We start from the raw sequence: 57,671 nt of genomic DNA, 5'->3' as shown, positions 1-57,671 counted from the left end.
TCGATAGTGCCGCCACGAAACCAGCTCGATAAGTCGGATCACTCAGTCTGCCCAACCAGTGAAGTTCCATGGTAATTTGCCGGAATTGTCGAAGGATCGCGTTCGGCATTGCCGAAAACACCTCGAACTCAGCACCTTCGATATCGATCTTCAGAAGTAGATCAGGCCGCCCCTCATGACCGAGCCTGTTGAGCTGATATGCTAACGTGTACAAGGATGCCGCTTCGTTGTTATCTGCTGCCAACCCTTGCTTGTAGAAATGGAAGTTCGGGTGCTCAAGAGGAGGTCCGTCAACGGTGTGGTCGAACATGAAGATATCTTTTCCCATGCTCGCCATTTCAAGATCAAATGAAACCTGGTTTCCGATGCCGAAGCTGTAGACAATTTCTATTGGATCCAAGTCATCGAGAATTACATATCCTCCATCACTTTTGCATCCGACCCTCGTTTTGAGGAATGGTTCTACATCGTATGGCTTGAGAAGGCCCAAGGCCTGAAAAATCTCTTGTGAGTGAGGAGGCTCCGAGAGCGAAAAACTTTCGTGGCCGAGGCAATGGGGTCTGGAAAGAGTTATGCGCCCATCAAGCTCGGCGCAAAGGAACGTTTTGCCAACATGAAAACCAACCCAAATCCAGTGCATCGGGAAGATTTCCAAGCTGGTGGGCGCCGACGTCTTGGAGTCCTTGGCGACCAGCGAGCAATCTGACTGAAAAGCAATTGGTAGGCGGTGATCTTCACCACCGAATATCATCTGCCCCTGCTTCCCATCGGCCAGAAATCTGACGTTTGTGGAATTACTGTCGATCGGGCCATGACGCAGCTCACCTGTGTCGACTTCCACGTACAGCACCGTGTTGTGAGCCGTATATATCCAAGGCAGTGTTTCGAACTGCTCCTTGGTGATGATATCCAATGTAGTATTGGGCTGAGACTTGGTGAATCCAGGTGACCTCAAGACGCTCAGTACGCGCTTATACCGCTCCATATTTCCCCCGCCTTGCAAATGGAGCGCATCCCTCTCTGAGGAGTGAGGAAGCGAACCCGTGGGGTAAAAAGGTTCAGTTTCGGAAGGCGAATTCCATATGAAAATAGGAAGCTGGCGAGACGAAAAATAGAGAGATAGAACCACATCGTCGCTTTGCCGGCAGTCCACGTCTTTCGAGCTCGCCTGTAGGTATTCTAAGAAGTCGTCTCCGATGCACGCTGGAGGATATAGAACTGTACCAAATCCCTCGAACATTGATACTTGAGTTTGCCCGAATTTGAAAGTGATGCTGCCATCTGCGTTAAAGTCGCCGCCGTGCCTCGCAAGTATGCGATATTCCGAAGCACGATGTCCACGGCATAACATTTCCAGCTGATTTGCAGGATACGCAAAGTCGTCGTCTACCGACCATAGATACGTTTCATTGTCGTCCTGGTGTCGTAGCAGTGTGGGGGCAATCTTTGTGATCGGACCGTAGTCGTCCGTTCGAAAAATCTTTACCCGTTCCATTTCCGTGAGCCATGTCGGCAGAGTGTATGGTTCATTCGTACGCACACATACATATGGAACATTCAATTCTATATGCTCCACCGGAATGGTCTGGCCGAGCACGCTCTCAAGTGCAGGACCAATTCGATCAATTCGCGAGGGAATGGTGGTCATTGAAGCGATTATTCGCATGGCCTGTCCTATCTGTACCGATACCCCGCTGCCCTGGCTGATATCGCAGACACTGCTAGGGTTGAAACTGATCGATTTGATACCCTCTGTAGCTTTCAAACGCATTTGATGAGAACGGCACAAAGGTTTCCCCGCGGATGCGGGGCAGAGTTTATTAGGGTCGCAAGCCGTCTGCAGTCAGCCGATGTGAAGCTTGCTCGTCATCCTGGATGACGAGCGGCGGCATGCAAACGAACGCTTTCATTGAGTCATACACCGCGGACATCGCACAATCGATGCTCTCGTCCTCTAGGACTACTCCAGTCTCAGGAAACGGAATAAGTCTCCTTCGTAGGGGTAGGCATTTGTCAAGAAGTACTTGAGCGCCCCTTGGAGTTACTGAATAGGCCATCGCACCAAAGGAATGGGTCAGCCGGATAAGAGATCTGGAATAGTTGTCAGATTGAAATTGAGCCGGGATCTGTTTGTGCTTTCGCTCGTAGAACTCCAGCTTGGCTTTGGAAAAATCGAAGTCCAACCACAAGAACAGAGGATCAAAATTGAATCCCCACTTTACCATATCCCAGTTCGCCGGAGCCATGGACAGAATGCGGTTCGACTCCTCAAGAAAATTAAACGACGAGTAGACGTCGTCCTCGAAAATGGTAATTGGCCGCTTCTCGGCTACCGCCAACTTCCACAAGTTGATGTGAGATAGAGCGCATCCCAATGCGCCTGGCAGATACCCGCAATCCTCGGCAATCACCCCATCGTCTACCAAGGCTTGTAAGGCCGGCCTATCGAGGGATGCTGCGTCGACGGCCGATACGCGAATTGTATTGGTGGCTAGATGAGGATTCCTATCTTGATATTTACGCCAACGCTCAACGCTGCTGTCCAAGTTTATGAGGTGAATTTGCGGCGGCTCGACAGGTCGAACTGGCATCGGCCCGGAGCCAGAGGGCGTGGCGGCAGTGAATGCGGGGGTATCGCCCGCACCGTGCAACAGCGCTCGAGCCCGCTCGATCCCATCACTCACATGGTATTGGCCGTCGCCGAAGGTGATGTAACCATAGACTTGTCGGTTATCCATATACTGGACGATGCCGGCCTTCCTGGCGCTGTCGGCAAAGATGACATACTCGAACCGCGATGTGGCGTCCACATATGTCAGTTCAATCAGCACGTCGGCGCGGACAAGATAGGTGCAGTGGACGAGCGGCATCTCGATAATGCCGCGCACATGGCGGTTGAGCACCCATCCATATTGATCGCACGGCATATAATAGCCGTTCGCATCGATCTCGGCGTGGTAGTTCGAATAATATTGGCCGGGCGAGATGGAGCGAAGCAGGGGAGCGACGATTGGCAAGTCGAGCGCCACAAGCTCGCGCAGCGTGGCCGGCCGCACGAAATTGTCGACATCGACAACGAAATAGAAATCGCAGCCATGCTCGAGAGTTTTCCGCAAACTTATGTTGCGGATTCGGCCGAGCACCCTGAAGCGCGTCTCGTTCCATTCGTGCTCGCCGAACTGCTCGACCCGATCGGCTACGTCCGAGGTGTCGATTTCGACCGCCGCATAGAGGTGGCCCACACGCTCTACCCATTCGCGCAATATGTGCTCGGTCCTGTCGGTGTTGTTGTTTGTCCTGATGTACAGGACGATCGACGCCTTCGGGTAGTCGAGCGCCTCGATGCACTCGAGGTAAAGCGGCAGTGCCGGCTCCTTCTGCTTTGCCAGGATTGCGACGAGGATGCGTGGCGTGCCCTTCATGCGCGACCGCAGCGAGCGCCGCCGGACAAGCTTGTGCTGATCGATCAGGCTCTCGGTCCCGAACGCCCCGAGTTTAGGCGGTTCATGGACCGGAAGCTTGTCGGTGGCGAAACGCGCGTTGGCCACCACACGCTTCGCCATTTCCGCCGGCAATTTTTCGCTGGCGAGCAATTTCAGACAGGCATCGAGCGATTCCCGGTAAGCGCCTGTCCAGTAGGCATTGACGGCAAACTCGTCGAGCAATCCGTAATCATAGACCCAGGGCTGTATGAAAAGTCCGGCGGGTTGGGCAAGGTCGAGTCCTCGACGCGCAAATTCCGTGCCTTCCGCATTCCGGCCTTGGTTGCGGCAATAGAGGCTCGCGGCGTGAAGAGCCTCCGCGCGGGTGGGAACGATCTGCGCCGCACGCTCGAAGACGGCAACGACCTCGTCGAATGGCCGTCCCAGCGCTGCCATGAGATTGCCGGCCTCGAGCAGGCTGACATAGACTTCCTCGTTCCAAAAACCCAGTTCGGCACGCTTCAGATAGTTCGCCAGTGATTTTTCACGTTCACCGGAATCCCTGTCGCTCTGCGCCAGATAGAAGGTGTATCGCGAAACAAGGAAGGGGTCGGTCTCGGTTGCAAGCACATTTTCAAGAACGGCCGCGTCGTCCTGGTACTTTCGCGGGTTTTGACTGCGTGCTCCGCCACGCCCCGTCGCCACGCGAAAACCCTTGGCGGTCTCGCGTGTGAGATTGCCGGGAGGGGCCTCGAGATATTCGTGCAGCACGCCCTTGAAGGAGAACGGCAACCGGTTGCGGCAGATCTGCGGCCGATAAAACGAAATGCCACCATGGGACACCTCGACGTCGTACAGATCGTGTTCCATCTTCGACTTGAACTCGATCGGATCGAAGCCGGCGTCTTGGACCACGACGTCGTCCGCGTCGATGATCATCGCGTAGTCGACCGTCTCGACTTCACGCAGCCGCTCAAGGGCAAAGGTCCGGTTGTACGCGAAGTCCCGCCAGGGCTCGTCGATGACTGCGCCGTTGACATTGTGCGTGGTCAGGAAGTTGCGGATGAGGTCCTGCGTGCCGTCCTCGGAACCCGTGTCGATGACGAGCACATAGTCAACGATAGGAAGCGCGCTGGCGAGGCATTGCAGGATGACCTTTGCCTCGTTCTTGACGATCATGCACAGGCCGATGGTGCTCATGTTAATCCCTTGGCGCAGCGGCGTTTGTTACGCGCCTTTGTCCGGCCTTTATACCTCATGCACATCACCCCGCCGCCTTGGCCATTTGCATGAGCTCTGTTGCAAGGATCGATCGTCCCTTCCCAGTCACGCGCTACCTCAGCCCCATCCATTGTTAGCCAGCGCTTTCCGTCACAGCAAGGGTCTCGCGGTTGCCCTGGACCAGGGGTCTGCAAACGAACGTTCCGTCGGCTCAATCGCTGACGCACAAACTTCGCTGCGACGTCGAGGGTTCGACGCGAACCAAGGGAGTGCCGTTAAGCCTCGGATTTTTCGATGCGTTTGGCCCATGCGCGCCATTTGATGTCGACCAAAAATAGTTGCTGTGGTTCACGATTAATAAATTGTTAACTTCGTTATTTACAACTTGCTAATTTTAGATTTTACTAATGCCTTGTGCATGGGAGGGTAGCCGTGGACCGGGCAGATGGCCTGTCGGTCTGCGCAGTCTGCGAAGCCAGGAGAGTATCTGGAGCAAGTCACTTCGTGCGTGAGGGCGCATAGAGTGTTGGTGACGTGCAAGAGAAGACGTCGTACTGCCTTGAACTCAAGGCCGGCGTTTTCCCAACCTGATGTTCCCTCGCAAGTAGTTCGGTTCCCCTCGCAAGTCGTCGTCGAGAAATCGGGATACGTGTGACGGGAGTTGGCTGTGGTTGGTGTGATACCAAGTACGAAACGATGCGCCCGCGACGCGGGTTTCCGCTTCGATAAACCCCTCAGTTTCGATCAACCCCTCAATTATCCGCAGCTGGCCGCCAGCAAGGATTGCCCGGCGATTGATCGGTATTCCCCGGCGCCCTGTCGGCTGCCGGGCGCCCGCGGACTGTACACAAAGCTCCTTGTCCCCAGCGCTCGCCGGCCAGGCCGGTGGGCGATTTTCCGTTGAATTGAATTCGAAGCCAACAGGAGCCAGTCATGGCCCGCGCCTCTGAAATTCTTTTTGTCGACCCTACAGTTTCCGACCTCCAGACTGTTCTCGGCAACGTGCGCCCCGAGGTTCAAGCGATTGTGCTCGACGGCCGCCGACCGGCGGCGCAGCAGATCGCTGCCGCGCTCGCAGGGCACGCAGGGCTCGATGCGGTGCATGTCATCGCGCATGGCGCACCAGGGCGGGTGAGCTTCGCGGCAGGCGTGTGGTCGGTCGAGACTTTGGATGACGACGAGGTCGACCTCGCTGGGATCGGCCGAGCGCTTGGCGCCGATGGCGATCTGGTCCTGTGGAGCTGCCACGTGGGCGCCGGCACCGCGGGATCGCGTTTCGTGGATGCTCTATCGCGCGTAGCCGGAGCACCGGTTGCAGCGGCGGACAATCTCGTTGGGTCGCACGCGCTGGGCGGCCAATGGGAGTTGGCGGCGAGGTTGCCTCGCGGCTTGGTACGGCCGCCGCTGACGAGTGTGGGCATGGCAGGCTATGCGGGCGTTCTGTTTGGAAACTACGTTAACATAAAGTTTCCAGCATCGACTGCCCCAAATCGGTACCACATTGTTGTAAACATTGATGGAACCCGGACTATTATTGGCGATTTTACGGTGCCAAAAGGGACATTTGCCGGTTCTCTATCCGTTTCTGTAAGTGTTTCTGGGAGTTTTACCATTTCAGGTACTTCTTCTGGTATGAGTTCTCCTGGGAGCATAGGTTTATTCAGCCAAATCAGCGGTTCGGAATCTATCGACTATGACGTTACAGCGACGCCAATACTTGGGCCAGTGGGCACTAAGGTGACGTGCGCGCCTAGATAGCTAGATGAGGAAACGACAATGCTAGCTCTGCCAACAACTCACGCGGAAAAGTTCCTCGCGCAAGCGGACAAAATCCAGATTTCGCAGAAGCTCCTGCGATCAACCGACCTCATGGCGTCGCATCGCATGCCGACCCCTCGCGAAATTGTCTTCATCGATCCGGCCGTGGCAGACATTCCCACGCTGGTCGCAGGTCTGCTGCCCGGCCTGGTTCCGGTCGTCCTCAGTGGCACCATGCCTGCTTCGGAGGAAATCGCCCGCAGCTTGCGAGGTCGCGAAAGCCTCGATGCGATCCACATCGTTGTGCATGGCCGCACAGGCGAACTGAGCTTTAGCGCCGGCGGACTTGCGCTTGACAGCGTTGATCGGTGTGCTGACGATCTCGCGGCAATCGGTGCCGCGTTGGGACCCGACGGCGATCTGCTGCTGTGGAGCTGCCATGCGGGAGAAGGCGCGCGCGGGCGGGCGCTTGTAGATGCGCTGGAGCGCGCAACCGGTGTGCCGGTCGCTGCGGCGAAGGGTCTGGTCGGTGCAGCAGAAAAAGGTGGCGCATGGGAACTTGGGGGACGGTGTAGCCGTTCGCCGCAATTGTTGACCGCCCGAGGCGTTGCCGGGTATCAGGGAATACTCGCGGTTAGCTATATTAATGTCGATTGGAGTGCTGCTGACGATCCGTCCGATGATCTAATGTACTATATCGTATATAATGATCCCATTACCGGCCTGACAATAGTCGGCGAGTTTCAACTTCCCCAAGCATTGGGAAATTTTGCTGGAAATCTTAACGTTCCGGTCAGTCTTGCTGCCGGACCATATACTATTGCAACTGGTGAACCGGCGGTAGGTCAAATCGGACTCTACAGCTCAGAGACGGAGTCTGAAGGCAATCCAGGCAATATCATGCTTGCTGGTGCGATCAATACCGGCATATTGCTGGGGGTTGGTACTTTAACCGTTTCTGGTGCAGGCGGAGCCACGGGTGCAACAGGTGCGACTGGCGCCACGGGTTCTACTGGCGCGACCGGGGATACCGGTGCGACGGGCTCGACTGGTGGTACCGGGGCAACCGGAGCAACAGGTGGTACCGGCGCGACTGGCGCCACGGGTTCTACCGGTGCGACTGGCGAAACCGGTGCGACTGGTGAAACCGGCGATACCGGCGCGACTGGCTCTACCGGCGCGACTGGCGGTACCGGCGCGACTGGCGCCACGGGATCTACCGGTGCGACTGGCGAAACCGGTGCGACTGGTGAAACCGGCGATACCGGCGCGACTGGCTCTACCGGCGCGACTGGCGGTACCGGCGCGACTGGCGCCACGGGTTCTACCGGTGCGACTGGCGAAACCGGTGCGACTGGTGAAACCGGCGATACCGGCGCGACTGGCTCTACCGGCGCGACTGGCGGTACCGGCGCGACTGGCGCCACGGGATCTACCGGTGCGACTGGCGAAACCGGTGCGACTGGTGAAACCGGCGATACTGGTGCGACTGGCTCTACCGGCGCGACTGGTGGTACCGGCGCGACCGGCGCCACAGGTTCTACCGGTGCGACAGGCTCGACTGGTGCGACTGGTGAAACCGGCGCGACTGGTGGTACCGGCGCGACTGGCTCTACCGGAGCGACTGGCGCCACGGGTTCTACCGGCTCGACCGGAGCAACCGGCCAGACCGGTGCGACTGGCCAGACTGGTGCGACAGGTGAGACTGGTGCAACCGGCCAGACCGGAGCGACTGGCGAGACTGGTGCGACTGGCTCGACCGGAGCAACCGGCTCTACCGGTGCGACCGGCCAGACCGGAGCAACCGGCCAGACCGGAGCGACAGGCCAGACTGGTGCGACCGGCCAGACCGGAGCGACCGGCTCTACCGGTGCGACCGGCCAGACCGGAGCAACCGGCCAGACTGGTGCGACAGGCCAGACCGGAGCGACCGGCCAGACCGGAGCGACAGGCCAGACCGGAGCAACCGGCCAGACCGGAGCAACCGGCCAGACTGGTGCGACCGGCCAGACCGGAGCAACCGGCCAGACCGGAGCGACAGGCCAGACTGGTGCAACCGGCCAGACCGGAGCAACTGGCCAGACTGGTGCGACTGGCTCGACCGGAGCAACCGGCTCTACCGGAGCGACCGGCCAGACCGGAGCAACCGGCCAGACCGGAGCGACCGGCCAGACCGGAGCAACCGGCCAGACCGGAGCCACCGGCCAGACCGGAGCAACCGGCTCTACCGGAGCGACCGGCCAGACCGGAGCGACAGGCCAGACCGGAGCGACAGGTGAGACTGGTGCAACCGGCCAGACCGGAGCAACTGGCCAGACCGGAGCAACCGGCCAGACCGGAGCGACCGGCCAGACCGGAGCAACCGGCCAGACCGGAGCCACCGGCCAGACCGGAGCAACCGGCTCTACCGGAGCGACCGGCCAGACCGGAGCGACAGGCCAGACCGGAGCGACAGGTGAGACTGGTGCAACCGGCCAGACCGGAGCAACTGGCCAGACCGGAGCAACTGGCCAGACCGGAGCAACCGGCCAGACCGGAGCGACCGGCCAGACCGGAGCAACCGGCCAGACCGGAGCGACAGGCCAGACCGGAGCGACAGGTGAGACCGGAGCAACCGGCTCTACCGGTGCGACCGGCCAGACCGGAGCAACCGGCCAGACCGGAGCGACAGGCCAGACTGGTGCAACCGGCCAGACCGGAGCAACTGGCCAGACTGGTGCGACTGGCTCGACCGGAGCAACCGGCTCTACCGGAGCGACTGGCTCGACCGGAGCAACCGGCTCTACCGGAGCGACCGGCCAGACCGGAGCAACCGGCCAGACCGGAGCGACCGGCCAGACCGGAGCAACCGGCCAGACCGGAGCCACCGGCCAGACCGGAGCAACCGGCTCTACCGGAGCGACCGGCCAGACCGGAGCGACAGGCCAGACCGGAGCGACAGGTGAGACTGGTGCAACCGGCCAGACCGGAGCAACTGGCCAGACCGGAGCAACCGGCCAGACCGGAGCGACCGGCCAGACCGGAGCAACCGGCCAGACCGGAGCAACCGGCCAGACCGGAGCGACCGGCCAGACCGGAGCGACAGGCCAGACCGGAGCAACCGGCCAGACCGGAGCAACCGGCCAGACTGGTGCGACCGGCCAGACCGGAGCGACTGGCGAGACTGGTGCGACCGGCCAGACCGGAGCAACCGGCCAGACCGGAGCGACAGGCGAGACCGGTGCGACCGGCCAGACCGGAGCGACCGGCCAGACCGGAGCGACAGGCCAGACCGGAGCAACTGGCCAGACCGGAGCAACCGGCCAGACCGGAGCGACCGGCCAGACCGGAGCAACCGGCGAGACTGGTGCGACCGGCCAGACCGGAGCGACTGGCGAGACTGGTGCGACCGGCCAGACCGGAGCGACTGGCGAGACTGGTGCAACCGGCCAGACCGGAGCGACAGGTGAGACTGGTGCGACAGGCCAGACCGGAGCGACCGGCCAGACCGGAGCGACAGGCCAGACCGGAGCGACAGGTGAGACCGGAGCAACCGGCCAGACCGGAGCGACTGGCGAGACTGGTGCGACCGGCCAGACCGGAGCGACTGGCCAGACTGGTGCGACTGGAGCGACTGGCTCGACCGGAGCAACCGGCGATACTGGAGCGACTGGCTCGACCGGAGCGACAGGCTCAACCGGAGCAACCGGCGATACTGGAGCGACTGGCTCGACCGGAGCGACCGGCGATACTGGTGCCACCGGAGCGACTGGCTCGACTGGAGCAACTGGTGATACCGGTGCGACTGGAGCGACTGGCTCGACCGGAGCAACCGGCGATACTGGAGCGACTGGCTCGACCGGAGCGACAGGCTCAACCGGAGCAACCGGCGATACTGGTGCGACTGGAGCGACTGGCTCGACCGGAGCGACCGGCGATACTGGTGCCACCGGAGCGACTGGCTCGACTGGAGCAACTGGTGATACCGGTGCGACTGGAGCGACTGGCTCGACCGGAGCAACCGGCGATACTGGTGCGACTGGAGCGACTGGCTCGACCGGAGCGACCGGCGATACCGGTTCGACAGGCTCGACAGGCTCGACAGGCTCGACCGGAGCGACCGGCGATACCGGCGCTACTGGAGCAACCGGCTCGACTGGTGCAACTGGCTCGGCCGGCTCGACAGGTGCGACCGGAGCGACCGGCTCGGGCGGTGGGACCGGTGACCGCGACCATGGCAATAACGGCTTTGGCAATGGAGATCAGGATGCACCTGGTGGTTCCGGGAACAATAACAATGGCGAAAACGGCCCTGGTCACAAAGCCACCGTCACATCAGCCTCGCTCGGCCTCAAGGACACTGCGAAATTCCTGCAGTCGGGCTCGGACAGTGATCACGGCAGCCATGCCTCGTTCCAGCAACTCGTCGGCCTGGCTGGAGGTTCGGTGACGACCGATCTCTTGAACGTTCTCAACACGATCAAGGGCTTTGGTCCAAATCAGAACAAGACATCCGGCGCAACGTCCGACTTGACTTCGGACAAAGGCAAGCAAGGCGCCGGATACGCCAGCACCGACGACACGCTGAAGAGGGCAATGAAGGATATTCTGAAGCCGAATGACTGAGTGCAAGTTGCAGAAAGAACGCGCGGCCCTTGCTAGAACGCAAGGGCCGCGCGTTCACCATTTCCAGGCGGACAAAGGGCTCGTGCGGCCGGCCCGTTCGGAATATACTGGGTCTTGCCGGAAGTCCCGGCTGGCACGGCTTGCCTGGGGCATCCTTGAACCCTCGCTAGCGGGTCGGAGGGGAAGTGCATGGTGAGCGTACCTCTGAACGCCGAAGCCGGGCCAATCCCGATCCGCGCAGACGCGGACGCGACTGGCAAGGTTGGCAGCGAGAGCGACGCGGGGAGGGTTCCCGGCGGACCCGCCGAGTTCGACCGGATCGCGCCGCGCCTCAAGGCGATGCTACGGGTCGCGCGCTATCACGGCGTCGAACTCGACCCGAACGAGTTCAGGGTGGCGAGCGCAAGCCCGATTCCAAACGCGGCTGATCTCTCGCAATGGGCCCAGAACGGCGGCATGTGGTCGCGCGCGCTTCGCATCCGCTGGTCGCATCTCCTGCGCTTCGAGCACACGGGGCCGGTCGTCCTGCTGTTCAATGATGGTGGCGCAGGTCTCCTCACCGGGGCCAGCCCGGAGCGGAATGTCGTCTTCCTCAAAAGCGCGGACGCGCCCGACGACGCCGAGGCCATCGCCATCGACGAGTTGCGGCTGTCGCAGGTGTGGGCGGGTGAGGCGGTGTTGTTGCGTCCGGCGCGATCCTACATCGCGGCCGATGCGCCTTTCACCCTCCGCTGGTTGATCGACCTGGTACGGTTCGAAAGCCGTTCCATGCGTGACATCGGCATCGCCTCGTTCACCCTCAGCATCCTCACTGTTCTGCCGCCTCTCATCGTCATGACGCTGGTCAACAAGGTGCTGCAGTTCAACAGCGTTTCGACCCTCGTGTTGTTGTCAGCCATAATTGCCGTCTTGTTCGTTTACGAGACGCTGCTCGGTCACGCCCGACGGCTGATCATCAACGTCGTCGGCGCCCGGCTGGACACCAAACTGAACTTGCATGTCTTCAGCAGGCTCCTGCGTCTGCCGCTTGATTATTTCGAGCGTCATCCGGCCGGCGAGACGATGTACCACCTCGCACAGATCTATCGCATCCGCGAGTTCCTGACCGGAAAACTCCTCAGCACGTTCCTGGATCTGATCACGCTCTGCGTGCTGATCCCGGTAATGTTCTACATCAACGCGACGCTCGGCTGGATGGTGCTTGCCTGCGCGGGCCTGATCATGTTGATCATCTTCGCCTTTCTCGCGCCACTGCGCCGCAGGTACCAGCAGGTGGTAGACGCGGAGACCTGGAAGGCGGCGGCGCTTGGCGAAACCGTCGTCGGCATCAAGACGGTGAAGGCGCTCGGTCTCGAACCGCAACGCAAGGCGCTTTGGGACGAGCGGGTGGCGGATGCGGGCAGGGCGCGCCTTGCTTTCGGGCAGCTCGCCAACTGGCCGCAGACGCTTGTCACGCCGATCGAGCGTGCGATGGTCCTCGGCACGATGCTGATCGGAGCTTATCTCGCGATGAGCGACACGTCCGGCTACATGGTCGGCAGCCTGTTCGCATTCATGATGATCGCCCAACGCGTCGCGCAGCCTCTCGTCGGCCTTGCTCGACTGGTCGAGGACTTCGAAGAGGTCGGGGCGGCAATCAGCGAAGCAGGATCCGTCCTCAACCGACCGCTGGAAAGCAGTTCGAATTCCACCGGCCTGAGGCCGAAGCTCGTTGGCGAGATCAGTTTCCGTGACCTGACCTTCACCTACATCGGCACCAAGACGCCTGCGCTCGACCGGGTCAGCTTCGACATTCCGGCAGGGACCATGTTCGGTATCGTCGGGCGCAGCGGTTCAGGAAAATCGACAATTGCGCGGCTGCTGCAGGGGATCAATCGCGATTACAGCGGTTTTCTCAAGTTGGATGGCGTCGACCTCAAGGAAATCAACCTGCGTCACCTTCGCCAGGGGCTCGGCGTGGTCCTCCAGGACAATTTCCTTTTCCGCGGGTCGATTCGTGACAACATCATCGCCGGGCGCCCCGGCCTGACCCTTTCCGACGCCATGCGAGCCGCTCACCTTGCCGGCGCCGAAGAATTTATCGAACGCATGCCGAACGGTTATGACACCTATATTGAGGAAGGGTCGCCCAATCTGTCGGGTGGCCAAAAGCAGCGGCTGGCGATCGCGCGCGCGCTCATCCACAATCCGACCGTCATGATCCTCGACGAGGCGACCAGCGCGCTTGACCCGGAGAGCGAGGCGGTGGTCAGCGCCAATCTCATGCGCATCGCCAAGAACCGCACGATGATTATTGTTTCGCATCGGCTTTCCTCGCTGACCGAGTGCGACCAGATCCTGGTCATGGATCAGGGCAAGGTCCTCGATGTCGCGCCGCATGCGACCCTGCTCGAACGATGCGCGCTTTACCGCCAGCTTTGGTTGCAGCAGAACCGGCATCTCGACAGCCGCCACGGTCGCCTGGCGGCTGTGCCGCCGCGACTTGTTTGAGCATCGGCTTTGGGGCGCCCATGACCATCATCACCCATTCCAGCCTTCCCGCCCGCCGGCGCCGGACAGAACCGAGCGATCCGACGATGCCCGTCATCCTGGAATTCCAGTGGCCGTCGACGGCTATCGCCAATGCGCCCGTTCCGCGGGTGGCGCGCGGCATCGTCTGGATCATCACGAGCATGGTCGTCGCCCTGATCACACTTGCAGGGCTCATACCGGTTGATCAGGTTGTCACCACCAGAGGGCTCGTGGTCTCGCAATCGCCAAACATCGTGGTGCAGCCGCTCGAGACAGCGATCGTCCGCTCGATCGAGGTGCGCGAAGGACAGCGCGTGCGAGCCGGTCAAACGCTTGCTCGCCTCGATGCGACCTTCGCCTCGGCTGACCTCACTGCGCTGGCGACACAGGTTTCGACGCTTGAAGCCGAAGTGGCGCGGTTGAAAGCAGAGGCCGACGGCAAACCCTTCAACTATGACGGCCTGGACCCGAGTTGGACCCTGCAGGCGTCGATCTTCGATCGCCGCAAAGCCGTCTACGACGCCAAGCTGGCGAGTTTTGACCGGCAGAGCGACGAACTCAGTTCGGTGATCTCGCGTTCCCAGTCCGATGCTGACGGCTACCGCCAGCGGCTGGCCGTCGCGGGCTCGATCGAACAGATGCGCAAGCAACTGGAAGCAAGAGAGGTGGGGAGCCGCCTCAATACGCTTCTCGCCGAAGACAACTCGGCGGAAATGTCCCGGGCGCTCGGCAACGCCGAGCAGACATCGGAAGCCGCGAAGCGACAGCAGGCGACGGTGGCCGCCGACCGCGATGGCTACATCCAGAGCTGGCGCGCGGAAGTCTCGCAGAGCCTGTCGGAGGCGGGCTCGCGTATGTCCGACGCCCGTGAGCTTCTCAACAAGGCGAAGCTGCGTAAACAGTTGGTCGAACTGAAGAGCGAGGCAGACGCCATCGTTCAGTCGGTAGCGAAGGTCTCCGTCGGCTCGATCCTGCAGTCCGGCGACCGATTGATCACACTGGTGCCGGATGACGCGGTGCTTGAGATCGAGACGAATATTGTCGGTCGTAGCAGTGGGTTCGTCCACGTCGGCGATCCGGTGGCCATCAAGTTCGACACCTTTCCATATTCGCAGTATGGCATCGCTCATGGCACTGTTCGCGCGGTCAGCCCGGATTCTTTCTCGGCCCGGGAACAAGCGCGCGACCCGAACAGCTCGTTGGCCATGCTGCCCCCGGACGCTGACCTGTTCTATCGCACGCAGATTTCCATCGATGAGGTCGCCCTCCATGGCGTGCCCGCCAGTTTCACGATCAGCCCTGGCATGCCGGTGACCGCTGACGTCAAGGTTGGCCGACGCACCGTGCTCAAGTACATTCTCGGCGCCATGCTCCCGGTAGGCCAGGAAGCGATGAGGGAGCCATAGGCTTGGGCAACCGTGCGCGACAAACGGAGGTATGAGTTCTCGCATCGATGGCAATCCTTGACCGGCTGACCGCCCTTGCCTCTCCAGCGCTGGCATTGCGCCGGGCGATCCAGCTTTCTGACAGCGGCAAGCCTTCAGAAGCCTTTCCGCTCATGGCAATTGCGGCACGCGCCGGGATCGCCGAGGCCGAATACCGGGTAGCTCGTTGCTATCTCGAGGGTTTGGGTGTGCCGCCAAGCCGGTCGGAAGGCGCGCGTTGGCTGCGGCGAGCGGCCGATCATGGCAACCCCGATGCCCAGTCGCTTCTCGCCGCGCTTTACGTGGCTGGACTGGTGGCGCAGGAGCTCGACGGCAATCGCATCGGATCGGAAAGCCTGTTCGAACGGGACTCCCCGCGGGAGCCGGAATTCGCGGCAGCGTTCGGTCTGGCGAAAAAAGCAGCCGAAGCCGGCTCCGCGACCGGGCAGGCAATCCTCGCCTATATCCTTAGCAGAGGCCCCGAAGCGCTGCGCGACCTCGATGCGGCGCATGGCTGGTATGAGAAGTCTGCGGCTGCCGGCTGCCCTGAGGGATGCCTGGGCCTTGCTCTTTCCCTCGCCCGGCGCAGCCAACCTGCGCAGACGATCAAGGTTGCCGCCGAGATTCGACGCGCTGCCGACGCCGGCCTGCCGACCGCAATCTACCTCCTTGGGGTCCTGACCGAGCATGGGCGCGGCGTGCCGGCTGATCGAGCGGCAGCCGCGCGACTGTATCAGCTTGCCGCGGAGAAAGGCCTTCCCTCGGCCCAGTTCCGGTTGGGATTGGGGCTCATCGATGGTGGCCTTGCAGATCAAGATATCGCAGCCGGCGAGGCGTGGATGCGGCGCGCCGCATTGGCAGGAAATATCGAGGCAGCCTATCGTCTCGGCGATCGGCATGTGAAGAGTTCGCAGCCGGACTATGCGGAGGCCGCAACGTGGTATCGACGGGCGGCCGATGCGGGCCATCAGGCTGCCGCCCGTGCCTTGGCATCGCTCTATCTGTCGGGAAACGGTGTCGCCCAGGACGTCGAGGAGGGAGCGCGCTGGCTGCGCACCGCCGCAAATGGGGGAAATCAGGAAGCGCAGGTCGACTTTGCCAATCTGGTCCTCGAAGGAGCAGGCGAGCCTGACGACCGCGCCAGCATTGCCGGATGGTTCGAGGCGACCGCCTCATCGGGCGATCTGATTGCAGCGTTCAACCTCGGACTCTGCTTTGCCCAGGGCGTCGGCGTGCGAAAGGACGAGGAGCAGGCGGCGCAATGGGTGAGGCGCGCGGCCGAAGGCGTGGTCGAGGCGCAATATGCGTACGCGCGAATGCTTCACGATGGGCGCGGCGTGGCCGCCGACCAGAAGCAGGCCCGTTTCTGGTTTGAGCGGGCGGCTGACGCTGGCATGGTCGACGCGCAAGTGGCGCTTGCCGAAATGCTCCTCAACGGGCGCGGCGGCGCATGCTTGCCCGTGGCTGCGGCGCAGTTGTTCAAACGGGCAGCCGCGGCCGGTCACGCCGGAGCTATGTTTGCGATCGGCGCGCAGTTCGGGAGCGGCCAGGGTCTGTCGCTCGACCCGGCGGCAGCGCAGAAATGGTTCGCCGCTGCCGCCGAGCGGGGACATGGCCATGCCCAACTCATGCTTGGGCGCTATCTCTCCAATGGTCTTGCCGGGGAGCAGAACCCGGTAGCCGGTCGCCTTTGGCTGGAGCGAGCGGCTGCACAAGGTATTCAGGAAGCCGCCGACGAACTCTCCGAGTTCGCCTCGGGTTGAGGCCGGCCCTGCTGCTGGTTGTCCAGGCTCACGCGGCTGGAACCGGTTCCGCTTGCCGGGCAGCATGCTATGGGATATTCATTAAAGTGAAAATTGCGTCAACATACTAGTCGAGGCGGCCTGCGATGGGTCGTTGGAGCGGCTTATTTCCGTCCGCAACACTCAACCGAGATCTGTCGAGTTGGCTGAGGTAACGCTGGCTGCGAATCGCCAAAAAAGGGTTCAATCAATGAAAGCCAATAGCCGGGGCGCAAAGCAGAGCAGGGCCATGACCGACCAATCCGCGACCATAGCCGAGGCTGTCTCTACCAATGCCGTCTCTCTGGGCGAACGGGTTCGCAGCCTCAGGATTGCAAGCAACCTCACGATTGCGGAGCTTGCTGAGCGGGCCGGTTTGTCATCAGGCATAATCAGCCAGATCGAGCGGGGCCGATCCAATCCGTCGATCCGCACGCTGCAGAGCCTGCGCGCGGCGCTTGGCATGAACTTGTGGGAATTCCTGCAGTCGTCCGATCACCCTGCGTCGAGCAGGCCCGAACGGGAAATTCCGGACTTCATTTGCCGCAAATCTCAGCGCCAGACGCTGATCGTGGGACAAACCAAGCTGGTCAAGGAGCTGCTGTCACCGCGCAATGACCAGAATTTGCGCTTCATGATCGTAACGCTGCCACCGGGCAGCGAGAGCGAGGATGTGCTCCAGAGTCAGGGCCAAAAGGGTGGCTATATGCTGTCGGGGCGCGCTCGTCTGCAGGTCGGCGACAGGTCCGGTGACCTGGAAGAAGGCGACAGCTTTCAGTTCCCCGCCGACATTCCCCACAAGATCGTGAACCCGTACGGCGAACCCGCTCGTGTAGTCTGGATCATGAGCATCATGGATGCGCATCTCTGAAAGGCCGTGCTCCTTTCGGGATGCCTCTGCGAATCGAGCCGTTGCGTGCCTCTTCATTTTGTGCAATAAAATGAACACAACAATAATTTAATGAACAAGAGGGTTAGAATGCACAAGATCGGGACACAACTATCTCGGCGCAATCTGCTTCAGCGGACTGCCATCGTGGGAGTGGGCATGATGGCCGCGCCTCTGCTCGGTCGGGCCGCCCTGGCGGCTGCCCCCAAGCTCAAGACGGTCGAAGACGGCGTTATTACCATCGCCATGAGCGGTGCCATGCCGATGACGGGCTATGAGGACGGGAAGATCATGGGCAGCGACGCCCAGATGATCGCCGCCATCGCCAACAAGCTTGGCCTCGGCGTGAAGCCCGCGATCATGCAGTGGTCCGCCACAATCGAGGCGATCCGGAGCGGCCGGGCCGACGTCATGGTCGGCAATATGTCGTGGACGCCGAAGCGGGCGGACGCCATGCTGCTGACCGACGCAATCTATTATGCCGGCAACCTCGCCACCATGCGGCAGGATATGCCTTTCAAGGACTCGATCGGCATCGAGGACTTCAAGGGCTACACTCTGGGCACCAGCGTCGGTTACAATTTCGTCCCCGATCTCAAGAAGATCCCCGACGCCAAGGAAGTGAAGCTCTATGACACCGACGACGCGGCGATCCGCGACGTGCAGGCGGGTCGGCTTGACTTCGCGTTCCTCGACGGTCCCGAGGTCGATTACATGGTGCTGAAAAATCCCGACCTCAAGCTGAAGCAGGTCCCGCTCCGGTCGACCGAAGGTTATCCGCTCCTGACCGACAAGGGCATCGCCGTGATGGGGATGAGTCTGGAAAACCCGGACCTGCTTGATGCTTTCAACGCCGGCATCAAGTGGCTCTGGTCGTCAAAGACCAATGCCGATATCCTTGCCAAGAACGGCATGACGAGTCCGGACTATCTCGTGGCGCCGGCTAAAAATCCCCGCGTTGGGGTGGACCGGGATGGCAGCAGCAATATCCTCGGACCAGCGGCGCATACGCCGAAAGACTTCTCTTCACTGTTTGCATGAGCTCGGTTGCCGGCGCCGGAGGGCTAGGTGTTAACGGCTGCGAGAAAGCGCGGACAAATGGTGCCGAGGATTGTGGGGGAGAAAGCGGCCCGATGGGGCCGCTTGGCCCGATGGGGCCGCTTTGTATTTTTTACCAGGAGGGATCGAGAGGATGGGGCTTTTGCCCTGTCTGCTCGTCGCTGGAAGGGTGCTGATGGTCAGGGGCTTGTTGGTGACGGACAAACTGCTGGATGTGGGGAGCGTAACGGCTCCAGATGCAGTCTCGCAGATCGTCGAGGAGTTCGAAGACGGCGGCTGCTTGCTCGGGTGTCCATTCGGCATTGACGATGAACTGGATTCCACGCCCGAGACCGGACGGCTGATGAGGATTTCCGGTCATGCTGCAGGCTCCTTTTCGTCAGCGGGGTGGCTGGTGCGTTGTTGACGCTGCGCCTTCGAGCGCTCGGAGGCTTCCTTGAAGCGGTAAGAATCGCCTTCGATGGGAATGACCTCACAATGGTGCAAAAGGCGATCGACCAGACTGACGACGCAGGCGGCATTGGGGAAGACCTCCGACCATTGCGCGAAGGGCTTGTTGGTGGTGACGATGGTCGAGCGTTTCTCGTATCGGCGGCTGATGAGATCGAACAGCAGATCGGCATGACGGTTGGAATAGGAGAGATATCCGACCTCGTCGATGACCAGGATATCGGGCGCCGCATAGTACTGCAGCTTTCGGCGGAGCATGGAATCGCTGTCGATGGCGGCGAGCTCGCCGAGCATTTCGCTGGCGGTGCGGAAGAGGACCGAATGGCCGGCGACCAGCGCCTGGTAGGCGACGTTAAGAGCGAGCGTGGACTTGCCGACGCCGTTAGGGCCGATAAGGACGATGTTGGCGGCCTCCTTGACGAAGGACAGCGTCATCAGTTCCTCGATGGCGGCGCGATCGATACGACGCGGCCATTTCCAGTCGTAATCGGCCAGTTGCCTGAAGTGGCCAAGCCTGGCGGCGCGCATGCGTCGCCGCAATGAGCGGTCGGAGCGCTCTTCTTCCTCCCATTGAAGCACGGCGGCCAGCCACGGCGCGTCGGCGATTTCGTCCCAGTGGGCGATCAGGCCATTGAGGCGCAGCGCCCTGGCGCGGTTGAACAGGATGCCGGGATTATTCATCGTCGTTGCCTGCGCAAGTGAGTTGATCGTAACGGTCGAGCTTGTGGGGCTGTACGACCGTATCCTTTTTGCGGACATGCTCCGGCAGCCTTGTTTCGACCGGCGGTGGAGCGCCACGCGCGATCCGGCGGCGTTCGAGCGCGACGTGAACCGATCTCGAATGAGAGGCCCCGGCCTGCAAGGCATCTTCGACGGCGGCCTGGAGTTCGGTGGCGCCGTAGAGGTCGAGCAGTTTGAGCATGGCATTGGTGATCGCGCCGATATTGGCGCCGCGCTCGGCGGCGTGGATCATCAGTTTCTGGCAGGCCGGCACGGCGCGCGTCAAACTGTTGAGGCCCCGATGCTGGCGCGCTTCGCGCTTGACGGCGACGAGCGCCTTGAGGTGCCGGGGGTCTTCGATCTGCTGGCCCCGGTCGTAGCTGCGGCGGTGGCTGGCGATCATCGTGGCGGCATCGAATATCCGGACCTGGGCGAGATCGGCGCGCACGGTGAGCGTGCGCCGGACATGAGTATGGGGAACCGAGTAATCGTTCAGGTCGAAGCGGACATAGGGTGTCTTTCCGACCTTCGCGGCGATCTGCTCCTCGATGGGGTACGGGTTGGTGGGCAATGGCAGAAGCATGGGCTGCTCCTGCGCAAACACCTGACGAACCGTCATCGTCCGGTCCTCGGGGCATGGCCGGTCGGCGGCCTGGTTGCGGCACCATTGTTCGGCCTGGGCATTCAGATCGTCGAGGTCCTTGAACTTGCGGGCGATGAAGAAGGCTTCCCGGATGTGGCGAATGGCGCGCTCGACGCGGCCCTTTTCGTTGCCCCGCGCCACGGCGACGGGACGGGGCTCGAAGCGATAATGGCCCGCGAAGGCCAGAAGTGTCGGATGGAACCGGATGGCATCGCCGTGACGCTCAAGCACAGCGCTCTTAAGGTTGTCATAGAGCAGCACCCTGGGCAAACCATTCCAGGCGTTGAACGCACCGGCGTGGCCGCGCAGGAAGTTTTCCATGCGGGCATCAAGAAAGAAGCGCAGATAGATGTCGCGCGAGTAGGACAACACCATGACGAAGGCCATCAGCGGGCGGCGAGCCTTGCCGATTTCGATGTGACCAAAATGCGCCCAGTCGACCTGGCCTTGCTCGCCCGGCAGGGTGCGCAGACGCAGGAACGCTTCCGCAGCCTTGCGCGGACGGTGGAGCGCGATCATATGCCGGAAGTGGGAGGACGAGCCCTTGTAGCCGCGCTCCTGCACCATCCCGTACAGGCGGCTGGCGGTCAGGTCTGGATATGTCTCAAGCGTCCGCTGGACGAACGGCAGATACTGGTCGATCTCGGCGGGACGTATCACCGGCCTGTGGCGGGGCAGACCGGCCTCCTTCAGAACCCGGAAGACCGTCGTATGGTGGCAATGCAATTGCGTTGCGATCGTTCCACAGCGCCACCTCTCAACGTGGTACAGGCGCAGGATCATCGCTTCCTTCTCGGCGGATATGGTCATCGGTTGGGTCTCCATAGTCGTGTTGACGGACATAGGCCCCTCGGCGACGCACGAAGCCGCCGCGAAAGAACGGCGGCAGCCGACAACTGCAGCGCCGGCAGCACGGAGCCGGAGGGATCGATGGCACCGCTTCAGCGGTGACGTCGTCCAGTGCGACGGTGCCGTCGATCAGGGGCGCGTTCAGTCGTGAACCATCCGGCAGACAAGGTGCAGACTGATGCGTCACGTTGTTTTTGCAGCGCTGGCGATATCGGCGGGAGCGGTCGGCGTGGGCAAAGCGGCCCCGGCGGGTGTTCTGGTAGCGCAGCCCCGCCGCACGCAGACTGTCACGGCGGGCTTCATGGGCGCAGTCAGAACCACAGAAGCGCTGACCCCGATCGCAATGCCGGCAAAGCAAGACCTGTGAGCGGCACCGTGCGCAGAGAAAGAAACGACCGGTTTGCATTGCGGCGGCGAACCTCTCGGAACGCCGTCGGGATTGCGGGGAAAAGCTCGACGGAATGCGCCAATGCCATTATGCTGGCGCATACCGTGAACCAGTCGGCATCAGTGCCCGGGGACCTGCAAGTCCCTCACACGGGCCGTTGGGATAGGACATCGAGTTTACGTGGTAGTGGGTCGATGTCTGATTGCGGCGCTCCGCACATGTAGCATGCGCGGACGCAGCGCGGGATGCGCCTCAGTCGCCCTCCGGGCTCCTGTCGGCGCATCCCGCGCTCTCATCCCCAACCAAATCAGATCATCAGCGTCATTCAGCACCACTCCGAGCCGAATTCCGCATCAATTCCCTCTCGGCGCCATCTATACGCGGTTCTCAACCGCCATCGACACTAGGTGAGCCCGCCGGCGTATCCACATCGATAGGCGACGGACGGCGCAGAAACTCGATATGCGCCAGTGCGGCCGAAGACGGAATTGCGCTGATGCACGACCCAGTCCAGTCGATAGAAACCAACAATGCCGCAACGGACGGGGCTGCGGCGGATCAACCGATCGTCCAGATCCGAGGCCTTCGCAAGAGCTATGGCAGCCTCGATGTCCTGAAGGGGATCGACCTTGACGTCCGGCGCGGCGAAAAGGTCTCGATCATCGGGCCGAGCGGCTCCGGCAAAACGACGCTGCTTCGCTGTATCAACAGAATTGAGAAGCCGAATGGGGGCCATGTCTACGTGGACGGCCAGCTCATTGGCGAGAAGCTCGTCGGCGACCGCTATATCGACATGGAAGACCGTGAGCTTGCTCGTCTCCGAGCAGGCATGGGGATGGTGTTCCAGCGCTTCAATCTGTTCCCGCATCTGACCGCGCTGCAGAACATCACGATCGGGCCGATGAAAGTCCTCAGGATGCCGGCGACAGAGGCGGAGGCAGCAGCCCTTGCGCTGCTGGAAAAGGTTGGGCTCGCGAACAAGCGGGACGCCTACCCGGAAATGCTGTCCGGCGGCCAGCAGCAGCGCGTCGCGATAGCCCGCGCGCTGGCGATGCGCCCCAAGGTCATGCTTTTCGACGAGGCCACTTCGGCACTCGACCCGGAACTCGTCGGCGAAGTGTTGAGCGTGATGAAGCAGCTTGCTTCGGAAGGCATGACCATGATCATCGTCACCCACGAGATGAAGTTTTCCGAAGAGATCTCGGACCGCGTGATCTTCATGGACCACGGTGCGGTGGTTGAGCAGGGATCGCCGGGGGAGATTTTCCGAACGCCCTCGCATCTGCGGACCCAGACTTTTCTGCGCGCAGTGCTAGAGCGGTTTTCCCTTAATCGGAGTCGTTTGTTTGCAGTGAACGGCTTGTTCTGATTCCCTGATCGAAGTGATTTGCGGAAGGAGCAGCGGCATGGCACGAGCTTACAGCCTGGATTTGCGGACGCGTGTTATCGAGGCGATAGAGGCAGGCCTGTCGACCCGAGAAGCGGCACGGCGGTTTGCCATCGGGATATCGACGTCTGGTGCATGGTATCGGGCCTGGCGTTCGAGCGGCAATCTGGAACCTGGGCGGCAGGGCAAGCCGAAGGTATCGAAGCTGGACGCGCACGAGACTTTCATTCTCGCCTTGGTCGAGACCGATGAGCGGGACATCACGCTTGCCGAGATCGTCGATCGCCTTGCGGCAGAGCGCGGGGTCAAAGCCAGCCTGACGACGGTCCATGCGTTCTTCGCAAAGCGTGGCATCACGTACAAAAAAAGACAGCGCACGCGGCCGAACAGCAGCGACCGGATGTTTTGGCAGCGCGGGAAGAGTGGTTCGAAGGCCAACTCGATCTCGATCCGAGCCGCCTGATCTTCATCGACGAAAGTGGCCTCAATACCAAGATGGCCCGGCTACGAGGCCGCTCTGCGCGTGGACAGCGTTGCCGGGCGGCTGTTCCTCATGGGCACTGGAAATCCACGACCTTCACGGCCGGCCTGCGCCTCGACGGGATCGTCGCGCCCTGGCTCCTGGACGGCGCCATGGATGGCGAAGCATTCCTGGTCTACTTGCGCCGCGTCCTCGTGCCGACGCTTCAACCCGACGATGTCGTCGTGATGGACAACCTGCCTGCTCATAAAGTGGTCGGTGTCCGCGAAATCATCGAGGCTGCGGGGGCTTCCCTTCGCTATCTTCCGCCCTACTCCCCGGACTTTAACCCCATTGAGATGGCCTTCGCCAAGCTGAAGGCTTTACTGCGAAAGGCAGCAGCCCGGTCCATCCCGGAATTATGGGACGCCGTGGCCGTCGCCATCGATCGTTTCCACCCCAAAGAATGCGAAAACCTGTTCGCCCACGCCGGCTACGATGCCTAACCGTGATTATCCAGAAACTGCTCTAGGCCGGCAGGCATATCAATGACGGCGGCGGACTGGCCGGCCTGGATCACGCATCTGCCCCATTTCTTGGATGCGCTGCTGACCGGGGCGGTCATAACTGTCATCGTGACGGTCGGCGGGTTCGTCGGGTCGGTTTTCTTGGGCATTCTGTTCGGCGCGTTCTCGACATCGCAGTCGATGCTGCTGCGCGCCGTCGCCCACATCTACGTCGAGATATTCCGCGGTCTGCCTCTGCTCACCGTGCTCTTCATCATCTTCTTCGGCCTTGCGACCATCGGGATCCGGCTCGACCCCATTTCCGCGGCGATCACCGGCTTCAGCATAAATGGCGGCGCCTACCTTTCGGAAGTATTCCGCGCCGGCATCCAATCAATCCACAAGGGTCAATCCGAGGCGGCGCTGTCCATCGGCATGACCCGGATGATGGCATTCCGCTACATCATCCTCCCGCAATCGATCCGTGTCGTCCTGCCGCCACTCGCCAATTTTGCCATCGGCCTTCTCAAGGATACCTCGCTGGCCTCGGCGGTGGCGGCGCCCGAGATGATGTTCAATGCCGGCAGGCTGGTATCCGAGACATTCTTTGCCACCGAGATCTACCTGCTGGTGGCGGCACTCTATCTCTGCATGAGCCTGCCGCTGTCATTGGCAACCCGGCTACTCGAGCGCCGCATGGCACGGGCGCACGCACAATGACCTTTGCCGAAGTCGAAACCCTCGCAGCGGAGTGGATGCCTCAGCTCCTCGTGGCCGCCGGTTACACCTTGAAGATGGCGGCGGCAGCCTACATTCTCGGTGCTGTCGCGGGTTTGTTCCTGGCGCTCGCCAGACGATCGGAGCGGCGGGTCGTCTCGATCCCCGCCTTGGTCTACATCGAGTTCGTTCGCGCAACGCCGACCCTGACACAGATCTTTCTGATCTATTTCAGCCTCGCGCTCGTCGGGATCGTGCTTCCGGCTTTCGAAGCCGCGGTGATAGCCCTCGGCCTTCACTATGCCGCTTACATGGCCGAGACCTACCGCTCGGGAATCGAGGCCATCCACCGTGGGCAGCACGAAGCCGCGCAGGCCCTCGGCATGACCCGCGGGGAGACGATGCGCTACATCATCCTGCCCCAGTCCTGGCGGATCATTCTTCCGCCGATGGGCAACTCCGCCATATCGCTGCTGAAAGACACGTCGGTCGCCTCCCTGATCTCGGCGCCCGAGCTGATGCTGCGGGCCCATGACCTGACGAGCGAGTACTACATGCCGATGGAGCTCTATCTCACCGTCGGCGCCATGTACCTGATCATGACCTACCCGCTTTCGCTCCTCGTTCGTCGCCTGGAGCGGATGGCGGCGAAGGATCACAGGGCGTCGGGAAACTGACGCATGCAGACACGATCCGGCCGACGGGCTGCCAATCAGACAGACGAGTAACGGCTACATGTCTCCCACAGTCCTGCGCATTCCCAGTGATGAGGTCTTGCCAGCCGCCATGGACGTCGTCGTGATCGGCGGCGGCATCGTCGGTTCGGCGGCCGCCTATTTTCTGGCCAAACGCGGGATCTCGGTTGCGCTGGTGGAGAAGGGCTATATCGGCGCCGAGCAGTCGTCTCGGAACTGGGGCTGGTGCCGCCAGCAGAATCGCGATGAGCGTGAGCTGCCTCTCGCCGGCTATGCCTTGCAGCTCTGGAACCAGCTGCAGCAGGAGACCGGCCGCGATCTCGGTTTCCGCCGCTGCGGGCTGACCTATGTCACGAACGACCCGCGGCAACTGGCGGAGTGGGAGCGGTGGCGCGAGACCGCCCGGAGGTTCGACGTCAATACACGGATGCTGAGTGCTACCGAGGCCACCGCCGCAACGGCGGGGACCGGTCGAAGCTGGCTGGGCGGCGTGCACTCGATCGACGACGGCAAGGCCGAACCGGCGCTTGCCGCGCCCACTCTGGCGGAGGCTGCCCGCGGCTATGGTGCGAAAATCATCCAGCAATGCGCAGCCCGCGGGCTCGATGTCAGCAACGGACAGGTGACGGGGGTGGTCACGGAGCGAGGCCTGATCAAGGCCGGTGCGGTGCTCTGTGCCGGTGGCGCCTGGGCTTCTACATTTTGCCGCCAGCAAGGTATTGCTTTCCCGCAGGCAAGCGTGCGTCAGAGCATTCTGCGAACGAAACCGGGGCCGCAGCTGCCGGAAGCGATCTATACCCCGGATTGCGCGCTCACCCGGCGTCTCGATGGGGGCTACACCGTTGCGATCAGTGGGAAGGCAACCCTCGAGATCACGCCGCAAGGCCTGCGCTACGCGCGCTCCTTCCTGCCGATGTTCAAGCAGCGCCTGAAGTCCATCGAGATCGGCATCGGACGCTCGTTCCTTACCGGGCCAGAGGCGCTCGCCAGCTGGCGGCTCGACGAGGTCTCACCTTTCGAGCGCATTCGCGTCCTCGATCCGGCTCCCAACCCGCGCACGATCTCGCGGATTCTGGCCAGAGCCAGAGCCCTCTATCCCGGCCTTGCCAATGTCGAGATGGCCGAAAGCTGGGGCGCTTATGTCGACTGCACGCCCGATGCTGTGCCCGTCATCTCTCCAGTCGGGCGCTGAAGGGGTTCTTTTTGGCGGCGGGGTTCAGCGGTCATGGATTCGGGATCGGACCAGCATCGGGCCGGTTGGCGGCCGACCTGATCGCCAACGACACACCCGTCGTCGATCCTGGTCCATATCGTCTGTCGCGGCTGTTGGACGGCTCCAAGGTCGAGGTTGGCGGCATCTGATGTCTGGAGTGCACGCTTCCGACAGTCGGTTGGCAAATCATTCCGCCTTGGAACGTTCTCGCTGCAGGGCAACGACCGGCCGAAAACACGCGCCGATGAAGCCCGTAGCCCAGAAGCGGCCCGCAATGGGTCAATAGGCTTTGGCACCGCAATTGCATTGAAACGTGTGTGGGGTGGGGTAGGAACCCGTCGCTTCGCAAATGGGGCGGCGGGCTTTCGATCAGTGCGCGGTTTGTTTGGAGCGGCCCGGCACCCCTTGTTGGGATGGGCTAGGACGCCGGGCCTGACCGGTGGGATGTTGTGAGGACATGCCGCCGGCTGGAGGATTTATGCGCCTCTGCTAATGTAAAGTGAAGCATGCGAATGAACGAGCGCAAAGGTCTGGCGACGACCGACAAACCGGTGACGACCTGCTTTGTGACCGTGTTCCAGAAACCGCTCTGGCGCACCGTGCTGACGACCGGGGAAAGGAAGGCGCCAGCGCTCGGCAAGGGATCGATGACAAGGTCAGGATCGAGACGATCACGCCAAGCAAGCCAAGCCAAGCCAAGCCAAGCCAAGCCAAGCCAAGCCAAGCCAAGCCAAGCCAAGCCAAGCCAAGCCAAGCCAAGCGCTAGTTGCTCCCGGCTTGGCTGAATACAACCGTCCCGTCGTCTTTGCGAACTTCCACCGCGACGATGCCTTCCTGCTGCTTTCGACCAGGAAACGTCGCCAGCGCATGATCTCTTGCGGCTTTCTCAGCATCGAAGGGCGTCTTTTCAACGATCCCCTGTTTCCCGTACCAGATCACTGTATAGGTCACCGCTGACACGCTCCTGTAAATCGACAGAATGCGCGCCGATACCAGCACGTGCAAGCCTCGCCCTCGCAAGGGCGCACGTTTGACGGTTCAGCAGGAAGATAGCCGGCGCCGCTCGCTGAAGGTTGCTCGGCAAAAAGCTGCAGATCTGATCGAGCCGTTCAGTCGACTGCATGACGTGCCGCCGGCGTGTCGCTCTCGAGATTCAGGCGCTCGTTGCCGCCTGGGCGAAGACTCCGGCTGCATGCACTGGGATCTGGTCAAGGTCCTGTATTGCCACCATGCCGCGAAGCCGGAGAACTTCGGAGGCCTTGGCGTCGGACTCCGATAGGCCTTAGCTTTCGATATATTCGTGCTCGAATCCAGAAAATTTCGTCAGGGCCGGTTGATCGAGCACGTGAACATGGCCTTGGCGGAATTCTAGAAGCTTGCGCTCGCGCAATTCCCGCAGCATTCGATTGACATGAATCGGAGTGAGGCCGAGAGCGTCCGCGAGATCGTACTGGGTGAGAGGGCATTCATAGCTGTTGCGGGTAACAGAGCCAATTCTTTCCAGGCGCGCCCTCAGTTCGAGGAAGAGATGCGCCGTCCGCGCCAGGGCGCTGCGTCGTCCTACATTGGTGAGATGTTGAGCAATGACCGCTCCGTTGTGCACGAGGGTTTCGAGAACAAGGGAGAAGAGATGGGGCGACTGCATGGCAGCTAGGGTAAATGTCTTGGTCGAAGCCACCAGCACCGTAAGTTCGGTTTGAGCCACAAACGTTTCAAGAGCGCTGCCCGAGTACGACTGAGGCAGGACGATATCGCCTCTCAGTGCAAAATCCAGAATTTGTCGCTGCCCGCCCGCGAGTTCATGAGAAATGCATCCCCAGCCCGACTCGACAATAAAAACGCGATCGCTGTCCTCGCCCTGGTTGACGATGACCGTCTCCGCCAGATAGCGCTTCGGCGTGAATCCCAGCGTCTTGATAAGCGCCGTATCGTCGTCGTTAAGTCCGACATACGATGGACGATTTTCATTTCCGCGCAAAAATGGATGTGAAGCGTACGTCATCTACAACCCCGCCCGATATCTACCCCAAACTACCTCCCTCGGATAGAACATACATCAAATTTGATGTGATGAGTATCCGTTCAATGGCCCCTATCGATTGGTGTAGCGACGGCACTTTTCGCTGAAAATGTACAGGTTCCACCGGCTCGCCGACGCCACGATTCGAAATCGGCACAGGGCGGCACGGCTAAGTTTTGTTTCTCTTGAAATTTTCCCGCATGGACTCGACTATTTCGCTGGCAATGAGACAGCTGCGATTGTCCACTTGATCGGCGGCATTTCGTAACGTCGTCGACGCGTCCTTGAGCAATCCTCTGATCTCTGCTGCTGACAAAAGCTCGGATGCTTCGAGTTCCAGCAACATGGATTCACTCACGTGCAGCGCAGCAAGCGCCACCGCTCTCGGCCTGGTAGCAAGCAGTTTTAGGAGATCACCGCTGGGCCTGGCACGCGCTTTTTTTTTGCCATAGTTGCGTCTCAACCGTTCGGAAGAAGATTCATAGGCTCAAAATTACAACGCCCCGACGAGGTAGCCGCAGTTCCAAGATCGGAAGAGGTCGTTCAATGCCTCTCTTTTTGGCATATCGTATGAGCATACTATCCCGGTTTGCAGCCGCGACACAGAGGTATGGAATACCGAATTCGCCGTAGCTACTACTCCCCTACCACCTCGGCCCCATGTCGACCGCCAGCACGAAAGCGACCGCTGCCGACGCGCGCGCCAAGGCCGCGCCCTGTCCGCCATAAGGTGCCAGGAGCCTACTTTTTGCGGCCCACAGCAGCACGACCATCGTATCCCAAGATCGGCGCATTAGCGGCGACTCAGTACCTGCTTCAAACCTGTCTTGCTCACATCCAACGCTGGAAGCGGGAAAGGTTCGACCTGTCCTCCAGTCTTGTCCAGATACTGCATCAACGCCGTAACCAGGTGATAGAAGATGCTTGCGGGAACCTCCGTCGCCTGTGACCTTCCGCGCTCGTCAATCCTGTCAACCCACAAGCCAAGCGGTGCGGGGTCGATATGCCATCTGAACAGGCGGGCGACACGAGCTTCGATCTCGGGTTTCAGATCGGGCCCGCCAATGCCGTCCAGGGCGACGGCTGCCTTGACGGCTTCGCATTGCGGCCAACTGCGGGAGAGCCGGTCGAGAGGCATTCCCTGCCGCGATACGGCAGCGTAAGCCAAACCTGTGGCCCGGTTCAATCCGCTGGCGACCGCCGACGAATAGAGCTTCCTTGCGTAGGCGACCAGGTCTTTTTGCCCGCTCGCCCGCGCGAAATCGACAAGCAGCGAGGCCCATTCGAAATGATGCCCCGGCTCGGTCCACTGTCCTTTGTCTCCCGGCAACGGCAGCCAATCCACGTCGAAATGTTCCCCGAGCGTCCAGCTTTCCTGGTCAAAGAAATGGCACCGGAAGAGATCGATGACGCGTGCCGCCCGACGCAGATATGCGCGGTCGCCGGTGACGCTGTGCCAGGCAAGAAAGGATTCCAGCATGTGCATGTGTGGGTTCGAAAACCGCACCCCGTTCCAGCCGGGGCTCTCGAGGAACCCGCTCAGACTGTCGTCCTCGAGATGGGTGTCGACGAAATGAAATGTCTGTTGTGCAAGCCGCAGTGCATCCTGATGGCCGCATCGATGAGCATGAGCTAGCGCCAGGAGCACGCAGGAATGGTCGTAGGCGTCCTCGGTCGGGTCAGCCACGCTGCCGTTGGGATTAAGAGTGCGCACCCAGCCGCCACGGTCGGTGCGGCCGTGTTTCGCGATGAAGTCGATACCGTGGTCGATGAGTTTGTCGGCCGGTCCAGCCCAGCCGCGTTCCTTGGCGACCGCGAAAGCGTAAATCTGGCGAGCCATCGTCCGCATGCGCTTGGGTTTGCCCAACGGCCTTGCATCGAAGCCGAGAGCCTCGTGGAAGCCGCCGTATACATCGTCGACACCTGCAGTGGACCACAGCGGCAGGGTTTCTTCGAAGAGCCAGTGTTCGACGCGCTTGCGCCATGAGCCACTGATGACGACCCGGTCTTCCGAGGCGGTGAATTTCGTTTCGAGGCGTCCGCTTTTCTCGAGCTGTTCGACGACTTTTTTCACGTTCTGGCTGTGGCTGACGGGGGCGACGAAGACCGCGTCCGGCGTCGCCACTATCGCCACATCCTTCATCCCGACGACAGTCAGCAGTCTGCCCTGGCTTCTGAAGTAGGAGTTGTTGCAATCCATGGCGACGATGTCACCCATTACGACGTTGCCTTCGCAGTCCGTCGGGCTGGCTTCCAGCAGCGATTGCCACGATCCAAGGTCGTTCCAGCGGAAGGAAGCCGTGACCATCGCGATGTCGCGCGCATGCTCCATGACCGCGTAGTCGATCGACGTCGAGGGGACAGCCGAGTAGAAGCCCTGTGGCAGGTATAGGCCCGAGACGTCGGCCCGCGCGGTCTTGTAGGCCCGTTCCGCAGTGTCCCAGATGTCCGGCTGGAAATCGAGAAAGGCCTTTCGCATGGTGTCTGCACGAAAGAGGAAGATGCCGGCGTTCCAGTAGAATCTTCCCGAAGACAGGTATTGGCGGGCCGTCTTGGCGTCCGGCTTTTCGACAAAGCGCGAAACTGAGGCTACACCGTCGTCATTTGCCGTGGCCTCGATGTAGCCATATCCGGTTTCGGGATGCGTCGGCTTGATGCCGAATACGATGATACTTCCTGAATCGGCGGCAGGTACGCCCGCCTCGACGGTTTCCCAGAATTGCGTTTCGGTCGTTATCTGATGGTCGGAGGGGACCACGAGCACAAGCGCGTCGGCGCCATGTTCGGAGATCGTTTGCAGGGTGGCTATGGCGACCGCGGCGGCGGTGTTGCGGCCGACCGGCTCGAAGATAGGTCTGCCGCCGTTCAGGCCGAGCGGAACTATGTCCGAGATGACGCGGTCGGCATGCCGTTCGGAGGCTATCAGGTAGACCGGCGTCTCGCCGTCCGGCCGCGCCTTGAGGCGCCGAACAGTCTTGGCAAGCATGGAGCCGTCACCCGAGAGGTCATGGAATTGCTTGGGATTGTCTTCGCGCGAGAGCGGCCACAGCCGTGAGCCGACGCCCCCGCTCATGACAAAACTTACGATCCGGTCCGGCATGGTCCAATTCCTCTCAGCCAATTCTTCTCAGAATGTCTGGTTGTAGGCCCCGACCTCTGGATTTCGGCGCAGCACGGCATCGAGAGCCTCGAACATCTCGCGACGTCGCTCCGGCGAGACGGGACTTTCCACCACGACGACAATCTCCGGTTTGTTCGACGAAGCCCTGACCAGACCCCATGTGCCGTCTTGGGCAACGACACGCACCCCATTCACGGTGACGAGATCGGCAAGCGGCTGGCCGGCGAACTCGATCCCGTCCCCCTTCATTCTCGTGAATTCCCCGACAACCTTCGCGACCACGCCGTATTTTACCTCGTCCGGGCAGTGGGGCGACATCGTCGGGGTACCGAAAGTCAGCGGCAGATCGCGGTAGAGGTCCGCTAGCGTCTTGCCCAGATTGCGGTCGAGCATCTCGCAGACGGCGATCGCGGTGAGGAGCCCGTCGTCGTAGCCGCGACCGATCGGGGGATTGAAGAAGAAATGACCCGACTTCTCGAAACCAGCTATGGCATTGAGTTCGGCAACGCGCCTCTTGATGTAGGAGTGCCCGGTCTTCCAGTAATCCGTCCTTGCGCCGTATTGCGCGAGAACGGGATCCGTCATGAAAAGTCCCGTCGACTTGACGTCCACGACGAAGACGGATTTCGGATGCAGCCCGGCTATGTCTCGTGCCAGCATGACGCCGACCTTGTCTGCGAAAATCTCGTTGCCCTCGTTGTCGACCACGCCGCAGCGGTCGCCGTCCCCGTCGAAGCCAAGCCCCACATCGGCACCCGTCTCCAGAACCTTGTCCCGGATAGCATGCAGCATCTGCATGTCTTCGGGATTGGGGTTGTAACGCGGAAACGTGTGATCGAGCTCTACGTCCAGCGGGATCACTTCGCAGCCGATTCTTTCCAGCACCTGCGGTGCAAAAGCGCCCGCTGTGCCGTTGCCGCAGGCCGCCACCACCTTCAGCTTTCGGCCGAGGTTCTTTCCGGCAGTCAGGTCTTCGATGTATCTCTCACGTAATCCGGGCACGAATTCATAGCTTCCTCCCCCTACGAGATCGAAATCGCCGCGCAGCACGAGCGCTTTCAAAGCCGTCATCTCCTCAGGCCCGAATGTCAGGGGCCTTTGCGCTCCCATCTTCACTCCGGTCCAGCCATTCTCGTTGTGGGAGGCCGTAACCATGGCCACCGACGGAGTGTCGAGCGCGAACTGGGCGAAATAGGCCGTGGGAGAAAGTGCCAGGCCGATGTCCTTGACGCGTGCGCCAGCCGCCATCAAGCCGGAGACCAGCGCCATCTTGATCGCCATGGAATAGCTGCGGAAATCATGGCCGGTAACGATATCCGGCCCGACACCCATTCGGCGGATCAAGGTGCCGAGCCCCATGCCGATCGCCTGCACGCCCATCAGATTGAGTTCGGGTTCTTTGTCCGAGCCTGGCTGCCCGAACCACCAGCGCGCATCGTATTCCCGGAAGCCAGTGGCTTTGATCAGAGCACTGGTTTCGAAAGCGAATGTGTTTGGCCTGGCTTGGCCGACTATGGTCACGGTCAAGGTTTCCGCTCCGCAGTTAAGGGAACAGTCGTAGCACGCTGCCTGACGCAGTCCCCTTCATGAATTCGAGTAGCCCTAACGCCCTGGTTCGCGCCCCCTCATCCAATAGGTGCATGCCCGCCGATGGCCGAAAGGATGTCTCGTCCAAGCACGGGGGTCTTGTATTCTGGAAGGTGCGTCCTGCTCGGGCGCTGACGAGAAAGGTGGGCTGCAAGATGCCGCTGACCGCATTCAGGTTCCCGTTCCGCGAGGATGTCGACGAAAGGCGGTTCGGTCGCCTGGCTCGTCTTCTCGAGGTCATTCAAGTGGAAATCGAAAGGGAATCCGCGGCACTGCGTCCGTCCGTGGAAAGGATGACGGACTGCGCCGCGTTCGCTTTGGAGGCGATGGAAAATGGCGAGAGCCCCGAACGCATATCCGCGCGGATCGATGTCCTCGCGCGGAACCTGGCACTCAACCGCGGTCGGCAGGCCTTGCTGGAACAGCAGATGTCATTTGTCGACAGGACGAGAGCAGGGCTGCCGCGCGTTCTCCCTTCCCATAGGGCGTAGGGTCTTTACGCCAATTGGCGGCGTTTACCTTCCGGGGCGCAGGCGTAATCTTTCGCGGCAGTCTGGGATCGCGGGGCCTCGGCTTTCAATGAAAACATCGGCCGAATGCCATGGACCGCCTGCATGGGGACGGCGTGCGCGCAGGATTTCCCGGCACGCCTGCAGGAGAGTCGAATGAACCGCATGTTTCCCAATCAATGGCCTTCGACAGCGGATCAGCCGGCTTCCGTCGACCACGAGTTCATTGGCCTCTCCGACATAACCGGATTTTTGCGGCGCTACATTGGAACCATCATCGCCTGCCTTGCCGCGGCCCTCTTGGTGGCCGGGTTCTACAATTTGACCACCGACCCAACGTTTACCGCCAGCGCGCAGATCCTTATCGAGCCGAAATTGCCACAACACCTGCAGGAGGGTGGCGAAGTAGATCTGTCATTAGATACCGCCCAGGTGGAAAGCCAGATCGCAGTGATGCAGTCGGAAAAGATCGCTGCGATGGTCCTCGACCAGTTGAAACTCAACGACGACCCAGAATTCAACCGTCCGCAGGCTCCGTTTTTGCTGGAGAGATTCAGGAGGATGGGCGTAGTCGTGCTTGATGCTTTCGGGCTCCGGAAAAACGCCCGGCTCACCTCACTTTGGGAGTATTTCGGCCTGGGCGTGCCCCAAACGCCTGCGACGCTGACCGATTACCAAAGGGCCCGGCGCACCATGTTGATTTTCAGCAGCGGCCTCGACGTCCGCAGAATCGGCGTTTCCTACGCGATAGACATATCCTTCACCTCTCTTGATCCTGAGGGCGCAGCCAAGGTTGCGAACGCCACGGCCGATGCCTTCGTGCGTGAGCAGATCGAAACCAAGGCCGACGCGGCAAGGGAAGGCGGCGCGTGGCTCGAGATGCGCCTTCGGCAATTGCGCACCCAGATGAACCAGGCCATGGCGAAAGCGCAGGAGTTCCGTTCACGGCACGACTACAGTGTCGGGGATGAAGCCAAAGGGGAAGACGGGGCGGGCGCTGTGCCAACGCTTGAAGAGCTTGAGGTGACTGCCGAGACCTACCAGAAGATGTACGAGAGCTTCCTGCAGGCCTACACCAACTCGGTAAGCCAGCAGTCGTACCCGGTCGCCGACGCGAGGGTGATCACGGCGGCGACGGCACCGCTCTATCCGAGCGCTCCAAGGCCAAAGTTGGTGCTGGCCTTCGCGGCGGTTGCCGGGCTCATTCTCGGCATCGGACTTTCGTTTGTAAGGCATACGTTCGACTGGACCATAAGGTCGCCACGACACATCCGGGACAACCTGGGTGTCGAATGTGTCGGCGAACTGCCGCCCACCAGTTGGAGAAGGGAATCCGACCACCTCGACGAAGTGACAAAATATCCACACTCCCGATACAGCCACAGCCTCAGGAATGCGCGAACCGAAATCAGCCTTGCCGAAACCAGCCGCCCGATCAAGTTACTTGGGTTGACGGCTGTATCCAACGACAGGTCGAAGAGTTCGGTCGCCAGCAATCTTGCCACGCTTTATTCGATGTCTGGCTTGAAGACGTTGGTAATTGACGCCGACGTCCGGCGATCGACCATGACCACGCGGCTGCTCGGCCCATCGGGCGCCCTCGATAAACCGTGCCAGGACCCTGTCCGGCTCAACATCGTCCGCGCTCCCGGGCGGCCGTTCGACGTGCTTCCAAGTTCGGTGGTGGACGCCAGGCACCTGCTGGCACCAAGCAATATGGAGGCGTTCCTCTCAGAGTTGACCGCTCGCGACCTTGCCGCCTACGAACTTGCCGCCTACGACATTGTCATCCTGGACCTGCCGACGCTTGCCTCGGGAGCTGACGAACTGATTGTCGGATCCGTCCTGGATGGCGTCGTCGTCGTTGCCGAGTGGGGCAAGACACATGTCGAAACGATGCGGGAACTTGTCAGGACGCTGCAGGCCAGCAGGACGCCCATTCTTGGCGTGCTCCTGACGAAGGTCCGCGCGATGAAGTCCAAGCACCGCAGAGCATGAAACTGGTGGCGGGATATTCCTCCTTCGGAAGTCGCAAAAGCGCGTAGGGGGATCATTCCTTGGGATTAGGGGGATAGCCCCGGAGCGTCACGCTACCTCCTTTGCCTTTCTTGCCGACAAGCCCTGACCTTGGAAGAGTGTCGAGAACAATTCGAACAGCAACCGTCCCATGACAACAAACGCCTTCGAGTCGCATCAGGGAACCCCGATCTGGGTTCAGCCACCTCTATCCGTGGCGGCTGACAGCCGAACGACAGTCCTGCACGTTATTCCTGCACCCGACCACAACAGTGCCGGGGCAGTGTTGACAGACCTGTCGCCCGCCATCAGGGCGGGAACGACGAACCCTCCTATCGGAGGTCTCCTGAAGCGGATCATGGACCTGATCATAGCGGCCACGGCGCTTGTCATGGCTGCGCCAGTGATGATCGTCGTTGCCCTGCTGATCAGGATGACGGCAGGAGGCCCGGCAGTGTTCTCGCACAGCCGTATCGGCTTCGGCGGAAAGCCGTTCGATTGCTACAAGTTCCGCTCGATGGTTGCCAATTCGGAAGAAGTTCTGAAAGCATATCTCGAAGCCAACCCCCATGTCAGAATGGAGTGGGAGGAGACCCACAAGATCAGGAACGACCCCCGCGTCACGTTCCTTGGGTGGATGCTCCGCAAGTCGAGCCTCGACGAACTCCCCCAGCTCTTCAACATCATCCGCGGCGACATGAGCTGCGTGGGCCCAAGGCCCATCGTGAAGGACGAACTCAAACGCTACGGCGACCACCTGGGGGAATACCTTCGGACAAGGCCGGGACTCACCGGTCTCTGGCAGGTGAGCGGAAGAAGCAGCATGGATTACGCCGACCGCGTGGCGCTGGACAGCCAGTATGTGCGGAACTGGTCGGTCTGGCTCGACATCGGGATCCTGTTCAGGACCGTTTTCGCAGTGATGCGCTTCGACAGGGCTTCCTGAAGTCCGGACGGGTCACCCTTCCTTCCGCTTCCAGTTGACGGATAGGGACAGGCCGATGATGTAGGCACAAGCCAATACGAATGCCAGGATCAGGAATTTGGTGACGGTCACATGGCCGGGCAACCCAAGGCCATTCCAGGCAAAGCTTCCGATCACCAGCAGCGCAGTCGCCGCGATCAGGGCGGGAGCCTTGAACCGCAGTCCCATCAGAACGCCTGCCGCCGATACAGCGATTGCACTCATGAGCACCGACATCTCCAGTGATACCCGCAGGACTGATTGCCTCACTGCGGCAGGGAAGGTTTCGTCAGCGTGTGCCCACTGATATGCGGCCTCAAAGTGCATGGCAAGTGCCAGGGTATTGCGTAGATGATCCGGTTAAGCGTCGCCCCCAGTTTTCTTACGCCCTTGTGTTCTTCGTGCTTCCAGGCGTGTTCTTCGTGCTTCCAAGCGGCTTCCAGCCGCGGTTTCAGCTTCCGAAGCCCCATGCCAATGGGCGCAGCGAACTGCCGCCCTCGCTGAATCATACAAGCTTGATCAGTTGGTGCCCTGAATCGTGAGCGTCTCCGCCTGCACGCTGTCGCCTGCAGGTAGGGCGGCCAAGCCGGACGGCGGCGGCGGGATCTCGATCTTCACGGTATCGCCTGGCTCGATCGGCGTCGTTTCCTCAGCCGTGAGTTCTTGCGAGCCGCTGTCCGTCGTCCTCACGATCTTGAAGATCGGCTTGGCCCTTTCGGCGCGCTCTCTAAGGGCGAGCAGAGCAGGGGCCGTGACCTCGGTATCGTGCAGCAACTGCACCGCGGTGTTGGCCTTGCTGGTCACTTCATTGAGCTGCAGCTGCGTCTCGCGCAAGGCAGCGGCAACTTCGCTGGCTTGGCTGTTGCCGAGGTTGAGGATCTCGATGTCGGTCTTGCTTATCTCCTGCCTGACTCGCAAGAGCGAGGTCTCGGCAACCAACCTGTCGCTCTGCATCTGTGCGACCGTTCCCTGTAGAGAGAGTTCCCGCGGTGCAACCGCCAACCCCTTCTGGACAAGGGCCGAAACACCCGCGAGTTCCTTCTGGATAAGTTCAATCTGTTGGTCATGGAAGGCCATCTGCTGGCCGAGCGAGGTCAGTTCCTTTTCGAGGAAATCCTTGAGTTCGCGCAGGGCACGGAGTTGCGTCGCCATAGCGTCCTTGCGGACGGCGAAGATCTTGCGCTCCTGCTCCATCGCCACCGCGACCGTCTCGTTGGAAGCCCTGTCTTTCAGTTCCGCGGGGAAAGCGATGTCGTCGCTGCCAGCCAGTTCCGATTCCAGCCGCGCTTTGCGCGCGAGCAGACCGACGCTGCTCAGCGCCAACAAACCCACGTCGCCCTGGCCCGCGATGACTTCACGCTCGAGCCTCGACATGTCTTCCTCGCGTGTTCGCAGGCCGCCGGCGATTCCCAGCGCCTGCAAAACCGTCAGTCCGGGCCTGAAGGGAAACTCGCCGGGCTGCGTGACGTAGCCGACTATGTAGAACGGCCTGTACTGGACAATCTCGACGGCGACATCGGGCTGGCGGCCGAGGCCCATGTGCTGCATCAGGCGGTCGCCGATCGCGCGGGCGAGGTCGCCGGGGGCGGTGCCCTGCGCCCGTATCTGGCCGACAAATGGAAGGAAGAGCGTGCCGTCGGCAGCGACAACGAAACTGTCGTTGAGAGCCGTCCATTCGAAGATCACGTCGCGTGATGCGCGCCATTCGTAAACCTTGAGCCTGACCTTGTCCTGAGGTCCGAGGAGATACTCGGCAGCCACCGTCGGCAAGGGGCAGGCAGCCGCCGCCGCCAATGAAGCCGCCGCCATCGTCACAAGCCATTTCCGCATTGTCTTTCCCGCCGTCAGATTTTCAGGATGTATTCGGGTTCGATCCGTCCCCTGGCGATGTGCAGGATCGCCAGCATGTTGCCCCTGAGCCTGCCCCTGCGATCGATATACGGCTCGGGCCGCAGGCTCTTTGCGAGGTTGGCCGCAATATTCCTGAACATCAGGGGAAGCACGAAAGAGGCCGGAACGGAGCCCTTCTTGATGAGGTAGATCGCATTCGCAACCTGGGAGTAGCCGAACCGCTTTCCGCTGACCCGCCCTGTCTTGATGCCGAGATGGACGCCCTTGATTGAAGTCACGCAGACCACGCGACCTTTGGATCTCATTTGGCTGGTGAAGTCGATGTCTTCCTGCCAGCCGTACAGTACGAGGCGCTCGTCGAAGCGCAAATCGCCCACAAGCGAGGAACGGAAGGACATGTTGCATCCGTATGCACCGACATGGTCGACCACCGACGGTCCATCATGTTTTTTGCCCTCGGTTGCCCGCAGGGCGGCTTCGGCATCTTCCCAGGTGAGGCCGGCATTCGTGGCCCCGTCCCTGACGACCTTGCCCATCACCACGGCCCATCCGTCATTTTCCACGAAAGCTTTCTCGACCTGCTCCAGGTATGCGGTGGACGGAACGAAATCGTCGTCGAAGAATGTGATGATGTCGAAGCGCGCCAGGGATGGTACGAGAGCCGTGTTCCGCTGGGCAGACGATCCCATCGGTCCGAAAACGAGCGACAAAGGGAAAGGACAATTTTCCGGCAGTTCGACATGCGTGGCGTCGGGCGCCGACACTATGACCTCGTCAGGAAGTCTCGTCTGGTCACCCAAATACCGAAGTAGGCGCGCGACCTGTCCGCGGCGGCCAAGGGTCGGGATGATCACTGCGAGTCTCATGCTCGATCCAGTTTCGGTTCTCGCCGAACCTAGACCGACGAGGGGACCGAAACAGCCTGCATAAAAGGAGACGGGAGGAGCTTGGCCTACCTCTGGACCCAGGCTTTCGGAGTATCCCTGTAAACGACCCACAGCCATAAGTATTAGACAGGCATGCGTCCGGAACAGCCTGTAACCGATCGTACAACTTGCCGGAGCAATAAGATGGAATGGAGACTGCTGGCCTGACGAGGCTAGGGGGAACCATGCTCCACGAACGCTCTTCCGATCTGGCGGTCGCGGCCAAGGTCGATGTGCCCATCGAGGAGTTGCCGGCCGCGCCGGGGCCCGGCGTCGACAGATATGCAAAGATAGCGGTCGTTCATGACTGGTGTCCGAATTTCCGGGGAGGGGAACGGGTTCTGGCGCAAATCTGCAAGCAGTTCCCCAATGCTGAAGTCTTCACGCTTTTCGATTTCCTGCCGCTCGAGGTGAAGGAGCAATATTTCCGCGACGTGGAATTCCATACATCCGCGGCCAACCGGATCCCGATGGTCCAGAAATTCTATCGGTCCCTCTTCTTCTTTTGTCCCTTCCTGATCGAACAGTTCGACGTGACAGGCTACGACGCGGTGATCTCGTCTTCGGCCGCATTTTCGCGCGGCGTGATCACCAGGCCGGACCAGCCGCATCTCTGTTATGTGCACAGCCCCGTCCGCTACGCTTGGGACGAGCAGTTCTCCTATCTTCAGCAAGGGCGGCTTGGCTTCGGCCCCAAGGGAATGCTCTACCGCTACATGCTCCATCGCCTGAGGACCTGGGACACGAGAACCGCGCACGGTCCGGACCTGATGCTGGCGAATTCGAATTATGTCCGCTCCCGGATCCAGCATATTTACGGACGCGAGGCGCGCGTCGTTTTCCCACCGGTCTCACTGGGAGAACTGCCCTGTGTGGAGGATAAGGACGACTACTACGTTTCGGCATCCTTCCTCGCCCCCTACAAGCGCACGGACCTTGTCATCCAGGCCTTCAACGAGATGCCGTCGCGGCGACTGGTCATCGTTGGCGAAGGGCAGCAATCAGCCAGCTTGCGGGCGCTTGCTGGTCCCAATGTCACCTTCTCGGGTTACCTGCCCCGGAAAGACTATGTGGACACCCTGGCGCGAGCGAAGGCGATGGTCTTTGCAGGCTGCGAGGATTTCGGCATAGCGCTAGCCGAGGCGCAGGCCTGCGGGACGCCGCTGGTCGCCTTCGGCCGCGGCGGAGCCGTCGACATCGTACAGCGCCTGGGATCATCCCCCGAGCCGACAGGGGTGCTGTTCAAGGCTCAGACGGTCAGTCACCTCAAGGAGGCAGTCGAACGGTTCGAAGAGAACAGCTACGCCATCGCACCCCGCGCTTGCGCCAAAAATGCAGGACGCTTTTCCGAAGAGAACTTCGACCGCGCGATCCTGGAATCACTCGGGGCCGTCCAGGCACTTCACGAGATCATGTGAATTCGCGCGCCCTGATGACCTTCGTTTCCGTATCGACGCCGTCTGCGGCCGCCATCGCCTCGAGATAACGCAAGGCCGTCGCCCTCCAGCTGTATGCCGAGGCTCTCGCCCTTCCCTTGCCTATCATCTGCAGTCGCAAGGCCTGGGAATCGCGAAGCTGCACGAAACTGTCGAACCATGCGTCCTGGTCGTCGGGAGGCGCAAACAAGGCTGCGCTGCCGCAGACTTCAGGCAGGCTGGCGCGGTCGGAAACCACCACAGGGCAGCCGACGGCCATCGCCTCGAGGGCTGGAAGACCGAAACCCTCCGTGAGCGAGGGGAACGCCAGGCATAGCGAGTCCCTGAGGAGGGCCGCCAATTCGCCATCGGAAATGCGGCCGAGCCAGTGGATGTTTCGAGCTTCGGTCCTGGCCGATCCTGACCGAAAGACGCGCGAATCCGACATGCCGACGATCGCGATTCTGAGTCCCGCTTCGCCGAGAGGATCAGCCATGTTCAGGAGGAGATCCACATTCTTGTGGGGTGCGGCACTGCCGATCATGACAACGGTTTCCCGCGAGGCCGCCAGCCGTGTCTGTGCCGAGTGTTCAGGCTTCCACCGCAAAGCATGCTCGTGGCCGTTCGGAGCGACGAAAGCCCGTTCTGCCGCGACGACGCCGTGGCGAACCAGTTCATCCAGGGAGTAATTGGAAACGGTCGAAATACCGCACGCCATCCTGCCGAGGCCGGGCAACAGATTCCTGTAAAGAAGTCTGAAGGCAAGGGAATAGCTCTGCGGGGCATTCCAGACGTTTGCATCATGGATGCAGACGATATGCTTGCGGGAGAGCAGCGGCCCGGTGTTGCAGAGGCTGAGCAGTCCGCTGCCATCGAGGGATGAGGGGAGCTGTGCCTGCTCCCAGACGTGCCCGCTCGTGCGGCCGATCTCGCGACGTTCGATGAAAGCCAGGGGGATGTCCCCGGACCCGGACGGACAGTGCAGTCTGAGCTCGAGGCCGCGGGCGAGGGGCTCCTTTTCGGCGATCAAGGCGTCGAGAGAACGCACGACCTCGCGTGCATAACGCTGGACGCCTGTTGTCGGCTGGGAAAGAAAACGCCCATTGATCGTCCAACGCCGCGCCATGCCGTCCCCCTTTGAAGCCTTCAGTGTGGAGCCGCGAAGACGCCAGGTCACCATGGCCATCGGGTCATCCGGCTAAGCGGGAATCATCCGGATAGGCGAGGCCGGACAGCGTGCCTACCTCAAACGTCTGAGGACCTTAGTGCTCCCGGGAATGCTAGTCTGGGCAAGGGTGCCGAAAGGACCGGGGAAGGTGGACATGGGCAAACTCGAGTTCGACACGACAGAGTCGCCACCACCAAGACCGGCCAGACACGTGAATGGACACCGAGCCGACACACTCCTGGCCAGATCTGCTGCCGACGGCGCCGAATTCCTGATTGGGCATTCCGCTCGGGTGTGCGTGGACCGGGAAGCGCCGAGACGGCGCTGGACGATAAACGGAGACTTCACGACGCTTCGGCCGACCGGAGTAGCCCGTTACGCCCGCGAGGTCACCTTGGCTCTCGACGCCCTCATTTCGGAAGGGCATCCCCTCGGTCGCGACCTGGAGATCGATCTCGTTGTGCCGCGCCCGCTTTCCGAACCTTTCGGCCTCAATGCCATCTCCGTCCGAGTCGTTCCCGAATTCAACAGGCCGCGACTTCCCCAATTCTGGGTGCAGGCGCAGTTGCCCTGGCATGTGCCCGGAGGATTGCTGAGCTTCTGCAATCTCGCTCCGGTCGTGCTGAGGCGCCAGATCGCGTGCATCCACGACATGCACACCAGGCTCATGCCGTCGAGCTACGCGCGCGGGTTCCGGTGGGCGCACCGTCTGATCCTGCCGGCACTTGGCAGGCGGGCCGCCCGCATCACCACGGTCTCGCAACTTTCGTGCAGCCACCTTGTCGAGTTCGGGATCGCGCCAGAGGAAAACATCGTCGTCACCTACAACGGCAGCGACCATGCGAAGCGATGGGATGCAGCGAGATCGTCTCTGGTCGTCGACCGGGGCAGGCCGTATGTCCTTTGCCTTGGGAGGCGGGACCAAGAATACAAGAACATGGGGCTTCTCGCCAAGCTGGCCCCACTCCTCGACGCGATGGGTCTCGACCTCTGGATGCCAGGCGATGTCGACGAGACCACGGTCCTGAGGTACGTCCCGGAAATGCCCGGAAACATCGTCCTCCCTGGCCGAATAGGGGATGACGACTTCAAGAAGGCGCTCGAAGGTGCCCTGTGCTTCCTGTTCCCGTCACGGATCGAGGGCTTCGGGCTGCCCGCTGTCGAGGCGATGGCTTCGGGCTGCCCGGTCGTGGCCTCGACCTCACCGTGTCTTCCCGAAATCTGCGGGGATTCCGCCCTCTATGCCGATCCCGACGACGTCCAGTCGTGGGCCGAAGCCATCCGCCTGCTGATGCTCGCCCCGGACTTGCGGCAGCGGTTGGTTACCAAGGGGCACGCGAGGGCGAGCAGTTATTCCTGGCGCTGGATAGCGTGGAAATACCTCGAACTCATGATTCAGGTCGACGCCGATTTCGGGGAGTTCGACAGTTGACCGGCAGCCAGTCTGCGGATTGACCTCCAGGAGAGCACGATGAACGAACGGACCGACCCGCACGACCTACACGCCGCGAGCAGCCGGGCAGCCAACATGCTTCTTCTCGACAACTCCCTGTCGATACTAAACAGGACTGGCGCCTACCACATTGCCAAAGACCTCACCCGGGAATTTGCCCCGGGCCAGGCCAAGGTCCGCTACTGGCGGCTGGGTTCCTTCGCTCCCGAGGGCCTTGCCCGCAAGATAGTCGCCCGGCTGATGATGCTGGAAATCAACTGGCTCCGCGATAGCGAGTTTCTCCTGATCCGTGACGGTGTCGAAGAACGTGGCTTCCGGCTGTTTCTGGATCCGCTCTACGTCCTGAGGTCACGCCTGACCGAGAATGATATCGTCCTGTGCCACGATGTCGGTCCGCTGACGCACAGCGACCTCTACGACGAACGGACTTGCGCCAACTACCACCTCGCTTACGAGAAGATCCGGCGCATCAAGCCGGGGGTCGTCTTCGTCAGCAATTTCTCTGCGAAGCAATTCAAGTCTCTTTTTGGCTCCGGTTTCCGGTTCCTGACAACAATCCCGCTGTATCTGCGCACCGAACTGTTTGATGGCCCCGCGGAAGCAATCTCCGGCTTGAGCGGCCGGTATTTTCTTACCGTGGGCGCGTTCGAAACCCGCAAGAACCAGATCGCCGCCCTGAAGGCCTATCGGGACGGTGGATTCCATCGTGAGGGTATAGAATACGTGTTGTGTGGGTCGCGTGGCGATGGTCATGCGGAGATCGCGGAGCTAGCGGGAACCATTGCCGGAGTAAGGCTCATAGGCTACGTGCCCGATGCACAGTTGCGCTGGCTCTATGCAAACGCCGAGGCATTCGTTCTGCCAAGCCTTCTCGAGGGTTTCGGGATGCCGGCACTGGAGGCCGCTTACATGGGATTGCTGCCGATAGTGTCCGCGGACAGTGCGCTCGTGGAGGCGGTGGGAGGCCAATGCTTGCAGGTGCGGCCGAACCATCCCGCGGCGATCACAGACGCGATGCGAAAAGCGCTTTCCCGAAACCCTGCGGAGAAAGCGGAAGCAAGCCGTTCGCTGCGCAAAACGGCGTCAGTTGCAACCAAGGATCGGTTCCTGCAGCAATGGAAGGAACTGCTGATTGCGGACGCGGCTAGAACTGCATCTCCGACCAAGTTGCGAGCGTGAAGCCCAATTGCGAGCAGAACTAACCCGAAAGTTGCAGCCGCTCATTCCAACTGCCGAATGCGCGCGGCCGGCCCGTTGCCCTATGCTCGGCCGCACTGGTGCTGATGGCTTTGCTGCAATGAACTGGACCGATAGGACCCGACGGCGGTCAGCTCCAATGGCTGCCAGCACCAGGAGATAGCAGTGACCAGCATCGATCTCATTATCCCCTGCTACAATTACGCGCATTACCTGCCGCAATGCGTAGACAGCGCTCTCGGCCAGGATGTTGATGGCCTCAGGGTGCTGATCATCGACAACGCCTCTACCGACAAAAGCGTCGAGGTTGCACGGCGGCTGGCCGAAAAGGACAGCAGGATTGAAGTCATATGTCATGAGACCAACCTTGGGCCTCACGCGTCGTTCAACGAGGGCATCGACCGGGCGCGAGCCGACTGTTTCATGATCCTGTGCGCTGACGACATTCTTGCGCCCGGCTCCCTTCGGCGCGGCATCGAGGTTCTGGAACACTGCCCGGAAGCGGCGATCGTCCTGGGGGCCAGCTCGGAACCTTTCGTGGGCGACATACCGCCTGAATTGGAGCCGCAGCCTGAGGGCTGGAGTCTTTTGAGAGGACACGACTACATCGAGCAATGCTGCAGGGCCGCCGGACAAAACTCCGGGGCTCATGCGATTCTCATCCGGACATCCGTCCAGAAGTTGGCAGGCCACTACCGCGCCAGCCTGACACATATGGACGACCTGGAAATGGTGATGCGGCTCGCCTGCATCGGATCGGTCGCAAGGCTTCGCGGAGCACTTGTTGTCCAGCGCATGCACGCCACGAACCAGCTGAGCGCCCTATGGGATGATCGCCGGAGGGACCTCCAGGAGCGGGAAGCGGCATTCAACAGCTTCTTCTGCCAGGAAGGCTGGAACATCGCCGGCTCTAAACGCCTTCACCGCACTGCCAGGCGGCGGATTGCGGAGACCGCGTTTTGGTCCGCGGCATCGCATTTCTACAGGGGCAAGGGGTCCGCAGGCTTGGGCCTGTTGAGGTACAGCCTCGGGCTGGACCCGACCTTGGTTGTGTTTCCGCCTGTCGACCACCTGTTTCGCACACACGGCGCGCTGAGGCGGATGGCCGCGGTCGTGTCGGGCGAATCCCGATGAACGCTCCGGTCAATCCGGGATCGACGCAAGCCGCACCCGCGGCCTTGCCGCGTCCGGTATGTACTCCGTCGCATGTCCTCCGTCGCATATCCCATGACTGCCGGGATCTCGGCTTGGAAATTCCTTCCGGCTATCTGGGATTGACAGACTGGGCAAACCGACAGCGGAGGAAAGCCGAGCGGAGCAAGATTTCACTGGCCAACTTCTTTGTGACTTGAGTCGCCGCGATCTGCTGGACCTCGGATGCGGGTCCACAGATTAACCTGCCGAAGCGCGAGCCCGCCGGAATTCCGGGATTGTTCTGATTATCTCGCCGAACAGCGGATGCCGGGTAAGGACCAATGCCATTGCCCATCCACCCAACGCCAACAATCCCGCCCCAAATGTCTGCCCGAATGAAAGGGTAAAGCCGGAACCGTAAACCCCGATGACGGCGAGAGGAGGGACCACGCTCGCTATGGCCACGACAGCGCTTTTCCATAGCGCTGCGGCGATGTCCCTGTGTGTCAATCCCAGCCTGCGCCGAACGAAGCCGAGGGCAACGAATGCCTGGAAAGGAACAGTCACCAGCATGCACCAGGCGGCCGCCTGCATTCCGCCGAGGATTACGGCTGTTGATAGGATAATGCCGGAAAGCGGGAAGACGATCAGTGCGCGGATGAACAGGTCGCGGATAGCTCCCATCGCAACCATTACGGGGTAATTGAGTTCGAAACTGAAGGAGAACAGGAGGGCGACTGCAACGATTTGCACGAGCGGCGCAGCCTCGGTCCACTGGTGACCGAGCACGATGTCAACGATTGGGTGTGCCAAAACTGCCAGCACGAGGAGGGCGGGCCAGTGGAGCGCGGTAACGAGGGAAAGGGCGGCTAGATAAGGACGCTTCAAATCCCTGCCTTGCCTGACCTCGGCCGAGAAGGCAGGCAGCACGACCGCCATGGCACCTCCGATGAACAGTTTGTCGGGTATCTGGCCGATCCAGAGCGTTCTGCTGAACACGGCTGCCGCATTCGGTGACACGAAGCTGCCCAGCAAGAGTAGGGGCAGAGCGTCAAAGATGCGGAAAAGTATGGTCATAACGCCGTTGTATCCACCGAATGAGATCATTCCGCGCCAGTTGGCCAGGGACGGCCTGAACATCCAGAAATTAGGGCATAGGGCGAGGGCGAGGCCTGCGGCAAGCCCGCTGCCCATCAGCCACGCCCAGGCGAAACTCATGTAGCTGAAGCCCGCCAATGCCAGCACGATCGTTGCTGCAGAATTTATCACCGCTCCGGTTATGTCGATGGCCGCCACTTTGCCGAAGGACATTTCCCTCCGCAGCAGAGCGATTATCAGGGTGAACGAGGCGTCGAGGAAGAGGCAGACCGAGATAACCCTGAAGTAGGGAGCGAGGTTCGGCTCGCTATAGAACGAGGCCAGGAAAGGGGAAGCGACGACGAGAGCGGCGGCGACGACCCCGGTGAGGATGAACGTCACCGTAGAGGCGCCGCGGATATCTTCACGGCTGAGTTCCTTGCGCTGGATGAGGAAGCTCGAACTGGAGAACTCCCTTAGGGACAGGGCTATCGCCATGATGGCCATGCCGATCACCGACACCCCGATCTCCTTGGGCGTCAATATCCGGGAGACCAAGGCTGCAGTGGCAAAATTGGTCACGAGGAGGACGTAGCGTTCACCCACGCTCATCAGGAGTGCGCGTTTTACCGAAAGCATGCTTGTCCTTCCCGACCGAGGCGGCCCGGCCGCCTGCGTCCCGACGGATAGTCCGACAAACTGGGTTGAAGGTCATGACGTCCAATAGGCGAGGGGAATGACCACCGACTAAAGCGGTAGCAGGGAGGCGACAACCCGAGTGGTCGGACTGCTTCCCGACCAGTGCAGGATTGATCGGACTGGAAAATTGGGGCGCAAAGAGCCTTAACCCCATCCACCGGAGGTATGCATTGTATCGCTGCAGGGGGCACTTAGGATGGGCCACCTATTCTCAATGGGGAACGAGATGGACCTGCAAAATCGCGATCTATATGGACTTCAAATACTTCGCGCGATCGCCGCTTTTGGTGTCATAGTTCGCCACACCCTCGAGATGTCGGATGGATCGGAAGCTGGCCGGTTCAGTCTTAGCTGGATGGCAGCATCCGGTGGCGCAGGAGTAGATCTGTTCTTTGTAATTAGCGGATTTATAATGGTATACGTGAGCTTTCCGCCAGGTCAACCTCCGGACTCGCCCAAACGTTTCATCATAAAACGGGCAACGCGCATATTCCCATTGTATTGGATTTGCAGCGCAGCCATCGCTGCGATCTGTGCAGTCGGCTTCTTGAAGAATATGCATGTGGATTTATATACTATATTGAATTCTGTTTTTATACTACCTGGAGACAAATTGGTGTTTGTCGCCTGGACGCTTTCGTATGAGCTTTATTTCTACATTGTATTTTCAATATGCCTCAGTTTTGGTAAAATGCTTTCATCGTCGCTATCTGTGATGTTGCTTATGATCAGCGGAATCGTATTCGGAGGAGAAATTCAGAATTCGACTTTCGCTGATTTCGTCTCTAGTCCTCTCGTGCTGGAGTTTTGTTTCGGTATCGTTTTGGCACTGTTGTTTTCTGCTGGCAGGAGATGGAAAGTCCCGTCAGCTCTCGGCGTGCTCGGGTTTCTTATAATAATCTTGTCCCCCATTTTCGTACCCCATTCCGTGCCGGACGCTACGCGAGTCATTGTGTGGGGTCTTCCGGCAATTTTGATAGTGGCTGCATTTCTCGAGATTAAGCGACCGCAATCGAAAGCCGGGCGCTCAGCGGTCCTGCTCGGCGATGCGTCTTATGCCCTCTACTTAACACACGTCTTCGTCATGATGGCATATGGCTTGGTAATCAAGTCGACATTTGTCGGAGGAATGTCGCAAGCCATCTTCGCTCCTGCAGTTATATTCTTATGCCTTATTGTCGGTGTGCTGACACACGTATTTGTGGAAAGGCCAGTTCTCGACTTCGTCCGGAAGATCACGAGGCGCCAGCCAGGACGGCTGCTGGAGGGTGGAAGCGTATCGAGCTGATCCAGGGCGCCGGCGTCACGAGCGACAGAACTGAGTGTCCCGAAAGACTCGGTCCGGGCCCCTGTCTCAACGATGGTGCGTGCTTTCGGCCTGCCAGGGTAGCTGGGACCAAAATGGCTTGCGTCCCAATGGATAGTAGCGACCTCCGAAAGGGGTAACGCGAGGACACCGTTCACCCGTATGGGCAGATTGCTTCCAGCGGCCGCAGTCCCGACTATCCAGCCTGAATTTGAAGTCCGATAGCGAGGCCCTTGCCATGTCCTTTCGTGTCGCAACCGCAGTGGCCTGCCTGCTGGCGACCGCCGCGCCTGCATCCGCCGATGTCCTCTGGGGCGTCAACGGCCATCCGATGACTGCCTATCCAGGCATCCCGGTTGAAAGGCAGCTCGATTTCATCAAGGATCTCGGCCTGAAATCGTACAGGGTCAACGTCACGGGTGAGGACAACGCAGATATCCTTGGCCATCTTGTCGACGCCGGAAAGACGAGAGGGATCGAGATCCTGCCCGTTATCACGCCGGCGGCCATCGATCTGGACAAGGATAGCCCGGAAGAGCTCTACGGGAAGACCCGGAAACTGGCGATCGCCCTTGGCACCAGGTTCAAGAACGACATCCGCGTTTGGGAACTCGGCAACGAGATGGAGAACTACGCCATCATCAAGCCCTGCGAGAAACGCGACGATGGTTCGCAATATCCATGTGCATGGGGACCTGCAGGGGGAACAGGACCGCTCGATTACTACGGCCCGCGCTGGGTAAAGGTGAGCGCCGTCTTGAAGGGCCTGTCCGACGGCATGACAGAGGTCGATCCGGGCATCAGGAAGGCGATTGGCACCGCCGGATGGGGCCACACCGGCGCGTTCGTGCGGATGAAGCACGACGGGATCGCCTGGGACATCTCGGTCTGGCACATGTACGGCGAAGACCCGGAATGGGCTTTCCGCCAAATCTCGGCATATGGCAAGCCGATCTGGGTCACCGAATTCAACAATCCCGAAGGAAGTCAGCGCAGCGAGCGGCAGCAGGCCGATGGCATCAAGCAGACAATGACGCGGCTTCGCGAACTCAACGAGAAGTACAAGGTCGAGGCCGCGCAAATCTACGAACTGTTCGATGAGACCTACTGGGCACCCAGCTTCGAAGCCAATATGGGGTTGGTGAGGCTCACCCCAACCTCCGATGGCAAATGGAGGACCGGAGAGCCGAAGCCTGCCTACAAGACAGTGCGTGACTTCACCCGCGGCCCGCAGCCGCTGCCCAAGCCGCACAGGGACTGCGACACCAACACCATAGCGGCAAACGAACCGATGCAGGTGCGGCAGGCAAGCTTCGCCTACTGCCTTATCCTTGGCCACGAGGGCGACAAGGTCAGCGTAGATCAGTGGTCGGCAGCCCTTGAAAGCGGAGACAGCAAACTCGCCGACATGATCGTAGAAATGATGCGCACGGACGATTTCGAATCCAGATATGCAACGATGGGCCTGACGGACCGCGCCTATATCAATTTCCTCTACCTGCTGCTTCTGGACCGTCCCGCGGACGGTTACGGCCTGGAAACCTATGCCCGCCAGTTGCGCGCAGGATCCATGACACGGGAGTCGGTGGCCTTCGGCGTCATCTACTCATCGGAGTTCAACTCCAAGCACGCCGCCATCCGCGAAGCCTCTTCGGTGCCGGCCCCAGGGTGAGCAAGAAGGCAGGCTGGCAGGAGAGGGTATCATGGCAGTGCGCCTCGCCTCAGCTCTCATTGCCACCATCCTTCTTGCGGCCATGTCGACGGGAAGTCCGGCCTGCGAAAGCGACAGCGGGACCCAGTTTCCGCTGCGGGTCGAATCCGGAAAGCACTATCCGACCGACAAGGGAGGTCGTCCGTTCTTCATGCATGGCGACACGGCGTGGTCGCTGATCGCCGATCTCGAGGAAGAGGAAGCATACCTCTACCTGGACGACCGCAAGGCTCGCGGGTTCAACACCGTGCTGATCAACCTTCTCGAGCACCGGTTCTCCCGAAACGCGCCTGCAAACGCATATAGTGAAAGACCATTCGCCGACAACGGAGATTTCGTCGTTCCGAACGAGGCATATTTCGCCCATGCCGACCGCATCCTGCAAAGGGCATGCGAGCTTGGTTTCCTGGTGCTGCTCGCCCCGGCATATCTTGGATATGGCGGCGGCGGTGACGGTTGGTATCAGGAAATGGCGGCCGCAGGGGCAGAGAGGCTTGAGGCGTACGGACGCTTTGTCGGACGACGGTATCGACACTTCGACAACATCATGTGGGTCAATGGGGGCGACTATAATCCGCCGGATAAGAGCTTGGTCAGCGCGGTCGCCGAGGGTATCCGGGAAACCGACCCGGAAGCCCTGCAAACTGCCCACAACGCGCCCGAAACGGCGGCTCTAGACTACTGGCGAGGCGAACCGTGGCTCTCCATAAACAATGTCTACACCTACGAGCCAGTCCATGCGGCGGCCCTTGTCCAGCACGCAGGCGACATGCCTTATTTCTTGATTGAGAGTGCCTACGAAAACGAGCACGGTGCGGACACGCGCCGCCTGCGCGCGCAGGCCTACCAGGCGATTCTTTCCGGGGCTTTTGGACACCTGTTCGGAAACAATCCGATCTGGCATTTCGGCGGGCCAGGCCTCTGGCCAGTGGAAATGTCCTGGCAAAAGGCCCTCGACAGTCCAGGGGCAAGGAGCATGCAGGTTCTCCATGAATATTTTTCGTCGATCAAATGGTGGGAGCTGGAGCCTGATACCGGGAACGATTTCCTAATCGGAGGACAGGGCAATTACCATGCCCGGACAATGTCCGCGCGGACAACAGGAGGGTCGCTCGCGGTCGTCTATCTTCCTAACGGGAGGGGCATTACCCTCGACCTTGCAAAGCTCGCCGGGCCGCATGTCTCGGCTCGCTGGGTCGATCCTTCCACCGGAGGGAGCGAGGCGGCTCCTGGGTCCCCGTTTTCCGCGGATGTCCGGTATTTCGAGCCGCCAAAAGGCAATCATGCCGATTGGATCCTGGAACTCCATTCACTGCCGGTTCAAAGCCAATGACCATCAGGAATGACGCCGCCGAAAGCTTTGACACCTTCGCGACCCCCGACGCAATCAAGGCGGCATCCGGTAGTCCAAGCGGGCACCGCACGGTCGTGCGCCGTGCGCCTCAAAGGATAGCCTTGTTCGGACTCTTTGGCAGCGGCAACCTCGGCAACGAGGGTTCGCTAGAAGCGATGGTCGGATTTCTGAGGAGAGAGAGGCCCGAGGCGGAACTTTCATGCGTCTGCAGGGAGCCCGAGGTCGTCAAACAGACGTTCGGGATCGAGACCTTGCCGATCCGCCGGAATGGCCCGGCAAGCGGCCTGTCCGGAAAGGTCAACCGGTTGCTCTTGAAAATCCCAGGAAAACTCGCCGATTTCGCGCGGGCGTTCAGCCACGTTCGCAAGGCTGATGTGATGATCTTCCCGGGGACCGGAATCCTGGACGATTTCGGGGAAAGGCCGGCAGGCATGCCTTACGACATCCTGAAATGGTGCCTCGCCGCCCGGCTCGCTGGGACGCGCATTGCCTTTGTCAGCATCGGGGCAGGGCCAATCAGGAACCGGCTGAGCCGCCTTTTGATGACGTCGGCGGCCCGACTGGCGCACTACCGGTCCTACCGCGACCTCCAATCCAGGGAATTCATGGAGAGTGTCGGCTTCGACACCCGCGGAGACGCGATCTATCCAGACCTCGCCTTCGGCCTGCCCGCGCCAATTCCGTTTCCCCGGACTCTGCCGGACGCGCTGAGGGTGGGGGTCGGCGTCATGGCCTACCGTGGCTGGTACGGCTTTGCCGACGGCGGCCAGTCGATCTTTTCCCGCTACGTCGGCAAGCTGGCAAATTTCGTCGTCTATCTCTTGGATAGCGGGCACGATGTCCGGCTTCTTACAGGCGATGACGAAGACAGCGTCGCCGTCGAAGCGCTTCTGGCAGCCGTGAGGAACCTGAGGCCCGACTCAAAGCTGTCGCATGGACAGGTCCATTCGCTTGGCGACGTGATGGGGCAGATGGCGCTTACCGACATCGTCGTCGCCACACGTTTCCACAACATTGTCTGCGCATTGAAGATGTGCAAGCCGACCATCTCGCTTAGCTATGCCAGGAAGAACGACGTGCTGATGGAGGAAATGGGCCTGGGCGAGTACTGCCAACATGTCGAACGCTTCGATGTCGAAACGCTGGTCGCGCAATTTTCGCGGCTGACGGCAGCCCGGGGAAAACACGAACAGGGAATCAGTGAGCGGCTTGCCGAATTCAAGGAACAGATCGAGAGGCAAGACGCCTGCCTTCTTTCCAGCGTGATCGGATGAAGCACGCTCTGTCCTGGGGCCCCGACATGGGTTGTCAACGTCAGCATTGAAACTCTCCGCCGCGCGCCATCACCACGGTTCGCGTCTTCGCCCTCGACGACCAATCCGGACGGGATCAACCTCAGACGCGCCCGGACAAGCACCGCCAGAATCGACAAGCTCTACAGGAAATTCCAAGAGTTCCAAGGATATGTCTACCGCAACATTGGACCCTTGGCTGACTACGCGACCCATTGGCGCGAAGGGGATCGGGTCCATGTGGAGTCCACGGTCAACCAACCCGTCAATCAACGCATGTGCAAAAGTGGCAGATGCGTTGGTCGCGGCTGGCGCCGCTTCTGCTCAACGTAAGAGCCGTCCAGATCAACGAGAGCTACTTCGGCGTAACTTTGTGCGAACGCCGACAATCAGCGATTGGGAAACAGCTTTGCTGCGTTTGTCGCTGCGATTTCGTGCATCCGATGTGCTATTAGGTGTCCAACGTTTTCGACCCGCCACAGGTAGGAAACGGGCGGCATGAATCTTGTGGCTGGTTCGATCGACCACGCAAACTGCAGAAGTTCGGCCGCGCCTTGGCCTTTGCCTCGCAGGCGGTGCGAGACGCCAGCCCAATAGGCGCGGTGCGCGATGTTGCGTCTTACCCTTCTCCGCATTTCGGCTCCCCAGGGGTAGGCGGACCCCTCGTTGGCAAAAAAACTTTCAAAGGCTGCCAAGAGTTCCTGAAGTTCGCGTTTCCAGTTTCCCCAATAGTCTGCCGAGATGTTGTCGCCGTGTCTCCTGCGTATTCCCTGTATCGCGTCTATTTTTGCCGCACCGCCGAGAGACACAAGCCGCATCAGCATTTCCAGGTCGTCCGTGTAGTGTAACTCCGGGCGATAGTATCCGACGTGCTTCTGGACTGACGTTCTGACGACAAAGGAACCGGTTCCGATTGGCGCGTGCGGCATCGACAATGTCTCTGCAAGTTGTTGTCCGGTGACAAGGCTAGTGTGGATTGCGCCGCCAACAGCCGCTGGGACGGGACACGGACTCGGTTCCTCCCAGATGACCTGGCCCCCGTAGGCAAGAGCCACGCAGGTTTTGGCTTCCAACACCGACAGAGCCCGCCCCAGGCAGCCCGGAGCAAGGAGATCGTCGGCACAAAGGATCATGAAATACTCGCTTTCCGCCCAATTGATGCCTGAATTGAATGAAGCGTGGGGACCCATGTTCCGTTCCCGCAGGAGCAACTCGACACGGCTATCCTCAGCTGCGATGCGGCGCGCGGTCTCTTCGCTACCGTCCGTTGACGCGTTGTCGATGATGAGGACGCGCATCTCCGCTCCCTGGCCGAGTACACTGGCAAGGCATTGCCGGAGGAATCGCCCGTGATTGTAGCAGGGGATGGCTATGTCGATCTTAGGCATTCGCGTAGTGTCCAGTGCCCGACGTGACGATCTTGGTGTGCCACGAAACAGGGGTAGCCGGAACCTGCCATTTTTGGATGACCGAACCCCCAAACGGGTTACGTCCGATCTCGCGCGCCTAATTCCTTCTGCCAGCTTTTGCCTGCCCGGGAGAAATGCGATCAATGGACGGACAATGAAAAGATGCCAGCTCCATGTTGATCCATGCGAACGCTGCTTCCTCAGGGCCTTCCCGAACAAGGATTGCAGCCGCCTACCTTTGCGATTCGAACTATCATGACATAACCCTCTATTCCCTGGCCTCGTTCGCCCGCAGCCACAGCCGCCCGCTGGATTTTCACTTCTTCCAGGTCGGCTACCGCAAAGACCTGCCCACCCGTTTCAAGGATTTCCTGGCGTCGCACAACCACACGATCCACGTGCTAGATGCCCCCTTTGCGCGACCAGCCTTAGAGATCAGGGAACGGCCGGGCAAGCATCGGCACATTACCGAAACGGCCCTTCTCAAGGAGTATGCGATCGGGGAGCTCTCTAAAGCCTACGACTATGTGCTCTATCTGGACGGAGACATGCTCGCGTTCGGCGACCTTCACTGCGAACAGGCCGCCGGGTTCAGTGAGATCGCCGCTGTCTGCCTCGACCTTTCGATCGGCACGGGCATCGACGACCCCCTGATTTTCGATCGGTGCAGCGTATACGGCCTGTCCCCCCGTTACTTCAATTCCGGCCTGATGCTGATCAACTCCCGCAAGTGGCGGGAGACGGAAGCGGAAAGGCGATTTTCGGAAAACCTCGAACAACACCTCGATCACTGCCCGTACCTGGGTGCGTGCCCGACGCACGACCAATGCGTCTTCAACATGACTTTCGATTCCGACACCCTTCTGCTGCCCATTTCGCTCAACGTGCAGAAGTGCGCCCTCCACACGCACGCTTGGCGGACGGCCACGGTTAGGCACTACACCGGGCCCAGAAAATTCCTTCCCGTGCGCGCCCGCACGTGCGATCCAAGGGAATATGCGTTGCTGCGCGCGATCAGCAGAGAAACAGGCCTTCCCGGCCCCGGATGGGTTTACGACTACGGCATCTCGTATCTCGTCAACAAGGTGAGGCGGCGCAAGGAGATCGCGGTATATGAGCACGCTCTGGCTCAGCAGGCTATTGCCGACGTGGGAACCCTGGAATTCGAGGGCGGCACGGTCGATGCATTGCTGGGTGAAGCGCACCACGCGCACCGCTAGAACCTCAGGACATCGGGCGCACGCGAGAGTCGCGTTTGACTGCCGACCTGCCTATCGAGGAGAGTCTCGCAGCCTAGGATGGATTCCTGCTCTCGACGGACCTCTGACGGAAAGTCGCCGAAAGGATTAGGCGCGCACCACCCCAAAGAGGTAGCGGGCGGCAAGGCTTCGTCCAACGGGGCATCCTGATCGCCTATTGGCGTTCTCCCTCACTGTTTTCAGCCCAAGTAGCCTCTGCGCGATCATATCCGCTTGAGAAAAGGTGTGCGATGAAAGTCATGGTAACCGGCCATCAAGGCTATATCGGCTCGGTGATGGTGCCTATGCTGCTCCGCGCGGGGCATTCGGTGACAGGTTACGACAGCGATCTCTACCGGCGCTGCACCTTTGCTTCGGGCGGAGAGCAGGCTTCCATCCCGTCCATCCAAAAGGACGTCAGAGACGTGCATGCGCGCGACCTCGAAGGGGTCGATGCCGTCATCCACCTGGCGGCTCTTTCCAACGACCCGCTCTCCGATCTCGATCCGGACATCACCTACGAGATCAACCACAAGGGCAGCGTTCGTTTCGCGAAGGCGGCCAAGGAGGCTGGCGTCTCGCGCTTCCTCTTCGCCTCGTCGTGCAGCAATTACGGACAGGCGGGCGAGGGGATGGTCGACGAAACGGGCGAGTTGAACCCGGTCACGCCCTATGGCTGGTCGAAGGTGCTTTCGGAGCGGGATATTTCCGAATTGGCCGACAGCAGCTTCTCACCCACCTATTTCAGGCCCGCCACGGCCTACGGCGTGTCGCCCCGGCTCCGCTTCGACATCGTGCTGAACAATCTGGTCGCCTGGGCTGTTACGAAAGGCGTGATCCTCCTGAAGTCGGACGGGACGCCATGGCGGCCGATCGTCCACATCGAGGACATCTCCAGGGCGTTCATCGCCGGACTGGAAGCACCGCGCGAGACCATCCACAACGAAGCCTTCAATGTGGGACGCACGGATCACAACTACAGGATCCGCGACATAGCCGAAATCGTCGCCGAGGTCGTGCCGGGATGCCGGCTTGAATTCGCGTCGGATGCCGGGCCCGACAAGCGGTCCTACCGGGTCGACTTTGGCAAGATCGCGCGCGCTCTTCCTGCCTTCAAGCCGCAGTGGGATGCGCGCAGGGGTGCCGAGCAGCTTTACCGAGCCTACGGCAAGTCGAATGTCACTCTCGAGGAATTCGAGGGGCCGCGCTTCCAGCGTATCGGCCACATCCGGTATCTTCTGGCCAACCGGCTTCTGGATGGGCGGATGCGGGTCACTGAACCTTCGCGAAAGCTGGAGGCAGCGGCGGGTTAACCGCAATGGAACACATAACCCCCGAGGGACTCGGCCCGCCCCCGTCTTCCACCGGCGTCGGCCACGAAATCTATGCCTTGGCCGAACGTCTCTTCCCGATTTGCAGGAGCATCACCGGAGACGGTGTACGACGAACGCTGGATATCCTGTCGGGGCACGTTGACCTGGAACGGCATGAGCTGCCTACCGGGACGCAGGTTCTCGACTGGACTG

At 60.7% G+C, this 57,671-nt stretch carries 41 protein-coding genes and 2 pseudogenes (2 of these 43 running past the window's edge); 27 read left to right on the top strand and 16 right to left on the bottom strand.

Features of this window, described 5'->3' with window-relative positions:
• On the bottom strand, positions 1–1,648 hold the 5' portion of the coding sequence (locus ACFSOZ_RS01755; protein ID WP_379092827.1) for an FkbM family methyltransferase. It extends 302 nt beyond the left edge of the window; 1,648 of the gene's 1,950 nt are visible here — the first part of the coding sequence; it begins with the start codon at positions 1,646–1,648; its stop codon lies beyond the left edge, outside the window.
• 172 nt (positions 1,649–1,820) lie between these two features.
• Positions 1,821–4,622, bottom strand: coding sequence for a glycosyltransferase family 25 protein (locus ACFSOZ_RS01750; protein WP_379092824.1), 2,802 nt, complete (start codon positions 4,620–4,622; stop codon positions 1,821–1,823).
• Positions 4,623–5,576: 954 nt separating this feature from the next.
• Here ACFSOZ_RS01750 and ACFSOZ_RS01745 point away from each other — a divergent pair.
• From ACFSOZ_RS01745 to ACFSOZ_RS01710, 8 genes and pseudogenes are all read left to right on the top strand, one after another.
• A complete protein-coding gene (locus ACFSOZ_RS01745) occupies positions 5,577–6,401 on the top strand; it encodes a DUF4347 domain-containing protein (protein ID WP_379092821.1) in 825 nt (274 codons plus the stop codon).
• 18 nt (positions 6,402–6,419) lie between these two features.
• A pseudogene (locus ACFSOZ_RS01740) lies at positions 6,420–6,971 on the top strand (DUF4347 domain-containing protein); the annotation flags it as partial.
• A 330-nt stretch (positions 6,972–7,301) separates the two neighbouring features.
• Positions 7,302–11,006 (top strand): beta strand repeat-containing protein, encoded by a 3,705-nt coding sequence (locus tag ACFSOZ_RS01735; protein ID WP_379093872.1) that lies wholly within the window; start codon positions 7,302–7,304, stop codon positions 11,004–11,006.
• A gap of 189 nt (positions 11,007–11,195) precedes the next feature.
• Positions 11,196–13,496 carry a peptidase domain-containing ABC transporter gene (locus ACFSOZ_RS01730; RefSeq protein ID WP_379092818.1) on the top strand — a complete coding sequence of 767 codons (2,301 nt, stop codon included), beginning with the start codon at positions 11,196–11,198 and terminating at the stop codon, positions 13,494–13,496.
• A 20-nt stretch (positions 13,497–13,516) separates the two neighbouring features.
• A complete protein-coding gene (locus tag ACFSOZ_RS01725; protein ID WP_379092815.1) occupies positions 13,517–14,923 on the top strand; it encodes an HlyD family type I secretion periplasmic adaptor subunit in 1,407 nt (468 codons plus the stop codon).
• A 47-nt stretch (positions 14,924–14,970) separates the two neighbouring features.
• The gene (locus tag ACFSOZ_RS01720) at positions 14,971–16,704 is read left to right on the top strand and encodes a tetratricopeptide repeat protein (protein ID WP_379092812.1); all 1,734 of its coding nucleotides are present in this window, start codon (positions 14,971–14,973) and stop codon (positions 16,702–16,704) included.
• Between the two features lie 268 nt (positions 16,705–16,972).
• Positions 16,973–17,593, top strand: coding sequence for a cupin domain-containing protein (locus ACFSOZ_RS01715; protein ID WP_379092809.1), 621 nt, complete (start codon positions 16,973–16,975; stop codon positions 17,591–17,593).
• Positions 17,594–17,770: 177 nt separating this feature from the next.
• Positions 17,771–18,652: a substrate-binding periplasmic protein gene (locus ACFSOZ_RS01710; RefSeq protein ID WP_379092806.1), complete on the top strand. Its 882-nt coding sequence runs from the start codon at positions 17,771–17,773 to the stop codon at positions 18,650–18,652.
• A gap of 130 nt (positions 18,653–18,782) precedes the next feature.
• Here ACFSOZ_RS01710 and ACFSOZ_RS01705 read toward each other — a convergent pair whose 3' ends face one another.
• The 3 genes from ACFSOZ_RS01705 to istA are packed head-to-tail and all read right to left on the bottom strand — an operon-like array spanning position 18,783 to position 21,293.
• Complete coding sequence (locus tag ACFSOZ_RS01705) at positions 18,783–19,031, bottom strand: hypothetical protein (RefSeq protein ID WP_095090367.1); 249 nt, start codon at positions 19,029–19,031, stop codon at positions 18,783–18,785.
• Positions 19,028–19,801, bottom strand: a complete 774-nt coding sequence (gene istB / locus ACFSOZ_RS01700) for an IS21-like element helper ATPase IstB (protein ID WP_095090157.1) — start codon at positions 19,799–19,801, stop codon at positions 19,028–19,030. Before istB ends, ACFSOZ_RS01705 begins: the two co-directional genes overlap by 4 nt.
• Positions 19,794–21,293, bottom strand: coding sequence for an IS21 family transposase (istA, locus tag ACFSOZ_RS01695; RefSeq protein WP_379092803.1), 1,500 nt, complete (start codon positions 21,291–21,293; stop codon positions 19,794–19,796). The genes istB and istA overlap by 8 nt, the downstream gene beginning before the upstream one ends.
• A 923-nt stretch (positions 21,294–22,216) precedes the next feature.
• Between istA and ACFSOZ_RS01690 the strand changes: the two genes are divergently transcribed.
• The 5 genes and pseudogenes from ACFSOZ_RS01690 to ACFSOZ_RS01670 all read left to right on the top strand — a co-directional run bounded on the left by ACFSOZ_RS01690 (position 22,217) and on the right by ACFSOZ_RS01670 (position 26,847).
• Entirely contained in the window at positions 22,217–23,089 is an 873-nt protein-coding gene (locus ACFSOZ_RS01690) for an amino acid ABC transporter ATP-binding protein (RefSeq protein WP_379093820.1), read from the top strand.
• A 37-nt stretch (positions 23,090–23,126) separates the two neighbouring features.
• A protein-coding gene (locus ACFSOZ_RS01685) for an IS630 family transposase (protein WP_417568608.1) occupies positions 23,127–24,073 on the top strand; the annotation gives its coding sequence in 2 pieces (ribosomal slippage) (positions 23,127–23,468 and positions 23,471–24,073; 945 coding nt in all).
• A 42-nt stretch (positions 24,074–24,115) separates the two neighbouring features.
• Positions 24,116–24,793 carry an amino acid ABC transporter permease gene (locus tag ACFSOZ_RS01680; protein ID WP_379092800.1) on the top strand — a complete coding sequence of 226 codons (678 nt, stop codon included), beginning with the start codon at positions 24,116–24,118 and terminating at the stop codon, positions 24,791–24,793.
• Positions 24,790–25,467 (top strand): amino acid ABC transporter permease, encoded by a 678-nt coding sequence (locus tag ACFSOZ_RS01675; RefSeq protein ID WP_379092797.1) that lies wholly within the window; start codon positions 24,790–24,792, stop codon positions 25,465–25,467. The genes ACFSOZ_RS01680 and ACFSOZ_RS01675 overlap by 4 nt, the downstream gene beginning before the upstream one ends.
• Before the next feature lie 58 nt (positions 25,468–25,525).
• A pseudogene (locus ACFSOZ_RS01670) lies at positions 25,526–26,847 on the top strand (NAD(P)/FAD-dependent oxidoreductase).
• Positions 26,848–27,460: 613 nt separating this feature from the next.
• On the opposite strand, the gene ACFSOZ_RS01665 reads toward ACFSOZ_RS01670, so the two are convergent.
• The 5 genes from ACFSOZ_RS01665 to ACFSOZ_RS01645 form a co-directional block, all read right to left on the bottom strand.
• Positions 27,461–27,649, bottom strand: a complete 189-nt coding sequence (locus ACFSOZ_RS01665) for a hypothetical protein (protein WP_379092794.1) — start codon at positions 27,647–27,649, stop codon at positions 27,461–27,463.
• Positions 27,650–27,980: 331 nt separating this feature from the next.
• Positions 27,981–28,700 carry a Crp/Fnr family transcriptional regulator gene (locus tag ACFSOZ_RS01660; RefSeq protein WP_379092791.1) on the bottom strand — a complete coding sequence of 240 codons (720 nt, stop codon included), beginning with the start codon at positions 28,698–28,700 and terminating at the stop codon, positions 27,981–27,983.
• Positions 28,701–28,887: 187 nt separating this feature from the next.
• Entirely contained in the window at positions 28,888–29,181 is a 294-nt protein-coding gene (locus tag ACFSOZ_RS01655) for a hypothetical protein (RefSeq protein ID WP_379092788.1), read from the bottom strand.
• A 330-nt stretch (positions 29,182–29,511) separates the two neighbouring features.
• Positions 29,512–31,818 (bottom strand): mannose-1-phosphate guanylyltransferase/mannose-6-phosphate isomerase, encoded by a 2,307-nt coding sequence (locus ACFSOZ_RS01650; RefSeq protein ID WP_379092785.1) that lies wholly within the window; start codon positions 31,816–31,818, stop codon positions 29,512–29,514.
• 27 nt (positions 31,819–31,845) lie between these two features.
• The gene (locus tag ACFSOZ_RS01645) at positions 31,846–33,366 is read right to left on the bottom strand and encodes a phosphomannomutase/phosphoglucomutase (protein ID WP_379092782.1); all 1,521 of its coding nucleotides are present in this window, start codon (positions 33,364–33,366) and stop codon (positions 31,846–31,848) included.
• A gap of 215 nt (positions 33,367–33,581) precedes the next feature.
• Here ACFSOZ_RS01645 and ACFSOZ_RS01640 point away from each other — a divergent pair, with 215 nt between their 5' ends.
• From ACFSOZ_RS01640 to ACFSOZ_RS01630, 3 genes are all read left to right on the top strand, one after another.
• Complete coding sequence (locus ACFSOZ_RS01640) at positions 33,582–33,917, top strand: hypothetical protein (protein ID WP_379092779.1); 336 nt, start codon at positions 33,582–33,584, stop codon at positions 33,915–33,917.
• Between the two features lie 174 nt (positions 33,918–34,091).
• Positions 34,092–35,933: a GumC family protein gene (locus tag ACFSOZ_RS01635; protein ID WP_379092776.1), complete on the top strand. Its 1,842-nt coding sequence runs from the start codon at positions 34,092–34,094 to the stop codon at positions 35,931–35,933.
• 169 nt (positions 35,934–36,102) lie between these two features.
• Positions 36,103–36,897, top strand: a complete 795-nt coding sequence (locus tag ACFSOZ_RS01630) for a sugar transferase (RefSeq protein WP_379092773.1) — start codon at positions 36,103–36,105, stop codon at positions 36,895–36,897.
• A 12-nt stretch (positions 36,898–36,909) separates the two neighbouring features.
• Here the strand turns inward: ACFSOZ_RS01630 and ACFSOZ_RS01625 are convergent, their stop codons facing one another.
• From ACFSOZ_RS01625 to ACFSOZ_RS01615, 3 genes are all read right to left on the bottom strand, one after another.
• Positions 36,910–37,140 carry a hypothetical protein gene (locus ACFSOZ_RS01625; RefSeq protein ID WP_379092770.1) on the bottom strand — a complete coding sequence of 77 codons (231 nt, stop codon included), beginning with the start codon at positions 37,138–37,140 and terminating at the stop codon, positions 36,910–36,912.
• A gap of 294 nt (positions 37,141–37,434) precedes the next feature.
• Positions 37,435–38,745: a polysaccharide biosynthesis/export family protein gene (locus ACFSOZ_RS01620; RefSeq protein WP_379092767.1), complete on the bottom strand. Its 1,311-nt coding sequence runs from the start codon at positions 38,743–38,745 to the stop codon at positions 37,435–37,437.
• A gap of 14 nt (positions 38,746–38,759) precedes the next feature.
• Entirely contained in the window at positions 38,760–39,632 is an 873-nt protein-coding gene (locus ACFSOZ_RS01615; RefSeq protein ID WP_379093817.1) for a glycosyltransferase family 2 protein, read from the bottom strand.
• 245 nt (positions 39,633–39,877) lie between these two features.
• Here ACFSOZ_RS01615 and ACFSOZ_RS01610 point away from each other — a divergent pair, with 245 nt between their 5' ends.
• Complete coding sequence (locus ACFSOZ_RS01610; protein ID WP_379092764.1) at positions 39,878–41,110, top strand: glycosyltransferase; 1,233 nt, start codon at positions 39,878–39,880, stop codon at positions 41,108–41,110.
• Here the strand turns inward: ACFSOZ_RS01610 and ACFSOZ_RS01605 are convergent.
• A complete protein-coding gene (locus tag ACFSOZ_RS01605; protein WP_379092761.1) occupies positions 41,103–42,293 on the bottom strand; it encodes a glycosyltransferase family 4 protein in 1,191 nt (396 codons plus the stop codon). The genes ACFSOZ_RS01610 and ACFSOZ_RS01605 overlap by 8 nt on opposite strands.
• 136 nt (positions 42,294–42,429) lie before the next feature.
• Between ACFSOZ_RS01605 and ACFSOZ_RS01600 the strand changes: the two genes are divergently transcribed.
• The 3 genes from ACFSOZ_RS01600 (at position 42,430) to ACFSOZ_RS01590 (ending at position 46,059) form a co-directional block, all read left to right on the top strand.
• Positions 42,430–43,707, top strand: coding sequence for a glycosyltransferase family 4 protein (locus ACFSOZ_RS01600; protein ID WP_379092758.1), 1,278 nt, complete (start codon positions 42,430–42,432; stop codon positions 43,705–43,707).
• 39 nt (positions 43,708–43,746) lie between these two features.
• The gene (locus ACFSOZ_RS01595) at positions 43,747–44,907 is read left to right on the top strand and encodes a glycosyltransferase (protein ID WP_379092755.1); all 1,161 of its coding nucleotides are present in this window, start codon (positions 43,747–43,749) and stop codon (positions 44,905–44,907) included.
• Between the two features lie 183 nt (positions 44,908–45,090).
• Positions 45,091–46,059 carry a glycosyltransferase family 2 protein gene (locus tag ACFSOZ_RS01590; protein WP_379092752.1) on the top strand — a complete coding sequence of 323 codons (969 nt, stop codon included), beginning with the start codon at positions 45,091–45,093 and terminating at the stop codon, positions 46,057–46,059.
• A gap of 258 nt (positions 46,060–46,317) precedes the next feature.
• On the opposite strand, the gene ACFSOZ_RS01585 is transcribed toward ACFSOZ_RS01590, so the two are convergent.
• A complete protein-coding gene (locus ACFSOZ_RS01585) occupies positions 46,318–47,775 on the bottom strand; it encodes an oligosaccharide flippase family protein (RefSeq protein WP_379092749.1) in 1,458 nt (485 codons plus the stop codon).
• Positions 47,776–48,061: 286 nt separating this feature from the next.
• Between ACFSOZ_RS01585 and ACFSOZ_RS01580 the strand changes: the two genes are divergently transcribed.
• The 4 genes from ACFSOZ_RS01580 to ACFSOZ_RS01565 all read left to right on the top strand — a co-directional run bounded on the left by ACFSOZ_RS01580 (position 48,062) and on the right by ACFSOZ_RS01565 (position 53,480).
• Positions 48,062–49,123 (top strand): acyltransferase family protein, encoded by a 1,062-nt coding sequence (locus ACFSOZ_RS01580; RefSeq protein WP_379092746.1) that lies wholly within the window; start codon positions 48,062–48,064, stop codon positions 49,121–49,123.
• Between the two features lie 256 nt (positions 49,124–49,379).
• Positions 49,380–50,813: a DUF4214 domain-containing protein gene (locus tag ACFSOZ_RS01575; RefSeq protein WP_379092743.1), complete on the top strand. Its 1,434-nt coding sequence runs from the start codon at positions 49,380–49,382 to the stop codon at positions 50,811–50,813.
• A gap of 31 nt (positions 50,814–50,844) precedes the next feature.
• A complete protein-coding gene (locus tag ACFSOZ_RS01570; protein WP_379092740.1) occupies positions 50,845–52,185 on the top strand; it encodes a glycoside hydrolase family 140 protein in 1,341 nt (446 codons plus the stop codon).
• Between the two features lie 122 nt (positions 52,186–52,307).
• The gene (locus tag ACFSOZ_RS01565) at positions 52,308–53,480 is read left to right on the top strand and encodes a polysaccharide pyruvyl transferase family protein (RefSeq protein ID WP_379092737.1); all 1,173 of its coding nucleotides are present in this window, start codon (positions 52,308–52,310) and stop codon (positions 53,478–53,480) included.
• A 407-nt stretch (positions 53,481–53,887) separates the two neighbouring features.
• Here ACFSOZ_RS01565 and ACFSOZ_RS01560 read toward each other — a convergent pair whose 3' ends face one another.
• A complete protein-coding gene (locus tag ACFSOZ_RS01560) occupies positions 53,888–54,886 on the bottom strand; it encodes a glycosyltransferase family 2 protein (protein ID WP_379092734.1) in 999 nt (332 codons plus the stop codon).
• A 194-nt stretch (positions 54,887–55,080) separates the two neighbouring features.
• On the opposite strand from ACFSOZ_RS01560, the gene ACFSOZ_RS01555 reads away from it, so the two are divergent.
• The 3 genes from ACFSOZ_RS01555 to ACFSOZ_RS01545 form a co-directional block, all read left to right on the top strand.
• Entirely contained in the window at positions 55,081–56,127 is a 1,047-nt protein-coding gene (locus tag ACFSOZ_RS01555; protein ID WP_379092731.1) for a glycosyltransferase family 8 protein, read from the top strand.
• Positions 56,128–56,396: 269 nt separating this feature from the next.
• Complete coding sequence (locus ACFSOZ_RS01550) at positions 56,397–57,458, top strand: NAD-dependent epimerase/dehydratase family protein (protein ID WP_379092728.1); 1,062 nt, start codon at positions 56,397–56,399, stop codon at positions 57,456–57,458.
• Between the two features lie 5 nt (positions 57,459–57,463).
• A protein-coding gene (locus ACFSOZ_RS01545) for a DUF4910 domain-containing protein (protein WP_379092725.1) crosses the window boundary here: on the top strand, positions 57,464–57,671 show its 5' end (the start). It continues 1,112 nt past the right edge of the window; 208 of the gene's 1,320 nt are visible here — the first part of the coding sequence; its start codon is at positions 57,464–57,466; the stop codon falls past the right edge of the window.

It is taken from the genome of Mesorhizobium newzealandense, from assembly GCF_042682145.1.
Taxonomy (GTDB): Bacteria; Pseudomonadota; Alphaproteobacteria; order Rhizobiales; family Rhizobiaceae; genus Mesorhizobium; species Mesorhizobium newzealandense.
Note: the sequence above shows the minus strand (reverse complement) of the source record. Positions and strands in the feature narration are given on the sequence as shown.

What these genes read in the sequence shown, in the direction of transcription:
- ACFSOZ_RS01710 (WP_379092806.1), top strand. Translation starts at nt 17,771, where the DNA reads ATGATGGCCGCGCCTCTGCTCGGTCGGGCCGCCCTGGCGGCTGCCCCC.
- ACFSOZ_RS01675 (WP_379092797.1), top strand. Translation starts at nt 24,790, where the DNA reads ATGACCTTTGCCGAAGTCGAAACCCTCGCAGCGGAGTGGATGCCTCAG.
- ACFSOZ_RS01730 (WP_379092818.1), top strand. Translation starts at nt 11,196, where the DNA reads ATGGTGAGCGTACCTCTGAACGCCGAAGCCGGGCCAATCCCGATCCGC.
- ACFSOZ_RS01725 (WP_379092815.1), top strand. Translation starts at nt 13,517, where the DNA reads ATGACCATCATCACCCATTCCAGCCTTCCCGCCCGCCGGCGCCGGACA.
- ACFSOZ_RS01690 (WP_379093820.1), top strand. Translation starts at nt 22,217, where the DNA reads ATGCACGACCCAGTCCAGTCGATAGAAACCAACAATGCCGCAACGGAC.
- ACFSOZ_RS01680 (WP_379092800.1), top strand. Translation starts at nt 24,116, where the DNA reads ATGACGGCGGCGGACTGGCCGGCCTGGATCACGCATCTGCCCCATTTC.
- ACFSOZ_RS01600 (WP_379092758.1), top strand. Translation starts at nt 42,430, where the DNA reads ATGGGCAAACTCGAGTTCGACACGACAGAGTCGCCACCACCAAGACCG.
- ACFSOZ_RS01580 (WP_379092746.1), top strand. Translation starts at nt 48,062, where the DNA reads ATGGACCTGCAAAATCGCGATCTATATGGACTTCAAATACTTCGCGCG.
- ACFSOZ_RS01630 (WP_379092773.1), top strand. Translation starts at nt 36,103, where the DNA reads ATGACAACAAACGCCTTCGAGTCGCATCAGGGAACCCCGATCTGGGTT.
- istA (WP_379092803.1), bottom strand. Translation starts at nt 21,293, where the DNA reads ATGACCATATCCGCCGAGAAGGAAGCGATGATCCTGCGCCTGTACCAC.
- ACFSOZ_RS01555 (WP_379092731.1), top strand. Translation starts at nt 55,081, where the DNA reads ATGTTGATCCATGCGAACGCTGCTTCCTCAGGGCCTTCCCGAACAAGG.
- ACFSOZ_RS01750 (WP_379092824.1), bottom strand. Translation starts at nt 4,622, where the DNA reads ATGAGCACCATCGGCCTGTGCATGATCGTCAAGAACGAGGCAAAGGTC.
- ACFSOZ_RS01610 (WP_379092764.1), top strand. Translation starts at nt 39,878, where the DNA reads ATGCTCCACGAACGCTCTTCCGATCTGGCGGTCGCGGCCAAGGTCGAT.
- ACFSOZ_RS01625 (WP_379092770.1), bottom strand. Translation starts at nt 37,140, where the DNA reads ATGAGTGCAATCGCTGTATCGGCGGCAGGCGTTCTGATGGGACTGCGG.
- ACFSOZ_RS01615 (WP_379093817.1), bottom strand. Translation starts at nt 39,632, where the DNA reads ATGAGACTCGCAGTGATCATCCCGACCCTTGGCCGCCGCGGACAGGTC.
- ACFSOZ_RS01715 (WP_379092809.1), top strand. Translation starts at nt 16,973, where the DNA reads ATGACCGACCAATCCGCGACCATAGCCGAGGCTGTCTCTACCAATGCC.
- ACFSOZ_RS01570 (WP_379092740.1), top strand. Translation starts at nt 50,845, where the DNA reads ATGGCAGTGCGCCTCGCCTCAGCTCTCATTGCCACCATCCTTCTTGCG.
- ACFSOZ_RS01550 (WP_379092728.1), top strand. Translation starts at nt 56,397, where the DNA reads ATGAAAGTCATGGTAACCGGCCATCAAGGCTATATCGGCTCGGTGATG.
- ACFSOZ_RS01635 (WP_379092776.1), top strand. Translation starts at nt 34,092, where the DNA reads ATGAACCGCATGTTTCCCAATCAATGGCCTTCGACAGCGGATCAGCCG.
- ACFSOZ_RS01560 (WP_379092734.1), bottom strand. Translation starts at nt 54,886, where the DNA reads ATGCCTAAGATCGACATAGCCATCCCCTGCTACAATCACGGGCGATTC.
- ACFSOZ_RS01720 (WP_379092812.1), top strand. Translation starts at nt 14,971, where the DNA reads ATGGCAATCCTTGACCGGCTGACCGCCCTTGCCTCTCCAGCGCTGGCA.
- istB (WP_095090157.1), bottom strand. Translation starts at nt 19,801, where the DNA reads ATGAATAATCCCGGCATCCTGTTCAACCGCGCCAGGGCGCTGCGCCTC.
- ACFSOZ_RS01705 (WP_095090367.1), bottom strand. Translation starts at nt 19,031, where the DNA reads ATGACCGGAAATCCTCATCAGCCGTCCGGTCTCGGGCGTGGAATCCAG.
- ACFSOZ_RS01640 (WP_379092779.1), top strand. Translation starts at nt 33,582, where the DNA reads ATGCCGCTGACCGCATTCAGGTTCCCGTTCCGCGAGGATGTCGACGAA.
- ACFSOZ_RS01735 (WP_379093872.1), top strand. Translation starts at nt 7,302, where the DNA reads ATGCTTGCTGGTGCGATCAATACCGGCATATTGCTGGGGGTTGGTACT.
- ACFSOZ_RS01605 (WP_379092761.1), bottom strand. Translation starts at nt 42,293, where the DNA reads ATGGCCATGGTGACCTGGCGTCTTCGCGGCTCCACACTGAAGGCTTCA.
- ACFSOZ_RS01620 (WP_379092767.1), bottom strand. Translation starts at nt 38,745, where the DNA reads ATGCGGAAATGGCTTGTGACGATGGCGGCGGCTTCATTGGCGGCGGCG.
- ACFSOZ_RS01650 (WP_379092785.1), bottom strand. Translation starts at nt 31,818, where the DNA reads ATGCCGGACCGGATCGTAAGTTTTGTCATGAGCGGGGGCGTCGGCTCA.
- ACFSOZ_RS01745 (WP_379092821.1), top strand. Translation starts at nt 5,577, where the DNA reads ATGGCCCGCGCCTCTGAAATTCTTTTTGTCGACCCTACAGTTTCCGAC.
- ACFSOZ_RS01575 (WP_379092743.1), top strand. Translation starts at nt 49,380, where the DNA reads ATGTCCTTTCGTGTCGCAACCGCAGTGGCCTGCCTGCTGGCGACCGCC.
- ACFSOZ_RS01595 (WP_379092755.1), top strand. Translation starts at nt 43,747, where the DNA reads ATGAACGAACGGACCGACCCGCACGACCTACACGCCGCGAGCAGCCGG.
- ACFSOZ_RS01585 (WP_379092749.1), bottom strand. Translation starts at nt 47,775, where the DNA reads ATGCTTTCGGTAAAACGCGCACTCCTGATGAGCGTGGGTGAACGCTAC.
- ACFSOZ_RS01660 (WP_379092791.1), bottom strand. Translation starts at nt 28,700, where the DNA reads ATGACGTACGCTTCACATCCATTTTTGCGCGGAAATGAAAATCGTCCA.